The following is a 52175-nucleotide window of genomic DNA, read 5'->3' as shown; positions in this document are numbered from 1 at the left end:
ATGGTGTGGTTATAGAAAAAAGAATTAATTTTGTTAAGATGAATACGAAGAACAGTTTGCTCCTCCTTGATCCAGAATTTGATCCGCATACAAGTCGGATCGTAGCCATGTCGTTCTGTGAGCCAAGGAGTTGTCCCTCTCTATTGTCTTCCTAAGACCGCTTGGCCTCGACTTATGGTGTGGTTATAGAAAAAAGAATTAATTTTGTTAAGATGAATACGAAGAACAGTTTGCTCCTCCTTGATCCAGAATTTGATCCGCATACAGCACCAGCATGTAATTTGTTATTGAAAATTACGAAAGACAGTTTTTCTTATGCAATTATAAATCAAGAACATAAAGAACTTAAAGCCGTATTTGACGAGCAGGAGTGCAGCAACACCTTACAAACATTAAAACGTTTGCTTAAAAACGACCCTTACCTCAGTTATCCGTTTGCGACCGTAAAAATTGCCGTAAACACCGACAATTGTGTAACGGTACCCAACAAATTGTTCTCATCTGATGCCATAAACAGCTATACAAACTTCTTTTCCAGCCGCGAATCTGGCAAAGTACACACGAGGCCGAATTATCATTTTGATTTTACCGCGGTGTTTAATATTGACCAGGGTATAGAAAACGTACTCGATCAACATTTCGAATCTGCAAAAAAAGTGGATCACCAGGCGCCATTATTAAGCCTGGGGGCCCGGATAGAAAACGGCTTGTTATTTGACTTTACCGCTTTATCATTTAGCCTTTTACAGGTTAACGAAGGCAAACTGTATTTTAAAAACACCTTCGAAATAATTAATGCTGAAGAATTTAATTACTATTTATTACTCTTGCTGCAGCAACTGGAGCCCACGGTTAGGGAGATGCCCGTGTACCTGATGGGTATTGTGAACAGTGATGATGAGAAACACCTCATTCTTAAGAAATATTTTAAAAACATTCAGTTTACCCTACCTCAAAACGACAAACTGAATTATACCATACTGGAAGATATGCCACCTTATTATTATAGTAATTTATTAGCGATAGACTTATGCGTATAATTGGAGGAACGTTAAAAGGGATCAGGCTGAATGCACCTGAAAACTTACCGGTACGCCCCACTACAGATATGGCTAAGGAAGCGTTGTTTAACATTTTATACAATGCATACGATTTTGAGAATTGTTCGGTGCTTGACCTCTTTTGTGGCACAGGGAACATCAGCATTGAGTTTGCGTCACGAGGCGCGAGCGACATCACCGCAGTAGACAAACATTCGGGCTGTATCTATTGGGTAAAATCGGTGATTAAAAATTATGACATCAAAGGCATAGAACTTCATAAAGCCGATGTGTTTAAATTTCTGGAAACACATAAGAAATCGTACCAGATCATCTTTGCCGATCCACCATACGATTTACCTACCATCCCTTTAATTTCAGAGTTGGTGTTTAAAAACAATTTGCTGGCCGATAACGGTGTGCTCATTGTAGAACATCCAACAAATTTACGGTTAGAGGGTAAGCCGGGTTATACACAAACCCGTAAATACGGCAACTCGTCATTTACATTCTTTGAAAAACCAAGCCAGCAATAACATGAAAATCGCTTTATTCCCAGGTTCTTTTGACCCCATTACCATTGCTCACGTAGACATTGTTAAGCGTGCATTGCCGTTATTTGATAAGATTGTGGTAGGTATAGGTTTAAATAGTTCGAAACAGAGTTTTCTGCCTGCTGCTAAACGTGAAGAAATTGTACGTGCGGTTTTTGCCAGCACGCCAAAGATCGAAGTAAGGCTTTATGAAGGTTTGACAATTAGTTTTGCCAAAGAAATAAATGCGCAACATATTGTAAGGGGTATCAGATCGGTTGCCGATTTCGAGTATGAAAGAGCCATTGCTCAGATTAATCAAACGATGATGCCCGAAATGGAGTCTATCTTTATTTTAAGCAAGCCTGAATACTCGGCCATCAGCTCTACCATTGTACGTGATATTTTACGCAACAAGGGCGATATCAGTAAATTTTTACCGGAAGAAGCTTTAACCTTTTTATAAAAAGGAAAAAATAATTGGAGCATGCTTTATGAAACTACCAGCAACGGCTGGTAGTTACTGCTAATAACAGTATTAAAGCAGTTTTCCTGCTTTAAGCACATCGAGAATAAGTTGGTAGGTGTTACTTAACAATGGTCCCAGCGCATCTTTACCATACCAGCCCGCCTTGGTAATCCCCTCCTCTTGTTGAGGAATGAGTTTAGGTTGCCCTTTTACCGTCATGCTGTACCAATTGGTCTTTTTTAACACCACTTTACCACCCATTTCGTAGATGTGATAGGTTCTGCAAAGCTTCTCATCATTGGTTAAAATTTTCACGCCGCACTCCTCTTCCACTTCACGCAAAGCGGCTTCTTTCATTTTTTCACCACTTTCTACCTTACCTTTGGGTAGGTCCCACTTTTTATTTCTCAAAATAAACAAATAATTCCCTTTACCGCTTTTTACCAAACCGCCTGCAGCTTTAATCAACAGACATTGATCCTTTAACTTTTTAAAGGTCGCTTTTGGATCATCGCTGCGCAACAGATAGTGCTTGGCCGCCCCCTTGTCTAAATTCTTATAAAAAGTTATAAAATCAAAAGACTGTACATCAATCAATTGCAAATCCAAACCTTCGTCAGGCAAACTATCTGCAATAAACAGGGAACTATCATTAATATATATTCTGTAATTTCTGTATTTTTGAGCCATGTATATTAAACGTGAAATTGAATTAAAGGTCGCTGAATTTCTGTTACAAATTAAAGCAATAAAATTACAACCTGCGAATCCATTTACCTGGGCTTCCGGTTGGAAATCTCCAATATATTGCGATAACAGAATTACGCTCTCACATCCTTCAGTTAGAACATACATCAGACAGAAGCTTACGCAATTGATTCAGGAAGAATTTGGCTCCGTGGATTTAATTGCTGGCGTGGCAACTGCAGGGATACCGCAAGGTGTTCTGGTTGCTCAGGAGCTCGGTTTGCCTTTCGCTTATGTACGTGCAAAAGCAAAAGAACACGGCACTGGTAGTTTGATTGAAGGTGAAATTGTTGAAGGACAACGCGTAGTTGTGGTAGAAGATCTTATCTCTACGGGAAAAAGTAGCATTCAGGCTATCGAAGCCTTGCGAGGTGCAGGACTTTCGGTTGCAGGTTTAGTGTCTATTTTTACCTATGGTTTTGACCAGGCAGATGAGAATTTCAAACAAGCTAAATGTCGTTATTCCAGCTTGTCTAATTATAACACCCTTATTGAATATGCTGCAGAGCATAGCTTCATTGGTGAAAACGATGTGGAGCTATTGGCGAAATGGCGTAAAGACCCGGCTAACTGGGGAAAAGAACTTGAACACCTAACCTAACCATATGACTGTAATTGAAAGTATCACGGAGATTAACCTTCCTGTAGAAAAAGTATATACGTTTTTAGCCGATTTAAATAACCACCAGCAATTGATGCCCGAGAATATTTATAATTGGTCGTCAACAGAAGATACGGCAAGTTTCACCATCCAGAATATGGCAAAATTGGCCATCGCCATTACAAACCGTATTCCAAATGAGGAGCTGATTGCTGTTCCAACAGAAAAAGCACCCTTCGATTTAGAATTGAAATGGACAGTTGCCGATAACGGGCAAGGTGGTACTACTGCCAAACACATTATCTCTGCTGATTTAAATATGATGATGAAAATGCTTGCTGCCGGCCCACTACAAAAATTAGCCGATCATCAAACAGGCAAACTCAAAGAAGTTTTAGTATAATACAACATACAGCCGAATTGATAAACCTCATTGATTCGGCTTTTTTTATTAAGCAGCCTCCTGCTTAACACCTCATCCACCTGTTATATCCGACTGATTAGTAGCTTTTTCCAACTGCAATAATTACATGTTGAATGAGGTATTACAGACAGAATGTCTTACAGGTATACCGACAACTTTTCTGTTCTATCTTGTTGATGTGCCATGGCATTTCTTTTGTGCAATTTTACGCATGAACTTCAACAACTTTACAATAAAAGCCCAGGAAGCGGTCCAACAGGCTTCCGAAATAGCCCAAGGCAACCAGCAACAGGCTATTGAACCAGCACACCTGCTTAAAGGACTGCTGAATGTTGATGAAAATGTAGTATCATATGTGCTAAAAAAGCTCAATGTTAATATAAACTTGCTTAACCAGCAGCTTGACGAAAAAATTGCCAAGTATCCTAAGGTGAGTGGCAGTAATGTATATTTATCGCCGTCTACGAATACAGCTTTACAAAAAGCACAGACTTACCTGAAAGAATTTAAGGATGAGTTTGTATCTGTGGAACACTTGCTATTGGGGATTTTAGCGGCCAACGACGATACATCGAAGCTATTAAAAGACCAGGGTGTTAATGAAAAAGACTTAAAAAAGGCTGTAATATCCTTGCGTGGCGATAACCGGGTAACGGATCAAAACGCAGAAGCTACTTACAACGCCCTGAATAAATATGCACGGAATTTAAACGAATACGCTGAATCTGGTAAACTTGACCCGGTTATTGGCCGTGATGAAGAAATTAGGCGTGTGATCCAGATTCTTTCACGTAGGACAAAAAATAACCCGATTTTGATTGGTGAGCCCGGTGTTGGTAAGACTGCTATTGCCGAAGGTATTGCTTTCAGGATAATTAAAGGTGATGTGCCTGAAAACCTAAAATCAAAAACCGTTTATTCGCTCGATATGGGAGCCTTGATTGCAGGCGCCAAATATAAGGGTGAATTTGAAGAACGCTTAAAAGCTGTAGTTAAGGAGGTGACACAAAGTGATGGAGAAATCATTTTGTTCATTGATGAGATTCATACCTTAGTAGGTGCAGGTGGCGGTGAAGGTGCCATGGATGCGGCTAACATTTTGAAACCAGCTTTAGCCCGGGGTGAATTAAGAGCCATTGGTGCAACTACCCTGGATGAGTACCAAAAATACCTGGAGAAAGATAAGGCGCTGGAGCGCCGTTTCCAGAAAGTGATGGTTGATGAACCAGATACCCAGGATGCCATCTCTATTCTCAGGGGGTTAAAGGAACGTTACGAAACCCACCATAAGGTGCGGATTAAAGATGAAGCGATTATTGCTGCAGTAGAGATGTCGCAACGGTACATTTCCGATCGTTTTCTTCCTGATAAAGCGATCGACTTAATGGATGAAGCAGCTTCGAAACTGCGCATGGAAATGGACAGCGTACCGGAAAATGTTGATGAGCTGAACCGGAAGATCATGCAGCTGGAGATTGAGCGCGAGGCCATTAAACGGGAAAACGACGATAAAAAAGTGCAAAGTCTTGGCGAAGAGATTGCCAACCTTTCTGCGGAACGTGACGAACTGAAAGCCAAATGGCAAAGTGAGAAAGATGTTGTGGACGGCATTAATAATTACCTGGAGCAGATTGAAAATTACAAACAGGAAGCTGACCAGGCTGAACGTGCCGGCGACTACGGTAAGGTAGCAGAAATACGGTATGGCAAAATAAAAGAAGCACAAGACCATGTTGAAAAGTTAAAAGCAGAACTTGAAAGTCAGCAAATAGAAGGTCGTATGCTGAAAGAAGAGGTAACGGCCGATGATATTGCTGGGGTTGTGGCGCGCTGGACAGGTATTCCGGTGACTAAACTGATTTCTAGTGAACGTGAGAAACTGTTACACCTGGAGGATGAACTGCACAAACGTGTAGCTGGCCAGGAAGAAGCGATTGAAGCAATTTCTGATGCCATTCGCCGCTCGCGTGCAGGCTTGCATGATAAACGCAAGCCTATTGGGTCTTTTATATTCCTTGGAACAACAGGTGTTGGTAAAACCGAGTTGGCCAAAGCATTAGCCGAATTCTTGTTTAACGATGAAAATGCGCTAACCCGTATTGACATGAGTGAGTACCAGGAACGTCATGCGGTTTCGCGGTTAATTGGTGCGCCTCCGGGATATGTAGGCTATGATGAAGGTGGACAGCTGACAGAGGCAGTACGTCGTAAACCTTATTCCGTGATCCTATTGGATGAAATTGAAAAGGCCCACCCTGATGTATTTAACATCTTATTGCAGGTATTAGACGACGGTCGTTTAACAGACAATAAAGGTAGGGTGGTGAACTTTAAAAACACCATAATTATCATGACTTCGAATATTGGTTCGCACCTGATCATGGAAAATTTCAAGGATTTAACTGATCTAAACCGCGATGAGGTGATTGCAAGAACCAAAAGCGAGCTGTTCGAATTGTTGAAACAAACAATCAGACCAGAGTTTCTGAACCGTATTGATGAACTGATTATGTTCACTCCACTAGACCGCAAAGAAATCAGAGCCATTGTGGAACTGCAATTTAAACATGTGCAGGATACACTTAAAGAAATGGGCATTGATCTTGAAGCTTCTGAGGAGGCGCTGGACTGGCTTGGTGAGTTGGGATACGACCCGCAATTTGGTGCACGTCCACTAAAAAGGGTCATTCAGAAACGTATTCTTAATGAGCTTTCCAAAGATATTCTTGCCGGTAAGATTAATAAAGACAGCAAAATACGCCTGGATATGTTCGACAATAAATTTGTGTTTTTAAATCCGGAAGCGATTAAAGAAGTTTAATAACTGTTCTAATTATAATGCTATCAGGAAGCAGGCCCATGGGCCTGCTTTTTTTTTGTCATAACAGGCGATTTTCCGCAATTATGAGCGTATAAACCGAACCTTTTCGCGTAAAAATTGTTATCCATGTATACTTAATTTAAGTTATAACCTCTATTCAACTCTTATAATCTTTATACCCAGATGAAAATCGCCTATATATCTACCTATCCCCCTCGTGAATGTGGGATTGCTACCTTTAATTACAATCTTTTGCAAGCAATTGGCCACGACAAAAAATCCGTTTCGGATAAAAGTTTTGTAGTTGCCATGACGGATGCTGAAGAATTGAAGGAGTATAAATACCCAAAAGAGGTGGAATACATCATTCGCCAGGAGAATCAAAAGGATTATATCAGGGGCGCTGATTACATAAACACCAGTTTAGCGGACGCGGTGATTCTGGAACATGAATTCGGGATTTATGGTGGCAGCGATGGTGTATATGTGCTCCCGCTAATTGCACGCCTGCAAAAACCGTTGATCACCATTCTGCATACCATTTTAAAAGATCCGAGTTTTATGCAGTTAACCATCATAAGGGAAATTGCAAAATATTCGGCTAAGATAGTGGTGATGAGCCAACGTGCTGTAGGTTTTTTAACCAGCATCTACCAGATTCCACTCGATAAAATCCAGCTGATTGAACATGGCGTACCCAATCTAGAACCTAAAGATTACAACCCTGTTAAAATATCAAATGCTTTTAAAGGGAAAAAGGTACTCTTTACCTTTGGCCTGATTAGCCGTAATAAGGGCTTGGAAACAGTTATTTCGGCCTTACCTAAGATCGTAGAAAAGCACCCTGAGGTAATGTATGTGATTTTAGGGACCACACACCCCGGCGTTATACGGAGCTCGGGAGAGGAATATCGTGATAGTTTGAAAAAACTGGCAAGGAAACTCGGTGTGGAAAACCACATTACTTTTATAAATAAATTTGTGTCGGAACAGGAGTTATACGATTACCTAACGGCCTGTGATTTATACATTACCCCTTACCTGAACGAGGCTCAAATAACAAGCGGAACCCTTTCTTATGCTGTTGGTGCCGGAGCAGCTGTTATTTCTACACCTTACTGGCACGCCCAGGAATTACTTGCTGACAATCGTGGTAAACTTTTCGATTTTAAGGACCATAATGGCCTGGCAGATATTGTAAACGAGCTTTTCGACTACCCTGAAATGCTGGCTACACTTAAAAGAAATGCCTATGAATATGGTTTGCACCTGCGCTGGCCAGTAATAGGCGGCGTATTTATTGAGACCATTAAAGCCGCAATTTCAAAAGCCACCCAGTTACGTGATGAAAATAAACCTATCATTGACCCTGATTTAATGCCTGCTTTTAGTCTGGCGCATATTCAACGCTTAACTGATGATACCGGTATTGTGCAGCACGCAAAATATGGTATTCCTAACCTGAAAGAAGGCTACTGCCTTGATGATAACGCCAGGGCATTAATAGCGGTCATTTTGGCTTACCAGCAGAATAAGAGTAAAGTTGCACTGCAGCTGTTACCTGTGTATTTAAGTTATATTCAATACATGCAGTGCGATGACGGGAATTATAGAAACTTTTTAAGTTTTAAGCGTGAGTATCTGGATGAGGTTGGGTCGGAAGACTCTTTTGGCAGAACGATCTGGGCCCTTGGTTACCTGATAAAAAACGCCCCAAACAACTCCTACCGAGAGTTTGCTACGGAGTTGTTTATCAAGTCTATTCCGCAGTTTTCTAAACTGGAACACTTACGTGGCATAGGTAACACCATGATTGGTTTAAACTTTTATTTACAAGCCAACCCGGCTGATGATGGTGTAGCAAGGGAAATGAACCATTTGGCTACCCGTTTAAAAGAAGCCTACAAGGCAAATAAAGAGGACAAATGGCATTGGTTTGAAGACAAGCTGACGTACGATAATGGTATTTTGCCACTGGCACTGTTGTCGCATTACGAAACCTGTCATGACCAGGAATCTTTGAAAATAGGCATGGAGAGCATGAATTTCCTTAGTTCACGCACGCTTGACAAAGGTTACCTTAACCCGATAGGAAATGATGGCTGGTTATACAAGAATGAAGACATGGCAATATTTGACCAGCAGGCCATTGAAACCATGGCCATGGTGCTGATGTATTTTAAAGCTTACCAAATTACGCACGACCTCGACTACATTAGGGACATGTACCTTAGTTACCAATGGTTCCTTGGTGAAAACACCTTGCGGTTGCCATTGTACGACCATGAGACAAAAGGATGTGGCGATGGATTACAGGCAAATGGTGTAAACCGGAATCAAGGTGCCGAAAGTACCCTAGCGTATTGGATATCGCATCTGGTGGTATTAAAAGCACTGGAATACGAATATGAGTTTAACCATGAGCGCGAAAGTCTTGATATTCAGAAGATTTTCTAACCCACAGTTTAATATAATTTGCTAACGCTATCATCAGTATTTACCGGGAAATTTGCGGTAACTTACTGATGATAGCGCTGCATCACTGTGTATTTTTCCTTTTAACCATTAATATTCTATGAAAATAGCTGTCTTAGCACCGGTGGCCTGGCGTACGCCGCCCCGCCATTATGGGCCCTGGGAACAAATGGCGTCGAACCTATGTGAAGGATTAGTAAAAGCCGGGGTTGATGTAACTTTATTTGCAACCGGCGATTCGTTAACCGCTGGCAAACTTGATTACATTATTGAAAAAGGTTATGAAGAAGACCGAACGCAGGATGCAAAAGTACTGGAATGCCTTCATATTAGTTACCTGATGGAAAAGGCGGACTCTTTTGACCTTATCCACAACCATTTTGATTTTTTGCCACTCACCTACTCCCGTCTGATTAACACCCCAATGGTGACAACCATACATGGTTTTTCGTCTGGAAAAATAATAAGGGTTTATCAAAAATATAACGACACAAGTCAATACGTGTCCATCAGCAATGCAAACCGGCATCCAAGCCTTCGGTATGCGGCCACCATTTATAATGGACTGGATAACGCTAATTTTAGCTTTAAACAGGAAGCCGATGACTATCTGTTATTCTTTGGGCGCCTGCACCCCGACAAAGGCGTTGTTGAAGCGATTGAGATTGCTAAAAAAAGCAACAGGAAGTTAAAAATTGCTGGGATCATTCAAGATGAACATTATTATAAAACGGTTATTGAACCCCTGTTGAATGAACAGATTACATTTTTAGGAGCTGCAGAATCAGAATTAAGAAATGAACTGCTGGGTAATGCTTATGCATTACTGCACCCAATTAATTTTGCTGAGCCATTTGGATTAAGCGTAGCCGAAGCCATGTTATGTGGCACACCTGTAATTGCCTTTAACAAAGGTTCTATGCCTGAATTAATTAACCATGGGACCACTGGTTTTCTAGTACATACCCTAGAGGAGGCCGTTGATGCGGTGGCAAAGATTCCCACTATTAACAGGGAGATTTGCAGGGAGTGGGCAATGAGTAAGTTTACCACAGAAAAAATGGTAGACGGTTATTTAACCCTCTACCATCAAATATTAAACGGCTAATGTTTTTGTTTCACTAACCGACTGTTTCAGTTTCTCGAGCAAGTGCTCCAGGTTAACTGAAGCAAAAGAAGAACAATAATCAGACAATCCGTAAGGAATAATCAGTTCGCCATTATGGATTATGGACCCACAGGAGTATAAAACGTTGGGAACATACCCTTCGCGTTCATCGTTATTTGGGATCACCAGTGGTTCATGCAAACGGCCAATTTCTATAGACGGATCATGCAAATCCAGCAGGGAAGCACCCAAACAATACCTACGCATCGGACCCACGCCATGGGTAATAATTAACCAGCCAGCGTCAGTTTCAATTGGCGAACCACAGTTGCCTATTTGCACATATTCCCATGGAAATTCAGGCGCCTGTAATTTAATAGGGTCGTCCCAAACGGTTAATTTATCAGAATACATCAGGTAGTTATTCCAGCCATCGATGCGGGATATCATGGCATACTTGCCATTAATTTTACGTGGAAAAAGGGCAAGGTTTTTATTTTGGGAACCTTCGCCATGCAATGGGCTTACTTTAAAATCGTAGAAATCGCTGGTTTCGAGCAATTTTGGTAAAATCAATGAACCATCAAAAGCTGTATAGGTTGCGTAATATTTAATACTGCCATCATCTTTTACAAAACGTACAAACCGTGCATCTTCAATACCCTTACGTTCGAATTCTGAAATTGGAAAAATAACACGATCAGAGATGTCAGTATCCCTGGAGAAACTCATCTCCTGATAAGTGTCAGATAACCATAATACTTTCTCGTATTCTAGTTTTAGCGCTTCATCAGGTTGTATGGCCTTAGAATCCATGATGACCCTTCTCAATTCAGCATATTCGAACTTGTCAGGCAACCTGGCGTCAAGTTCCTCGAGAATAACTGAATTAATATTTGTTACATCAGCTTTTTTTAGAAAAAGATTCTTGTTGTACACCGCATTACGAATGATCTCTGCCTCATCTACATAATTACCTGCAGGGGTAATGATGATATTACCTTGGCGGTCCAATAAAGCTCTTCTGAATACAACAGAGGAGATATGCCCTTCGCCTACTGCTCTAAAGCTAATAATGACACGCTTTTCTCCTTCTACCAAATCAGCCTGGTTAGGATCTTCAACGATGGAGGGATTAAAAAATGCGGCTGATTCAATGGAATACTCATGGGTAAAATAGGAGCCCAATAATAATCTACGGTAGGCCGAAAGATCATCATAATCGATCGAAAGTTGCTCAATGATCGGTTTTACTTTCTTGCAATGTCGAGTTAATATTTTAGTAATATTACGATGCCTTTTTGAATATTCCTGAAGCAGCGGTGAGATTAAACCAAACACCTCTTGTTCAGATAATTTCATTACATTTTTAATTACTTGTTTCGCGCGTTCCTCGCCGTTAAAAAAATACCTGGCAATCACGCGTTTCGGATCAGGATAAACTTTAATGTCTTTTCGCTCTATTATTAGTCTCATGGCATTACAACGTTTAGAACAGTCATTATGATTTAGTAAAATATAAAAATATATTGAGATACATGTCATTCCAACTATAATAATAATCAACCATTTTATGGCTGACATTTTGAACAGTCAATAAACTGACAATATTACATAAAAAGTCAAATTGACTCATGACCTAAACTTCATACTCCTGGCTTATCGCAGGATATATTATGAATATAGCTTAAAAACAAAGATAAAAATAAGCATCTCTTTTAATATGGGTTATTTTAATTAAAAACCCTTTAATGACACTAATAACGTTTATTATTTTTGGCACGCTCATTGACTATATGACAACAAAAGTCAGTAATTAAACTGAAAAATATTTATAAACTAAAAAACATATTAAGATGAAAAAGTTAGTATTATCATTAGTTGCAGTTTTCGCATTTGCTTTTGCAACTCAAGCCCAAACAGAAAAAGGTAATGTATTAGTAGGTGGAAACGTAGGTTTCAATACCTCGAAAACTGATGGTGCTGATAAATCTGATGTAAATTTTAAAGTAGTACCTAGCGTAGGTTACTTTGTAGCTGACAACTTTGCAATTGGTACTGGCGTTGGTTATAATTATAACAAACAAGTAAGCAGAAACAATTTAAATCAGGCTTTCGAAGTTTCGCCATTTGGCCGCTACTATGTAGATTTAAACGATAATTTTAAATTTTTCGGCCAATTAGCCGTTCCAATGGCCTTTGGTAATAACAAATATGTGGATGCCAATGGTAACACTGGCGACAAATTAGCAACTACAACCAATATTGGCGTTAACCTTGCTCCTGGTTTTGCTTACTATCCATCTAAAAAAGTTGGTATCGAATTTTCAGTAGATGGTTTTGGTTACAACCATAATAAAGTTGAAAATGAATTAACCGGAAATAAAGTAAAATCTAATTCATTTGGATTTAATGCCAACACATTTGCACCAAAACTAGGTATAATGCTTCACTTCTAATCGCATAAAAAAGTAGTGATTTGGGAAATATAATAATGCAAAAAGCCCTGGCCAATACGGCCAGGGCTTTTTGCTTAATTGGGTATTATTATTGTTTTTTTTCCAGCTCTCTATCGATTTCGACAATATCTACCTGTTCAGGTTGTGTAAAATCGCCAATCAGGTATTTATTAAAGTGATCGGCCAAACGCCAGAATGCATATTCTGTGAGTGGACCAAAATGATGACGTTGACCGGGTAACATCACAAATTCAAATCTTTTACCTGCTTCCATTAAAGAGTTTGCCAATCTAATAGTGCCTGCAGGGTGTACATTGTTATCTATATCGCCTGTCATGATCATTAAATGGCCTTTTAGATTTTTAGCCAATGAAGGGTTTTTGTCAATATCATACTTAAAAGTAGTATCACCTTTAGCAGTGACCATTTCTTTTACACCATGATGTTTTTCGCTCCACCAACGGTTATAAATGCTGTTATCGTGGTTTCCAGCTTTTGAAACCGCAGCTTTGAAAAAATGTGGATAAACTAACATCGCTGCTGTAGACATGAAACCACCACCAGAATGGCCGGTGATTCCTACCCGGTTGATATCAATAAAATCATGACGTGCAGCCAATTGCTCAACAGCAGCTTTTTTATCAGCCAACCCATAATCCCTTAAGTTTCCATAACCAAAGGTATGGTACCATTTGGAACGGGCCGGGTGCCCGCCTCTGTTTCCTACAGAAACAACGATATAACCTAACTGTGCCAGGCGATCGGTGTTATCCATACTTTTGGTGAAAGCTTTATTTACCGCTTCCGTTTGAGGACCAGGGTAAACGTATTCAATGATAGGATACTTTTTATTCGGGTTAAAATCGAATGGTTTGTACATTACCCCATAGATATCGGTTACGCCATTATCTGCCTTTACTTTAAACGGTGTTGGAAATTGATAACCTGCTGCCATCAATAATGATAGGTCTGCAGTCTCTAAATCCATTAACTTGTTGCCATTGGCATCAAGAAGCACTGATTGAGGTACAGTATTCACCCTGGAAAAATTATTCACAACATATTTAGCCTCGTCGTTCATGTTAGCATCGTGGTCAAAATCGCCTGGGTTTAATAGCTTCATGCCTGAACCATCAAAGTTGATGCGGTATAAATGCATATAATAAGGGTCTTCATTTGCCTCACGCCCGTTTGCGGTAAAATATAACACGCGGTTTTTATGATCGATATTAACAATGTTTTCACAATGGAAAGATCCCTTAGTTATTTGATTTTTAAGTTTCCCTTGTCCGTCAAAAAGGTAAAAATGCGCCCACCCGTCTCTTTCTGACCAATGAATAATTTCTTTACCGTCGTTCACCAAACCAGGTCTGTTTACTTCTACGTAGGTATTAAAACGCTCTTCAATAAGCGGGGTAACTTTTTCGGTATTAATATCTACCTCACAGATATCAATTCTTTTTAAATCTCTGCTGGTACGTGAAATAAAAATCTTGTTATTATTACCCAACCATATAGATGGTCTGAACTCATTATCTCTGTCTTTATTTAATAAGGGTGCAGACCAAAAAGATACAGATTGGTCCTTAAACGCAGTGACGTCAAGTTTACGGTGAGTTTTCGTCTGAAAATTAAAAAGGAGAATCTCATCAATAGGCGCTTCTTTTTCACCCGGCATCTGATACTTATAGCTTTGCAAGGTTGGGCGTCCTTTAGCCGTGTGATCAATTACCCAGAGGTCTTTAACCTTACGGCTATCTCTTCTATTTAGCACAAAGTACTTCGAGTTTGGCGACCACAGGACAAATGCACGACGACGTTTCTTGTCATTTTTCTCCAATTCTTCGTTATTCTCTCCGTCACCGTCACTTCCATAAGCGTAAAATTTAACACCATCTTTAGTTAACTGGTGTTCTACAATGGTGCTGTCTTCTTCATTTTTTACTGCCTTTTTGTAGTTTTCCTTGTCCATCCAGAACAAGTTGTAGTTGCGGGAAAAAATAATTGCAGATGAATCAGGTGCAACAGAACCCCAGCTTGGTTTTGCTTTCGGTTTAGAATAATCAGGCACTTCTGTAAGTGTCGCACTGGCAATATCATAGTTAAAGAAGAAAACCTTTTTCTGTAGGGAATCAGCTGCTTTTTTGTCTTTACGGTCCTTTTTTACTTCATCTATAGTACTCTTCATTTCGAAAGAGATGCTCTTTTCATCCGGAGAGAATTTAAATTGCTCTATAGGCAAGTGTTGGGCATCAAAAGGATCACGAATAATGCGGGTAAGATCTGCAGCAAGTTTTGCCACATCAAAGATTGGCTTTTTGCTTCGGCTTGCCGGATCTACAATATACCATTGTTTTCCTGCGGGTGTTTCATACTCATACCAAAAACGATTGCTAAGCTTTAACCAATGGGGATCAACTGTAGTTGAATAAACCATCTTTTTAATTTTTGCAGGTGAAAATCTTGAAGCAAGCTGGTAGTTTGCTTTCGGCGATTCTACGTGATTTTCGGTTAATGGTGAGGTCTTGATTTGTGCCCGTACATCCAAACCGGATGCAGCGGCCAACAAAACCAGAAAGTAGAGTTTCTTCATGTGGAATTTTATTTCAAAAGGCTAAATTATTGAAATATAACTTCAGCACGCCAGTGACATTGTAATAAATAAGATATCTTTATAGTTTTGCACCGATCCTTCAGTAAACCATCGGATTAGCGTATCCTTAAATCTTAATTTTATTTGCTACTTATTAAAAACTACTCATATCAATGAAAAAAACGTTACTATCATTAACTGCTGCTACCCTTTTCTTTTCGCTTGGCTGCCAAACTAATTCTCAAACCAGTGACCTGTCCAACGTCATTGTAGAAACCACAGATGCTCCTGATTCGCTTTCCACAGACACTGCTAAAGCTATTGACATTTCCAACATCAAAGTTGCAGACGCTAAAACCATTTTAGCACGCCAACAGGTACCTGTTCTTTGCTACCACCAGATTCGAGATTGGAAACCTACAGATTCTAAAGCAGCAAAAGATTATATTATTCCTGTAGCTACCTTCAAGGCCCACATGAAATTACTTGCTGATAGCGGTTATCACACCATCCTGCCTGATCAGTATTATGATTACCTGAACAATGGAACACCACTACCAAGTAAACCGATTATGATAACTTTCGATGACACAGAAAAAAACCAACACGGCATTGCAGCTCCGGAGTTAAAGAAATATGGTTTTAAAGCCGCCTTTTTTATCATGACGGTGTCTATTGGCCGCCCAAATTATATGACTAAAGCACAGATCAAAGAACTGTCTGATGATGGTCACCTAATTGGCTCCCATACTTGGGATCACCATAATGTTAAAAAATACCAGGGTGCAGACTGGGAACTGCAAATCGAAAAACCAACAAAAACATTAGAGGAAATTACAGGCAAAAAAATCACGCACTTTGCCTATCCTTTCGGATTATGGAACCCTGAGGCTATTCCGGAATTAAAGAAAAGAGGTATGAAATCGGCTTATATTCTGGCTACTAAAAGAGATGAGAACGACCCTTTGTATACCATTCGACGAATTATAGCCAGTGGTTACTGGAGTGCTAATACACTAAATAACAGCATCAAAAATAGTTTTTAACACCACATCATTCCATAAAAATGCCCCAAAAAGCTAGACACTTTTTGGGGGCATTTTATATTGGCACCCCCCTTTTTTAGGGAAAGAAATAAGGTCTTAAGCGACTTCCAGAATAACGTATTTTTTCTGGTTAAAGGTTATATTATCTTTTGCCTGTTTACCTAATAACAATTGGCCAATGGGCGATAATGCAGATATTGCAAAATAGGTTTTGCCATCAAACGTCAGTTGACCAACACTGATACTAATGTAAAAGTTACCCTCTGTAGTGTATACAAGACTTCCGCTTTTCACTACTTCGGTGGCCGTATGGTCTTTAAGTGATTCTAAAACCTGTAAATTCTGCCTGGCATCCATCAACAACCTTTTGTTCCGCGAAATATCCTGCTGCATCATTTCACGTGTAGTTTCAAACTTATCTCCCGCACTGCTTTTAGTATCATCGTTACTTGCTTCACGGGCTTGCTCCAATGCGGTTTCTGCAGTGTTTATTCTTTGTTCTATAAATTGTTGACAAAGCTTATATAACTCGGCCTTAATATTCTCCATCTCCATTTCTTGTGACTTATTCTTCAACCCATTTCACTTTCTCTTCAATAGGCGTCCTATTCGCTTCCCGCGGTTTTTCGTTGTGGTTACCAACATAAAACAAACCATAACACTTTTCCTGATCGCTCAGCTCTAAAAAACCCTTTAAGTAAGGTAAAATTTCAGGCGAACTCCAATAGGCACCCACATGCAGCGCTTCAGCTGTTAATGCCATATTTTGTACTGCGCAGGCCACCGCAGCAATTTCCTCCCATTCTGGAACCTGATCAGGATGCAATTCTGCACAAATCACAATAACCGCACTGGCACTGTTTACTTTTTCCTTTATGCTATCATACTTCTTTTGAAGAAATTTCCCTTCAGGCGTCCTTTGCTTATAAATTTCGGCCAACGCCTCCCCCAGCCTATCCTTTCCAGCGTTTCTATACACCCTGAACCTCCAGGGTTCTGTTAATTTATGAGTAGGGGCATAATTAGCACTTTCTAGTATTTGTTTAATCAGCGTAACAGGAACTTCTTCTGTTGTATAACTGTTTGGAAAAATACTCCTGCGTCGTTTGATGATATTACTTAATATGCTGAATTCTTCTTCTGCCATTATGGATTAATTTTAGACACGATCGCAAAAGTAAGTTACATAACCGACTTAAGTAACCGCCAATTTAATATTGCTTTAAGAGTCTGTCTAACAAAGCTTTTGTTTTCCTCACCCCCTCCTCTTCAGACAATTTAGATCCCTCATATTCAATCCCTACTATTCCGTTCCATTTTGCTGCCTTGATAATATCAAACATCTTTTTGTAATCAATAGTCGTTTCATCGCCCTGTTCGTTGAAATCTAAAGACTTCGCGCTCACTCCTTTTGCATACGGCATGAGGTCTTTAACACCCTGGTAACGGTCATACTCCTGGTCTTTGCCAATTCTGAAATTACCAAAATCTGGCAAAGTTCCACAATAAGGGTTATTAACCTGTTTTATAACAGACGATAGCCATTGGCCATCGGAAGAATAGCCACCATGATTTTCTACAATAATGTTAATTTTTTGTTGCTTTCCATATTCGCTAAGCTTACCCAATCCGTCAACTGCAGCGGCTTTAACCTCCTCAGCCGTTCCTTTTCCGGCAGCATTTACACGGATAGTTTTACATCCCAGGTATTTTGCGGTGTCAACCCATTTGTGGTGATTTTTAACTGCAGTTAAGCGTGCTGCATCGTCGCTATCACCAAGGTTTCCTTCACCATCTACCATAATAAGGTGGTTTTGAATACCTTCATTTTTAGTCCGTGTAAGTAACTCTTTCATATAAGCAGGATCGCTTTCCTGTTTTTTAAAAAACACACTCACATATTCAACGATATCGATACCAAAGTCGTTTTTTGCTTTCAGCGGAAAATCCAAATTCGTCATTTTACCAGCAAACAAAGCTTTATGAAAGGACCACTCCGCAAGGGATATTTTGAAGAAGTCTTTTTTTGCCAAAGCAAATACATCAATCGGTAATAGCGTGGTTACACCTGCAGCGGCAGATAGCATACCGAGGTTTTTAATAAAGTTTCTACGGTTGGTTGATTTAATCATGGTATGGAATAATTTAGGTTTGTAGATTCTAAAATAGAAAATATTTTCATCATTATCCCAGTGATTTTTCAAGAGGGTAAGCTTAAGTTACTTACCTGTTTCCATATGAGGAGCATCGACCGGCTTTGATTCCGGAGACCCGTGTTGCCGGAGATATATCGTTAAGAATACAATGGCAAAAACTGATAAAAATTCACTCTGCCAATTTTGAAATGTCTCAAACCAAAACCTAGGCTCAACCAGATATGATTGTACGGTAACGGCAGGTTTATGAGATAGTATTTGTAATACATTATAATCTTTCCAGCTACCATACAGATGCAATCCCCAACTGGTGAAGAATAAAATTAAAAAAACAAGACCAAGTGAATTGCGATATATGCTTAAAATCCAACCGCCTTTTCGAACAGGCCATGGGGCATCAGGTGATGGAGTAGGGTCACGGTCTACATCTTCTTCCTCGTCCAAAGATTTAGACTCAGCAGAACCTAGCTGCCTTAACTTAATGGTGAGCAATACGTACAAACCCATCTGAAGAAATTCACTTTCAAAGTTCTCAAAGGTTGCAGATATAAAATGGCCACTCTGTAAATACGCTGACAATTCCAGCGCTTTGGCATTGTCGTCTTGCAGTTCCTGGTTGTGTTCTTTCCAGCCGGTTATGGTTTGGGCAATGAGGGTTATAAAAAAAAGAGACAAAAAAACTATTGATAAACTGTTACGATAGAAAAAACGGTGATTCTTTGGAGATTTTGTCATGTCAAGCCTTTTAAAAGCTAAACAACATCTCGCGACAAAAGGTTTGAAAACCAGCAGTTTGTTTAGAATAACATAAATTATCTAACATCGCCACAAACTTCATTACCCTTTATGGCCTTAAAGATAAATCCTTTACCAAGATTTCATGTGCTGGTTGTTTACTACCAAAACCCGCAAGGCCAGAGCCTTTTAATGAGGCCTCTACCCCAATAACTCATTGTAATGGAATACAGGAAACCAAAAGCGACCAGGATGAATTACAAATCAGCCATTATCACTGACAATTTGCATTACAAAATAGCTGACATATTAACACAAAAGGTCAATTTGACTGCACACACAAACAACGATTCATATAATTATTGCAAGGGATACTAAGAAAGCAACCATCAAACGAGACAAAATATAAACACTTGATTTAAAAAGACTTATTTTATTAAAACACCGTTTAAACACTAACAATACCTATATTTTTTGGCACATATATTGACTATATGACAATGAAAGTCAGTAATTAAAACTTATAATAACATAAACTTAAAACATATAAAAATGAAAAAGTTATTATTATCATTAGTTGCAGTTTTCGCATTTGCTTTTGCAACTCAAGCTCAAACAGAAAAAGGTAATGTTTTATTAGGTGGAAACGTAGGTTTCAAAACATGGAAAGCTACTGATGCTGCTAAACATGATGTAAACTTTACAATTGCTCCAAAAGCAGGTTACTTTGTAGGTGATAACGTTGCAATTGGTGCAGACCTAGGTTATAAGTCCGACAAAAGTGTTTCATTAAACTATTTAGATCAGTCTATTGAAGTTTCGCCATTCGGTCGTTATTATGTAGGTTTGAACGACAGATTTAAATTCTTCGGACAATTAGCTGTTCCAATGGCATTTGGTAAAGAAAAATTTGTGGACGACAACGGTAAAACTGGCCATAAATTAGGCACTTATACCGATATCAATGTTAACCTTGCTCCTGGTTTAGCTTACTATCCATCTAAAAAAATTGGTATTGAGTTATCAGTAGACGGTATTGGTTACAACCACTCTACTTGGAAAGACTCATCAGACGGATCTAAAGTAAAATCACAATCATTTGGAATTAACGCAAACACCCTTCAACCAAAATTAGGGGTAATGTTTCACTTCTAATAGCGTAAAACCCAGTGATTGGGAATTATCAATAATGCAAAAAGCCCTTCCAATGGAAGGGCTTTTTGCATTGCAATATTATTTACCTTTTTCAAGCTTGCTGTCGATTTCAAGAATATCAACCTGTTCTAGTTGTGTAAATCGCCAACCAAATTAAAATAAAGTTATCTTCAAATCGCATAGGTATGAGAGGACCAAAGTGGTGGCGCTTTCGCATCCATTAGCGTAAATTTCCTCATCACAGAAGGTTTGTTCGCCCTTCTGTGAACTTAAAAACAAAAACAGAAGGTAAAAGCGATTAACCCCTACCTTCTGTGTGTAAATTATCTCACGTCTCCTCGAACTTTATTAGCAGTTCCACGGCCTGGAAGATAAATCTGTAACCCAAATTCCAAAGTAAGACTATTCTGGTAGTGTGTACTACCAAAACCTGCAAGCCCATTGTATTTTAACAAGGCCTCTAACCCAATATTCGGTGTTACGAAATATGAAAAGCCAGGGCCTAGGGCGAAATCAATTCCATTTGTATCGCCACCGCCGTCACTTACATTCTGACCACCAAAGCCAATGGTAGCTTCGCCAAAGATTCTCCCATGCCTTAACACCTCCACATCAGATCCCCCATAATACCTTCCTAAAACCCCTACCCCATAGTTAGTAGTTGTGGTAGAATTTTTCGCAGTCAGTATTCCAAACTCTACGTATCCACCAAACGCAATGTTGTCTTGAACAAACCAGGCAGCTTTTGGCGACACCCTGGCGCTAAAAACATTAGGTTCATCCAGTCCTAAACTAAGGTTTGCAAAGTCAGCACCAATCAGAACATTCCCTCTTTGTATTTGTGCATCTGCAGAAAGACCTGCGCTTACCAATGCAGCTAACAATAAATAAGATAATTTTTTCATAATTCCATAATTTGAGTCCTCAATAAAAATGGTACAACAGTATATTTAACGAATTGTTCTTCAAACTGTTAGAACTTTACAAGGAGCAAAAAAGAGGAATCATTGTTATAGAAAGAAGGCCATAAGCCGGGCGAAAAAGCTAATTAATAGACAGGTAAATCAAGTTCCATTTCCTTAATATAATTAAGTATTCCGCCTTCCATATTATAGAGATTTGCCAAACCATATTTATCTTCCAGTAACCTGATGGCTTTTGCACTACGCACGCCAGATTTACACATGATTACCACGCGTTTTTTCTGGTCGATATTTGATGCATGCTCGGCTATCACACCCAGTGGAATCAATTGGCTACCTATATTTACCAATTCATACTCATGCGGCTCCCTTACGTCTATTAACTGCACCCCTATCCCTTGGTTTTGCCAGTTTACAAATTCTGCTGGTGTTACTTGTTTTACCTTACGTTCCATGGCTTTCACCCCACAGAATTGCTCATAGTCAATAAGCGTAGTTTGAGTAGGATTTAATCCATTTAATGGGTTTGCATCATTCTTTTTTATATTAAAAGTGCGAGATTCAAAAGTTAGGGCATCGAAAAGATATAATCGTCCATTAAGCGTTTCACCCACGCCGGTAATCACTTTGATCACTTCAAGTGCCTGGAGACTTCCTATAATTCCAGGCAGCACACCTAGAACTCCTGCTTCCGAACAATTTGGCACTGCCCCGGGATCTGGTGGCTGAGGAAATAAATCACGATAGTTTGGCCCTCTTTCCCCTTGGTCATTGAGCTGATTAAACACAGTAACCTGCCCCTCAAACTGGAAGATAGAGGCATACACGTTCACCTTACCCAAAAGGACACAAGTGTCGTTTACCAGGTAGCGCGTAGGGAAATTATCTGTACCATCGGCCAGTACATCATAGTCCTTGGCAATTTCCAAAGCATTCTGGGAAGTAAACTGGGTGTGATGCAGGGTAATTTCTATGAACGGATTTAAAGCTTCCAGGCGCTTCTTAGCCGCTTCAGTTTTTAACAAACCAATTTCGTCTACATTGAATAGCACTTGACGCTGCAGGTTGCTGTCTTCAACTACATCGCAATCTACTATTCCAATATGACCTACACCAGCTGCAGCCAGGTACAATAACACTGGACTCCCTAATCCCCCTGCACCCACAACAAGTACACTCGAATTTCTTAATTTCTCTTGCGCTACCATCCCAAAATCAGGAATGATGATGTGCCTGTTATAGCGTAATAGTTCTTCTTTTGAGAAATAATTAGTCTTTTTCATCGCGTTAATCTTTTAGGTTTCCACCAGCAATAGCTGGAACGATACTTACTGTTGAATCTACATTGACAATAGTATCAAGCTGACGTAGATTTCTGATGTCATCTTCGTCTACAAAAATGTTGATAAACTGTCGTATACTACCACTGGAATCAAGTAAATGATTCTGAACTTCCGGATAATCAAGCACTAAGTTATCTACAACTTCAGAGACAACTGTCCCTGACACTAAAACTTTGGAAGAATTTTTAGTAAATCTTCTTAACGGGGTTGGTATTAATACAATAGGCATAAGATCAAATTAAAAATAATTAATGATTTTGATTAATAGGTTGTTCTTGGAATATCCTGGAATCATCCAGCCGCCAACTCCTTGTTTCAGTTTGTCCCTCAGGGTTTACCGAAATAATCAGGTAAGAAAAATCTGGCAAAGCAACACGTGTATCCACACTTGATGGGATCGCAGGCTGGTTTGGATGCGAATGATACACACCTAACAACTGTAATTTATGTTGCTCAGCATAAGCCTCTGCAGCGAGGTAATCTTTGACATTGATTTTGAAATGGTATCTTTTATTCAGTATAGTCGTGTTTTCTACTGGCCATGCAGCATGTACTACTGTGTCTCCACCGGTAGACTGCCCGAAGAAAAAGCCACAACTTTCTTCCGGAAAAGCCTTGATGACGCTATCTTTAATATCTGCCCATGGACGGGGATCAATAAGTAACTGTTTTGACATATATACTAAAAAGTTGAGGCTACACAATAGGAAACATTTAAATTATTCAAACTATCCATTAACAAAGGAACAGTGGAACCATAATCTGCCATGGTGGCTCCCTGACTAAACAAATATTCTGGTTGAAGACCCCATTTTAAGATATTCAGGGTGTCTTCCCGATCTACGTGAAGCAATGACGCACGAACAAGTTTTTTAAGTTCTATCAGCAAGCACTCCTTGGTCTGCAGCTCACCCTCCACTTTTTGCAATTCGTAAAGTGCCTGTTCAAGTACTTCAGGCTCAGTCGACGAAATACGTGAAATTATAATATCTCCTGCTTTGTTATAGGATAAAGACTTGTTCTCATAGACGTTAATCAGTAAATTAAGCTCCTCAGGATTTGCCCAATTCAACTGTCCTCTAAAGAATTTTTCCGAATAACCAATGGGGTTACCTTTAAATATAACAGGAATATCTCTTTCAGATTGCTTGATATAAAACAAGGCAACCTCCAGGCTTTCAACCGGCCATTCCAGGTTTCTTACAATCAGGAAATTACATTTATTCTTTTCAGAATGAATCAATGAATTAAGCAACAAATCTGCTGCTTCCACTACGTTCTGGGCAGTAACATATTTCCCTGGGCTATGGATAGATGAAAAGTTAGCATTCCATAAATTTCTTAGTTCCATATCCATCAGGCTGTTCTCCAGAATATGAGTGAACCTTACCATAGAATATATCACGCTGCTTTGTTTAGCATAAGTATCAAAGATAAATTCGCAAATCTTCTTTGTTGCAGAATATACTTCATTGGTGTAATACCGGCTGGATTTACCGGTTGAAGAAAATACACATTGTTTAACTGAAGGAGTCTTTTCGCAGGTTTTAACAACATTCAAAGTACCCAGCACATTGGTACTTACAGTTTCAACAATATTGTGTTCGGCATATCCAGGGTTACGCTGCGCCGCGGTGTGAAAAACATAGGCAGGTTGATAGGCCTGAAAAGCTGCTTCCAATGTACTAAGATCACGTATGTCGGCCTCGATATAGACAATTTTATTCCTGTTAATGCTAGTAATTCCGGTATAATGGCGCTTATCCACAATTACTACCTGGCGGACGCCTAATTCCAGCAATTTATTAACTAAACAACTTCCCACGCAGCCTAAACCTCCGGTCACCATACATGTTTGATCTTTTAACAAATACTCAAGTTCTACGCGTGGTAAACTTAGCTTCCGGCGAGTGGTAGGTGTGAAAGGATTTTCTTCTAATCTACCTTCATTATTATATATATTTATTAGCTGTCTGGTTAAGCGTTGCAACTGTAAATACGCGCTTGGATTATTAATTTCGGGCGAATACTCCCATATTTTATTATAAATTGAATTTATCATAACTTGAATTTGAATGTTTCTGCAATTCAGTAATTGATTTATTATGAATGTAAATTACCTATATAAAAGCATCTCTCAAAGAGAAAATAGACACAACTTATTGCACAAATTTTTCTCATAATTGTAGAACAAAATAGCAGACAACTCTTGCGATAAACTGGGATTTTGGTTAATTTTTAGTCATTTAGGAAGCCCATTATTCTACCCCTTATAAATAATACCTACCTTTGCATCTTATTTTTTAAGCATTTATGATATCAGTATCTAATTTATCTCTACGTTACGGCAAACGAACCTTATTTGAAGATGTTAACCTGAAATTCACCCATGGCAATTGCTACGGTGTTATTGGAGCAAACGGAGCAGGTAAATCAACCTTTTTAAAAATCCTTTCAGGTGAAGTGAACCAGACTTCAGGTCAGGTATCCTTTACTCCGGGTGAACGAATGGCGGTTTTAAGACAGGATCACCATGAATTTGATGAATATACTGTCATCGAAACTGTTATGATGGGCCATAAAGAGCTGTTTGACATCATGAAAGAAAAGGACGCCATTTATGCGAAAGAGGACTTTACCGATAAAGACGGTGAACGCGCAGGTGAACTGGAAAATAGATTCGCTGAAATGGATGGATGGAACATGGAAAGTAATGCTGCAACCATGCTTAGCAACCTTGGAATTAAAGAAGATCAACATTATAAAAAATTAAAAGAACTGGACGGTAAACAAAAGGTTCGAGTGTTATTGGCTCAAGCTTTATTTGGTAACCCAGACATTCTTTTACTGGATGAGCCAACCAACGATTTAGATATTGAGACCATCGCCTGGTTAGAGAACTTCCTTGCCGATTATCAGAATATTGTTTTGGTGGTATCGCATGATAGGCACTTTTTAGATGCTGTATGTACACATATTGTCGACATAGACTTCAGCAAAATCAATATTTACTCTGGTAACTATACTTTCTGGTATGAGTCAAGTCAGCTTGCTTTGAAACAACGCAGTGATCAAAACAAGAAATTAGAAGAAAAGGTTAAGGAACTGCAGGAATTTATTCAGCGATTCAGCGCCAACGCTTCCAAATCAAAACAGGCAACATCCCGTAAAAAAGCACTTGATAAAATCGATCTGACGGAGATCAAACCTTCAAGTCGTAAATACCCGGCTATCTTGTTTAATAACTTGGGCCGTGAAGCTGGCGACCAGATTTTGCAGGTGGAAAACCTCAGTAAAACGGCGCATGGCGAAGTGCTTTTCAAGAACGTTAACTTTATGGTGAATAAAGGTGATAAAATTGCCATTATTTCGCAAAACAGTTTAGCGACCACTGCTTTTTACCAGATATTAACTGGCCGCGATAAGGACTATACTGGTGATTTTAAATTTGGGGTAACCATAAACGTGGCAGATATTCCTAATGATAACTCAGATTATTTCAACGGCAAGGACATGAACCTGGTTGATTGGTTAAGAGAATATTCAGATACCGATAAAGATGAGCAGTTTGTAAGGAGTTTTCTAGGCAGAATGCTTTTCTCTGGAGAAGAGGTATTAAAAAACACCAAAGTATTGTCTGGTGGTGAGAAAATGCGCTGTATGTTCTCTCAGATGATGTTAAAACATGCCAACCTGCTTATGTTTGATGAGCCGACGAATCACCTCGACCTTGAATCTATTACCGCTTTAAATAATGGGTTAAAGGACTTTAAAGGCACAGCATTATTTACCTCACGAGATCATGCGCTAACTGAATCAGTAGCAACTCGTGTAATTGAGTTAACCCCAAAAGGCAGTATTGACCGCATGATGAGTTATGATGATTATATCAATAGCGAAGAAATAGCAGCTTTACGCGCAGAAATGTACAAGTAAACGGGGCTACCTATATTCTAAGAGGCTGCATCATTGAAAAATGGTCAGCCTCTTTTTAGTTAAAAGAATTTCGAAATTGATTCTACATGAATACGAGTTGAAATTGCATTAAAACTACGTTTAAAGATAAATGCAAATACTATGTAAATCGCAAGGGTGGTGATGGATTAAAAGAAAAAGGGGTTGTGCCATTTTATCATGACACAACCCCTTTAAGAAATTTTAAATATGAATTAGTGAGCCTCGTGACCGTCAGCACCATGTGCATGGCCATGGTTTAATTCTTCTTCAGTAGCTTCACGCACAGAAAGAATTTTACCAGCAAAAATCAGGTTTTTACCAGCCATCGGGTGATTTAAATCAACTGAAACAGTCTCATCATTTATAGCAGTAACTCCTGCTCTGAAGTGATTACCTTGGTTATCCTGTAATGGGATTACATCACCAACACCCGGCAGGTCAACTTCTTTAAACATATCTTTAGGCAAGTCTGCATATGCTCCCGGATCAATATCTCCGTAACCATCAGCAGCAGTCAGCTCAAAGCTGTATTCATCACCAACATTTAAACCAAGCAAATGCTCTTCAAATTTTGGTAACATCATACCTGCACCATATAAAAAAACTAAAGCGTTTTGCTCATCAGCTTTTTCTACAAAAACTTGTTGTCCTTCTGCGTTTGTCGTATGCAATTCATACGTTAAGGAAACCACTGTATTAGGTTTAATACTCATTAGAATCTTGTTTAATTTATTAATTTTATTGCTTCCTCAACTGATCTCACGGGCAGCTGACATACTTTATTCCGGCAAATATAGATTTTTGTTTCAATGCTTTGCTTATCTTTTAACAAAGGAAGTGAAGAATTTGTTCCTGCTATTGTAATTTTGTTCGGAATGTAGACTTCATTTAACGCTTCAACAGCCGCTTGATGTTCTACTCCGCTAATCGCAATTTCGTTAAGGCCATATACTTCATTCAACAATTGGATGGCCCAGTTAGAGTAAGCAGAACCATAAGTTTTAAGCTGTGGCTTAACAGCAGCAAGCATAGCACTTGCTTTTGCCAAGTAACTATCTTCATCAAACAATAAGCCTAACGTCTGTAAGTTTTGCGCCATTACAGAGTTAGAGGCAGGAATTACATTATCCATGATTTCGTGCTTACGGGCAATTAAAGTTTCATTACCGGATGGGGTATAAAAAAACATCGGCGTGTTTGGATCATTGAAATTACTTAACACATATTCCGTTAAATTTTTAGCTTCACTAAGCCACTTTTCATCAAAATCTACAGCATATAAAGCCAGTAATGCTTCGATAAAAAAGGCGTAGTCATCGAGGAAACCGGAGATACTTGCTTTCCCTGATTTATAATTCCGGTACAAGCCCGCATCAGGGGTTCGCATTGCCGAAAGGATAAAGTCTGCTGCCCTTTTTGCCATTGCCATGTATGTGGCATCTTTAAATATGACGGTGCTTTCGGCCAGTGCCTTAATGGCCATGGCGTTCCATGCCGTGAGACATTTATCGTCCAATCCAGGTCTTACCCTTAAACTGCGATATTGCAATAACTTTTCTTTGGCTAACTTAACTTTCATCTGTAAATCTTCCAGCGGAATACCTTTGGCAGCAGCAAATTCTTCGTCAGTAACACGCCTTAACAGGATATTAGTATGTTCTTCTTCCCAATTACCTTCTTCCGTCACATTATAATATTCGGCAAGCAGTAGATGATCGCCTTCGGTAGTTACTTCAAATTCATCGCCCGACCACACATAAAACTTCCCTTCCACCCCTTCACTATCTGCATCAAGTGCAGCATAAAACAGACCTTCCGGCGAAGTCATTTCGCGCTGTAACCAGGCAATGCACTCTTCTGCCACCTCTTTAAATAAAGGCAAACGTGTAGCGGCATAGGCCTCTGTATACAAACTGATCAGCTGGCCATTATCATACAACATCTTTTCAAAGTGTGGTACGTGCCACCTATCGTCAACAGAATAGCGGGCAAAACCACCCCCTATTTGATCGTATATTCCACCTAAAGCCATTTTTTCTAAGGTAAACAAGGTAGCCATGCTTGCCGACTGGTCTTCAGCCAGGTGGCCATAACGTAATAAAAACAACCAGTTATTAGGCAATGGGAATTTAGGTGCGCGGTTATATCCCCCTTCACTCATGTCAAAACTGCGTTTCCAGGGCGCTACAATTTCTTTTAAATCTTCGGCAGTGTAATCGGCAGTTTTAACATTCGGAATAATTTTCTCTGCATTAATAACACCTTCTGTTAAACGATCAGCATATTGTAATGCTTTTTCGGGTTCCTGGGCCCACAAAGCCGCTACGTGGGTTAACACGTTAATCCAATCGTTTTTCTGAAAATAAGTACCCCCATAAACCGGCCGCTGATCTGGCAAACAGATACAGTTTAAAGGCCACCCTCCACTGCCAGTCATCAATTGTACAGCAAGCATATACACCTGGTCAATATCCGGGCGTTCTTCCCGATCTACTTTTATACATACAAAATGTTGATTCATCACCTCGGCCACCTCATGGTTTTCGAAACTTTCGCGTTCCATCACATGGCACCAATGACAAGCGCTATAACCGATGCTTACCAAAATGAGTTTGTTTTCATCTTTTGCTATCTGTAAAGCGGTCTCCCCCCATTCATACCAATGGACAGGGTTATAGGCATGTTGCAATAAATAGGGCGAGGAGGATTTAATTAGTTCATTAGGTTCCAAATTCATACAATAAAGGTAAAAAGATAAGTCGTACTTTTACCCTCAAACATTGCACCATGAAACCGTGTAGCGCATTACCTGGCCTAAATGGAAATGAAAAAACAATAAACTCATGAAAATCACACATACCGAAATTTACCGCTTCAGTATCCCAATGGAACCTTTTGTAATTGCGACTGGCACTATGCATTTCGCTCAAAATGTTTTCATCAGGGTACATACAGATCGTGACATTTACGGCGTGGGCGAATGCTCGGCCTTCCCAATGATTGTAGGCGAAACCCAAGAAACCTGTATCGCTATGGCCAAAGATTTTGCTAAAATCTGGATTGGCAAAGATCCACTGGATATTCCGGAGCGCATGAACGACCTATTGGGTTATGCTGATCATAATAGCACCATTAAAAGTGCTTTTGACATGGCCTTATTTGATATAGCTGCAAAAAACGCGGGTTTGCCATTATATAAATTTTTAGATGGAAATAAAAGAACCATAGAAACCGATATGACCATTGGTATCGGGACACCAGAGGTGATGGCCAGTGCTGCTGTTAGTTACCAGCAAAAAGGTTGTACCATACTAAAGCTTAAATTAGGAAAGGGTATTCATGAGGATATTAAAAGAGTTGCTGCAGTTAGAGATGCCGTTGGGCCTGATATGTCCATCCGCCTGGATGCAAACCAAGGGTGGACTTTCGATGAGGCTTTATTAGCCCTGGGCGATCTGGAGAAATACAACATTGAGTTTTGTGAACAACCCATGCGCACCTGGTTTGACGACCAGCTCCCAGAACTTAACCTGAATTCACCTATTAAAATTATGGCTGATGAAAGCGTTTACAACCACCATGATGCGCGTAAGCTGATTAACAGCAAATCGTGCGAATATTTGAATATCAAATTTGCAAAATCAGGGGGTATTCTTGAAGCGCAGAAGATACATGAAGAAGCACTAAAAACAGGTGTTAAATGTATGATTGGAAGTATGCTAGAAAGCCGTATAGCACTGAGTGCTAACCTTCATTTTGCCTTGGCAAGCCCACATGTGGTGTTTTTTGACCTTGACACCTGCCTGTTGGGACACCTCATAGACCCGGTAAAGGGTGGTTTAACCTATAGTGGCTTCAAGCTGGATATACCTGAAACGATTGGAATTGGTGCAGACGCTGATCCTGAGTTTTTAAAAACCTGTGAGAAATGGACGGTTTAACACCGATTTTATTTTATTTTTAAGGCTTCAAACATGGTGCTGTCGCCATTAAAGGCATTAAAATCTACTGTATGGTTAATGCCGTTGATACGCGCCTGGTCTGAGTGCTGCCAGAATACCCATTTCTCAGAATTTACTTTAAGCTGTGGCTCATAGTAGTGGGCAATCCATAATTTATAATCGTCGAAATGGCCGTCCAGGTAATCGTTATAAAAGGATAACCCTGAATAGATAATTGGTTTTACGCCAGTTTTTCGTTCTACATGCAACAAAAATATTGAAAGTTCTTTACGCATCACTGCTGGTGATACACCATTTAACTCTTCAACGTCAATAACTGGCGGTAAATCGCCTTTTTCAAACTGTACCGTTTGCAAAAAGAACCGGGCCTGCCACAAGCCAGATTTTTTTGGCCTGAAGAAATGGTAGGCACTACAAACAATACCTGTTTTAGCTGCCTCACGCCAGTTTCTTTGAAAATAAGGATCAACAAGTGCCACCCCCTCCGTCGCTTTAATGATGGCAAAATGTACCCTCACGCTATCTTCGTGCATGGCTTTTACCTGCTGCCAGTCGATTTTTCCCTGATAAGAGGATACATCGATTCCATGTATGCTATGTTTCCTGGGGATTTTAATATTAAAACTTTGGTAGGTGCGGTAGTTTGGGTCTTCGCCCCAATCTTTAACCCAGCTTATGGTCGATGTAAATAACTTCAACACATAAGCATAGTATAAAGGCGATAACAGGACCAGCAGGAAAATCGCTATGATAAACTTCCAGTGCATGGCCATGCCTTTTGACTTCTTTTTAGAAGGCCTCCTCTTCACAGGTTTACGTACAACCGGCTTTTTTGCCGTAGCGGCCTGTGTTCGCGCTAATGCTTTATCGAGTGAAGTAAGTGGTTTTTTCTTGGGAAGAGGAGGCACAGCTTATTTACTTAATTCAGCATAATATTTATGAAACAAAGGAAGTGTCTCGATACCCTTATAGTAATTGAAGACGTCAAATTTCTCATTTGGCGAGTGCAATGCATCGCTGTCTAATCCAAAACCAAACAATACAGATTTAATACCCAATACTTCTTCGAACAATGCCACGATAGGAATGCTACCACCACCACGTGTAGGAATAGGCTTTTTACCGAAAGAATCAATAATAGCCTGCTCTGCTGCACGGTAAGCGACGCTGTCTGTTGGTGTAACCACCGGCTCGCCACCATGATGTGCCGTTACCTTTACTTTTACATACTCTGGGGCAATGCTTTCGAAATGTTTTGCAAAAATTTCCGAAATTTCATGTGAATTTTGATGTGGCACTAAGCGCATGGATATTTTCGCATTAGCTTTTGACGGCAGTACTGTTTTTGCACCTTCGCCAATATAGCCTCCCCATATCCCGTTTACTTCTAAAGTTGGGCGTGTTCCTGTACGTTCCAGCGTAGAATAACCTTTTTCCCCCCATACAGCTTTAATATCAAGGTCTTTTTTATATTCTTCCAGATCAAAAGGTGCCTCATTCAAAGCTTTTCTCTCTTCATTAGTTAATTCAAGTACTTTATCATAGAAAGCCGGAATGGTAATGTGGTTGTTTTCATCATGCAAGGAAGCAATCATTTTACATAATATAGTAATAGGATTGGCTACTGCACCACCGTAAACACCAGAGTGAAGATCACGATTTGGGCCTACTACTTCCACTTCCATGTACGCTAAACCACGTAAACCTGTTTCTATTGAAGGGTTCTCCATGCTGATCATCGAAGTATCAGAGATTAACACCACATCGGCCTTTAACCGTTCTGCATTTTCTTTTACAAAAATACCAAGGTTTGCAGAACCTACCTCTTCTTCACCTTCAATCATAAACTTCATATTGCAAGCCATGGTGTTGGTTTTCATCATCAGTTCAAATGCTTTTACATGCATATAGAACTGTCCTTTATCATCGCAAGCTCCACGGGCATATATTTTTCCGTTACGAATAGTTGGTTCAAATGGTGGCGTTTTCCATAACTCCAGCGGATCGGCAGGCTGTACATCGTAATGGCCATACACCAATACCGTTGGCAGGCTAGGATCGATGATTTTTTCACCGTAAACAATTGGGTAACCAGCTGTTTCACAAATTTCAACCTGATCGGCGCCGGCTTCTTTAAGCTTTTCAGCAACAAATGCTGCAGTTTTCAACACATCACCTTTATACTTAGGATCGGCACTTACTGATGGGAAACGCAATAACTCAAACAACTCCTCTAAAAAGCGTTCTTTGTTTTCTTCAACATATTTTTTGATCTCTTGCATGACAAAGTTTTTGACAAATATAGAGTTTTTGAAACTTTTCATATTAACTACTTATTTGTATATTTGGACCTGATTAGATCAGCGGCATGACGTTCATCCACAAAAGAACAGTCAGCCACACAAACCTATATTTATACAGCGTGGTCTTTTATTACTTCGCATTTAAAATATTTAGCTCATTTTGGATTATTTAGCAGGATTAAACCCACAGCAACGTGCGGCAGTAGAAAATACCGACGGGCCGGCCATGATTGTGGCTGGAGCCGGATCTGGTAAAACCAGGGTAATTACCTACCGCGTTGCGCATTTAATTGAGAAAGGTGTAGATCCTTTTAATATTTTAGTACTCACATTTACGAACAAGGCTTCAAAGGATATGCGTGAGCGTATCATGAAGGTGGTTGGTAATGAAGCTAAAAATATATGGATGGGTACCTTCCACTCTGTATTCGCCAAAATTTTAAGGGTAGAAGCAGAAAAGATTGGTTATCCATCAAATTTCACCATTTACGATACTGATGATAGCAAAAGCTTAGTACGCGCCATACTCCGTGAAATGCAGCTTGATGATAAGTTGTATAATGCAAACTTTGTGTTTAACCGCATATCTTCGGCTAAGAACAACTTGATTTCTCACAGCGAATACCTGAACAATGCAGAGATACAAGCAGAGGATATTAGCAATAAACGCCCCCTTATAGGCGTTATCTATGAAACGTATACCAAACGGTGTTTCAAAGCCGGAGCAATGGACTTTGACGATTTGCTTTTTAAAACCAATGTTTTATTAAAAAACCATCCGGACGTTTTAAACAAATATCAGCAGAAATTTAAATACCTGATGGTAGATGAGTACCAGGATACAAACTTTTCGCAATACACTATTGTAAAAAAACTTGCTGCAGCTTACCAAAATCTTTGTGTAGTGGGCGATGATGCACAAAGTATCTATGGTTTCAGGGGTGCTAATATTCAAAACATCCTGAACTTTGAAAAGGATTATCCGGACCTTAAAGTATATAAACTGGAACAAAACTACCGTTCTACACAAAACATTGTAGAAGTAGCCAATAGCATTATTGCAAACAATAAAAACCAGCTAGAGAAGAACGTATTCTCTGCTAATGAAACTGGCGACCGTATTAAAGTACAGCGCGCCTTTACCGATAATGAAGAAGGAAAACTGGTAGCAGAAGCCATTGTGCTGGAACGCAGTTCGAAAGGTTTAGATCATAAAGACTTTGCCATTTTGTACCGCACCAATGCACAATCGAGGGCAATGGAGGAAGCTTTACGTAAACTTAATGTACCTTACAAGATCTATGGCGGATTGTCTTTCTATCAACGCAAGGAAATTAAGGATTTAATAGCCTATTTCCGCCTCACTTTCAACCCTAGTGATGAAGAAGCTATTAAAAGGGTAATTAATTATCCTAAAAGAGGATTGGGAGACACTACGGTTGATAAGATAATTGTAGCAGCCGATAAACATAATATTACCATGTTTGAGGTCATTTGTAATCCTCAACAGTATATTGAAGGTAGAATTGCAAACCAGCTGAATGATTTTGCCATGATGATAAAGAGTTTTGCGGCCGAGTCTAAAAAACTGGATGCCTACGAAACCGCTTTATTTATTGCACAACATTCGGGTATTTTAAAAGAGTTGCATACTGACGACAGCATTGAAGGAAGAAGTCGTTATGAAAATATTCAGGAACTCCTAAATGGTATTAAGGAATTCTCGGAACGAGAAGATATCGAAGACCGCAGCCTCGCTGTATTTATGCAGGATATTGCCTTATTAACCAACGACGACAGGCAGGACGATAAGGATAAAGACACGGTTTCTCTGATGACTATCCACTCTGCAAAGGGTTTAGAGTTTAAAAACGTGTTTGTAGTAGGTTTGGAAGAAAACCTGTTTCCTTCGCAAATGTCATTGAACTCACGTTCGGACCTGGAAGAAGAACGCCGCTTATTTTATGTAGCGATTACCAGGGCTGAGAAAAAGCTTACCCTCACCTACGCTACTTCGCGTTACCGCTGGGGCACCTTAACCAGTTGTGAACCTAGTCGCTTTATTAATGAAATAAGCCCGAAATACCTGGAGCTGGAAGTGGCAAAACCAGCGAAAAGTACTTTAGGGGAAGATAGTTTTGACAATGAACGCCGCAGCTGGTCGCAGCAACGCGAATCATTCAGCAAGCCTAAACCAACGGCAACGAGTGCAATGCCTAAAACAACCTCTATATTGCCAAAAGCACATGTACCTACTCCGGATTTTGCACCCGATGCGGCAAGTGCCTTTCAAATGGGTATGGAGGTAGAACATGAGAAATTTGGGTTTGGAAAAATCATTAACCTGGAAGGTAATTTACCTGACGTTAAAGCAACCGTTTTCTTCCAGGGTTTAGGAAATAAACAATTATTACTAAAATTTGCTAAATTGCGAATTGTTAGATAAATTATACCTTATTATAACACATACACAGGCAGTTGATTCCGATCAACCACGATAAGCCTATAGAAAATTAAAAATGAATTTTGATTATAATACCACTCGCAACGAATTGATTTTAGCCGAGTATGGTCGCAATGTGCAAAACATGGTGAAATACATCTGCGAGCTACCTGATCTTCAGGAACGGAATAGATATGCACAGGCCGTTATAGACCTGATGGGTTTTTTAAATCCACACCTGCGTGATGTGGCTGATTTCAAGCATAAATTATGGGATCACTTGCACATCATCTCTGGCTATAAAATTGATGTTGATAGCCCATATCCAAAGCCTACGCCTGAACAGGCTGCAGTTAAACCTAAACATATTGGCTATCCACAGCAAAAAATAAGGTTTAAACATTACGGTAAAACAGTGGAAACGCTGATTGAAAGAGCCAAAAACACGGAAGAGCCAGAACGTAAAGCAGCGATGGTACAAGGAATCGCCAATTTCATGAAAATGGCTTATGTAACATGGAACAAAGACAATGTGGCCGATGAAACCATTTTAAAGAACCTTTCTGAACTTTCAGGTGGCGAGTTGCAGCTTGAAGAAAACATTAACCTTAATAAAGTTGAATTTAAACCGATGGTAAACCGGTCTACAAATAACAACAACCGTGGCAGAAGTAACAACAATAATAATGGTAAAGGCCGTGTAAATAACAATAATAACCGTCCTCAGCGTAGTAACAACGGAAAACCAAGACACTAATTACCAGCTAAAGAGAAAAAAGAAACATGAATGCATTTGAAATAATAGGTGGTAAAAAATTAAAAGGAGAAATTCATCCTCAAGGTGCGAAAAACGAAGCATTACAAATCCTTGCAGCCGTATTACTAACAGAAGAAAAAATAACCATCAGCAATATACCTGATATTAAAGACGTCAATAAACTTATTGAGTTACTAGGCGATCTTGGTGTAGCTGTAGAACGCCTATCAAAAGACACCTATACTTTTGAAGCTAAAAATATTAACCTCGATTACTTCCTGTCTGATACTTTTAAAGCCAAAGGTGGTGGCTTAAGAGGCTCCATTATGATTGTAGGCCCTCTTTTAGGTCGTTTTGGAAAAGCAGCCATTCCTAAACCGGGTGGTGATAAAATTGGAAGACGAAGATTGGATACCCACTTCCTTGGATTCGAGAAACTGGGCGCAAAATTTATTTACGACAGTAAAAAGGAATTTTTTAACGTTGATGCTACCAATCTAAAAGGTGCCTATGTATTATTGGACGAAGCTTCGGTAACCGGCACAGCGAATATTGTAATGACTGCGGTGTTGGCTAAAGGATCAACCACTATCTATAATGCAGCTTGCGAACCTTATTTACAGCAGTTATGCAAAATGCTTAACCGCATGGGTGCAAAAATTTCGGGAATAGGTTCCAACCTGTTAACGATTGAAGGCGTAACCAGACTTGGCGGTACAGAACACCGTATGTTGCCGGATATGATTGAGATAGGTTCGTTCATTGGTCTTGCGGCCATGACTGAATCAGAAATCACCATCAAAAACGTTTGTTATCAGGAATTGGGTATTATCCCGGAGGTATTTAAAAAACTGGGTATCAAGTTTGAATTAAGGGGTGATGATATCTATATTCCTTCTCAAAAACATTATGTCATTGAATCTTTTATCGATGGCTCTATGTTAACAGTGGCCGATGCGCCATGGCCAGGTTTTACACCTGATTTATTGAGTATTATCCTTGTTGTAGCTACCCAAGCAAAAGGAAATGTATTAATACATCAGAAAATGTTTGAAAGCAGGTTGTTTTTTGTTGATAAGTTAATCGAAATGGGTGCACAGATTATTCTTTGCGATCCACACCGTGCAACGGTGAATGGTATCGATAAGGCCTACAAATTACGTGGTATCAGCATGACTTCTCCAGATATTCGTGCAGGTGTTTCGTTATTAATCGCTGCTTTATCTGCAGAAGGCACTTCTACTATCTATAATATTGAACAGATTGAACGCGGTTACCAGGATATCGACATCCGATTACGCGCATTAGGTGCACAAATCAGACGGGTTGAAGGTACAGGGCCTGGTCATTAAAACTAAACTAAACTATAAGACATAAAAAAAGCCCTTAAAAAGGCTTTTTTTATGTCTTATTAGTTTGGCACAGTAATTAGGCAGAAATTGCATTAATGATATCGTACTGAGTGATAATATCAATCTTGCCTTCTTCAACCTCAACCAATACCGCACTGTTTTCTTTGTTAATCAGGGATGAAATCCTATCGATGGAAGTATTCATATCTACAAACGGAAAAGTAGCCGTCATAATTTCCTGTACAGGTGCCGATTTCAAGGAAGGATTCTCCATTAAAGCCCTTAAAATATCGCTTTCCGCTAATTTACCAACCACCATACCTTGTTGTGTTACCGGTATCTGAGAGATATTTAAGGTATTCATATTGTTGATAGCTTCAAGAATTGTCTTTTGGCAATCGATGGTAATTATCTCCTGCTGCTCCTTTTTAGCGAGAATACTGCTTGCAGTTAATTTCTCATCCTCCAAAAAGCCGCGCTCACGTAACCAGTCCTCATTGAACATTTTACCCATATAACGACTTCCATGATCATGGAAAATTGCAACCACTACATCTTCTGGTTTCAATTTATCCTTTAACTGTAATAGACCTGCTATCACAGAACCTGAAGAGTTACCCGCAAAAATACCTTCCTTACGGGCGATATCCCTGGTCATCAAGGCTGCATCTTTATCTGTTACTTTTTCAAAAAGATCAATAACATCAAAATTAACGTTCTGTGGTAAAAAGTCTTCTCCAATACCTTCAGTGATATATGGATAGATTTCATCTTTGTCTAGAATTCCGGTTTCTTTATATTTCTTAAATACAGACCCGTAAGTATCTATACCCCAAACCTGTATGTTAGGATTTTTCTCTTTTAAAAATTTACCAATACCAGATGCTGTACCACCGGTACCAACGCCTACTACCAGATGTGTAATTTTCCCTTCTGTTTGCTCCCAAATTTCGGGACCTGTTTGTTCGTAATGCGCCTGAGTATTGGATAAATTATCATATTGATTCGGTTTCCAGGAGTTAGGTGTTTCCTTTTCTAACCGGGAAGACACAGAATAGTAAGAACGTGGATCTTCAGGTTCAACGTTAGTTGGACATACCACTACTTCGGCACCAAAAGCACGTAAAGCATCTACTTTTTCTTTCGATTGTTTATCAGTGGTGGTAAAGATACACTTGTAACCTTTAATAATGGCAGCCATAGCAAGCCCCATACCCGTGTTGCCGGATGTTCCTTCAATGATGGTTCCACCAGGTTTTAGTTTACCACTTTTCTCCGCATCTTCAATCATTTTAATCGCCATGCGATCTTTGATGGAGTTTCCAGGGTTAGTAGACTCTATCTTAGCAAGTACCGTTGCCGGAATCTCTTTAGTAACGCTATTCAATTTAACCAACGGGGTGTTACCGATAGTTTCTAAAATATTATTATACCACATGTTACAAAAATACGAATTGCCCCTTAGAATTCTATTTACAAAAAGAAATTTAGAATTTAATTCGTGTTAAATGACATTGCGCAAATAAAATTTTAATCTACTTAACCAATAGAGTTATTAACAGGCATATTTAGAAGTATGTCAGAATATTTAATGAACCTTATACCGTTTACCGGGAAGCGAAATAAGCAAACCTTGCATTTCCAGGTTCAATAAATGGATAGCGAGTTTGCCTTGAGGGATGGCAGACTTAGAGGCCAGTTCGTCTATGAGTAAGGGTGCAGACTTTAACAAGTCCATTACCCTTGCTTCTTCTGGCGACAAACCAAAAAGTAATTGCTGTTGAGCCGGCTCCTTTGGTTCTTTAACGTCATCCCAGCCAAGGTAATAGAGTAAGTCCTTTGGCGCATTGATCAGTGCTGCCCGATTGGTTTTAATCATAAAGTTACACCCCTGCGAATAAGGATCGTTTACCCTGCCGGGAAATGCGTACACATCGCGGTTGTAGGAATTTGCGAGTTCTGCCGTAATCAAGGCACCCCCTTTGATTGTAGCTTCCACCACAAGTGTAGCATCGGAAAGGCCTGCGATAATGCGATTTCGTTTAGGAAAATTCTCTCGGTCGGGCATGGTATTGGTAGGAAACTCGCTGAGCAAACCTCCCCTTTCCAGCATATCCTGGGCTATTTGTTTATGGTGATAAGGATAAATGCGGTCCAGCCCATGGCCAAGCACGCCTACCGTTGGAATGTTATTTCGAAGGCTTTCCCGATGGGCGGCGATGTCAATGCCGTAGGCAAGACCACTCACCACCAGCACGCCGTATGTTTTTAAAGTTTCTGCAAGTTCCATACACAGCTGCTTACCGTAAGCCGTAGCCATACGGGTACCCACCACACTTAGCATTCGACGCTGATTGAGGTCGGCAGCACCTTTATAATAGAGTAAAACCGGTGCATCACTGCATTCTTTGAGGCGTTGCGGATAGTCGCCGGCCGTATAAAACAACACTTTAATATCGTGCTTTTCTACGTAGCGTTGTTCTGCTTCTGCCTGGATTAATACGTGCTTGCTGGCAATTTGATTTGCAATAGCTATACCTACCCCCTGAGCCATCAGCAGATCGGAGACAGCAGCTTCAAAAACAGCTTCGGCAGATCCAAAAAATGCTAACAGGTGTTTAGCAGTAGCCTGGCCTACACCAGGTATTAACGTTAGTGCGATTTGATGTGCAATACTCATCAGCTAACGTAATATTATATCCTATATATATCACTACAAAACCGATAAAAAAAAAGAAAATTATTGAGGGATGTACACCACGTATTTAGTATCAAAGAAGTCCTCTTCAAAGTAATCTTTCAGCGGATAAAGTTCTGCTTTCAGCCTGGATTCTTCAATTTCTTCGGCCAGCTCGCCACCTTTTAAATAAAGGATGCCATTAGGAATGGCGTTATTTGAAGTCTTATTGAACTTGCCCTTCACCCATGGATAAAAGTCGATTAAACGTGTAACAGCTCGGGAAACTACAAAATCATATTTACCTGTAACCTGCTCCGCACGCAGATGACTGGCTTTAACATTCGTCAGGCCGAGTGCAGCAGCTACTTCAGTAACCACTTTAATCTTTTTACCGATAGAATCTACCAGGTGGAACTGCGTATCAGGAAATAAAATAGCCAGGGGAATACCGGGAAAGCCGCCTCCTGTGCCTACGTCAAGTACTTTTTCGCCTTTTTTGAAACTGATAAATTTAGCAATACCAAGCGAATGCAGGATATGACGTTCGTATAACTCGTCAATATCTTTTCTGGAAATCACATTAATCTGTGCATTCCAGAAACTGTAAAGGCTATAAAGCTGATCAAATTGGTTGATCTGCTTCTCAGAGAGGTCCTTAAAGTATTTTTGTATGATTGTCGATTTTATTTCCACTGCACTTTTTTAACAAATATAGATAGAATGCCGTTAAACACGAGAAAAATGAATAATAGTATGTCCAGCAAGGGAAACCACCAGGCCAATCCGGCATAATTTAGACGTTTTAACAATTTTGGGTACACTAAACACCTTACCAAGACACTAAAGATAAAAATAGCAAATGCCGGAATCCATAGCGCTTTGAAAAAGCAGGCAGTAATTAAGGCCATATAGAACAGAAACTGAACAATAATCTGTGTGGAAAGAATAAACTTATGTTTGCCCTTATAGAGTTTTCCAGCACCAAAGTGACGCTTTTTCTGTTTAAGGTAATCGCCAAAATGCTCCTTTGGCTCACTCCACATGTGGGTATCTGGATGTATACGTATAGTGGTATTGTGCCGATTGGCATGGGCATTCACAAATAAATCATCGTCACCAGAAGCGATATGCATGTGTGCAGCGAAACCTTTATTTTTGAAAAATAATGATTTCTTATACGCCATGTTTCGTCCAACGCCCATATAAGGCATGTCTTTTAAAGCAAAAGACAGGTAGTTTACAGCTGTAAAAAAGGTTTCAAAACGGATCAATGCATTTAATAAACCACGCTTTTTTACATAAGGAGAATAGCCTAACACAATTTCCTGTGTATCGATTGCTGGTGGTTGCATACCCAGCAACCACTTATCTGAGCTTGGAAAACAGTCGGCATCGGTAAAAACCAACCATTCATTTGCTGCAGCTTTGATACCCATGGTTACGGCAAACTTCTTTCCGGCAATAAACTTAGATCCTTCGCCTACTGTAACTACTTTCAAGTGGGTATATTTATCGGTAAACAATTTTAAAACATCCTTGGTAGCATCCCAGGAGCGGTCGTTCACCACAATTACCTCAAATTCAGGATAATCCTGTTCCAGGATCTCAGGGAGGTATTGCTCCAGGTTTCTGGCTTCATTGCGGGCACATATAATAACACTTAAAGGTTCGGTGGCATCCGCTGGTATATCTTCCACCTTTACCATGCCTAATTTCAGGTGGACAAACAGGGAAAAACTAAGTTGTACAAGTAAACAGAAAACTAATATGCCCAGCAGGCAGATCTCAATAAGCGTCAATTCCACAGTATATTTATAAAAGGTGCCAAATTTCTGATTTTAAATCTGTAATGTTAGCGATGTTGATAAAATAATTAACCCATTAATCTGCTGTTTTTTCCTATTTTTGGCAGATTTTAGTGAAGAGCATTCAGAAATATGAAATTTACCCTAGAGGCGAAAGATACACATTCCAAAGCAAGAGCTGGCACCATTACCACCGCACACGGTGAGATCCAAACACCAATATTTATGCCTGTAGGGACTGCAGGAACGGTTAAAGCGGTTCACCAGCGCGAGTTAAAAGACGATATTGACGCCAAAATTATATTAGGTAATACCTACCATTTATACTTAAGACCAGGACTTGATATCATTGAAAGAGCAGGTGGTTTACACAAGTTTATTGGCTGGGACAGGCCCATTTTAACCGATAGTGGTGGCTACCAAGTGTATTCCTTAAGTAAAGTTCGCAAAATTAAAGAGGAGGGCGTTACCTTTCGTTCACATATCGATGGCTCTAAACATTTGTTTACGCCGGAGTATGCCATGGACATTCAGCGCACCATAGGAGCCGATATTATCATGGCTTTTGATGAATGCACGCCTTACCCCTGCGACTACAAATATGCAGCGAATTCTATCAACATGACACACCGCTGGTTAAAGCGTTGCTGCACCCGTTTCGATACTACAACACCTAAATATGGTTTCGACCAGACCCTTTTCCCTATTGTTCAAGGCTCTGTATATAAAGATTTAAGAAAGAAATCGGCAGAATTTATCGCCTCCATGGACCGCGAAGGTAATGCTATTGGTGGTTTATCTGTTGGGGAACCCGCAGAAGAGATGTACGCCATGACTGAGGTTGTTTGTGATATATTACCATACGAAAAACCGCGTTATTTAATGGGTGTAGGCACTCCTATTAATGTTTTAGAGAATATTGCGCTTGGTATAGACATGTTCGACTGTGTAATGCCTACACGTAATGCCCGAAACGGCATGCTGTTCACTAAAAACGGCATTATTAATATCGGTAATAAAAAGTGGGCAGATGATTTTTCTCCTTTAGAAGCTGACAGTGATCTTTTTGCCGACCAGGTTTATTCGAAAGCTTATTTAAGGCACTTAATGCACTCGAAGGAGATTTTAGGTGCGCAAATTGCAACCCTGCATAACCTGCATTTCTACTTATGGCTGGTTAAAACAGCACGTGAGAAAATTATTGCAGGTGAGTTTTATGCATGGAAGAATAAAATGGTGACTATATTAGGTAATAAATTATAAATGAAGTTTCTCCGAAGCAGGTTCAAGATCATTGACTGGTACATCATGAGTAAGTATCTGGGTACGTTTATCTATACCCTGACGATCTTTGTGGTGATCATTGTGATCTTCGATTTATCGGAAAAATTAGACGATTTCCTAGGGAATAACCTCACCATATGGCAGGTATTCACCCTGTATTATGCGGGTTCCATTCCCTTTTACGTCAACATGCTCTCCCCTTTGATCAACTTCATTGCAGTAATCTTTTTTACTGCAAAAATGGCCGATCAAACAGAGATTGTACCTATTTTAAGTGGTGGGGTAAGCTTTAACCGCTTCCTCCGCCCATACTTCTTTTCTGCCTTTATCATATTCGCCGCTAACCTTGTCAGCAACCTATATATCCTTCCTTATACCAATCAAATTAAGAACAATTTTGAGAACGTATACATGAAAAAAATGGACTCTGCCAGCAAGCAGAACATCCATATGAAGCTTGATGACAACACCTATATCTATATAGAAAGCTTTGATAACCGTACAAAATCAGGTTTCCGTTTTATGCTGGATAATTTTAAAGGTGATGTATTGACCAAGAAACTAGTGGCTGATGAGATCAAATGGGATTCACTTAAACGCTCGTGGAAGCTTACCAACTACACCATCAGGCATATTGACGGCCTTAAAGAAACCTTTATCAGTGGCGGAACTACCCAGAAGGACACCATTCTTGACATGCGTCCAGATGATTTCTCGGTATATGACAATATTTTTGAAAACCTGAGTAACAAGGACTTATCTGAAAAGATTAAGAAAGAATCAATCAGGGGTTCAGGCATTATGAACGACCTGCTATTTGAGCAATATAAGCGTTATCTGCAGCCTTTATCGGCTTTTGTGCTAACGTTAATCGGTGTTGCCCTGTCTTCCAGGAAGGTACGCGGAGGTGTAGGCATCTCGCTCGGCATCGGTATATTCCTGAGTTTTGCATACATTGTTGTAGACCGTTTTGCCAAAATGTTTTCCATCAAAGGAGGTATTCCACCCCTATTAGCGGTATTGTTACCAACCATCTTTTTCGGCTTGCTTGGCCTTTATTTACTTCGAAAAGCACCTAAATAATCATGTCCCAATCTGTTGTTAAATCATCCAACAAGAACCTCTACATCCTGCACGCTACTGTTTTTATCTGGGGTTTTACGGGCATCCTTGGCGCCCTTATCTCTATTGATGCCGTTCAGATGGTGTGGTACCGCGTGTTAATCGCTACAGCGTCCTTATTCCTATATTTTATCTTCACTAAGACCAGCTTAAAAATCACCAAAAAACAGTTCCTGCAGTACTTTTTTACGGGCAGTATTGTAGCCTTACACTGGGTACTTTTCTTCCATGCCATCAAGGTTTCCACCGTTTCAGTCACCCTGGTATGCCTATCTTCTTTTACGCTTTTTACGGCAATTCTGGAACCGCTGATTAAGAAGCAGGCCGTGGAAAAGGCCGATGTTTTCATAGGTATGGTGATCATTCTGGGCATTTATCTGATCTTTAAATTTGAAAGCCAATACACCCTGGGCATTATTTTTGGCCTCTCTGCAGCCCTTGCATCCAGCTTGTTTTCCATCATAAATTCTACGTTAATTCAAAAAAGTGAGGCCAAAATCATAGGCTTTTATGAGATGGCCGGTGCCTTTTTCTGGGTAACTTTGTACCGTCTTTTCGACCAATCACTGGTCACAGAAACCTTTAACCTAAGCCTCACCGACTGGTTCTACCTTTTTATTCTTGGCACCGTTTGTACAGCTTTGGCATACGTTGCGGGGGTATCGGTGATGCGTACTTTGTCTGCTTTCCGCGTAGCCTTAATCACCAATCTGGAGCCTGTTTACGGCATCATTCTAGCCTTCCTTTTCTTCGGAAAACAGGAAGCCATGACCTTTGGATTCTACATAGGAGCGGTCCTGATTTTAGGCTCCGTGTTCCTTTATCCGGTTTACAAAAAGCACAAATTAAAGCAGATTTAACCCAAGTTAACACCCAAAGATTCGCTTCTGAGGAATAAAAAAACCTTATTATATTGACTCTTGGTATACCGCCAATATGCCAGATAACTTATTATTGAATAAAGGGAGAGTAACCTTTGCCAGCTGCATCTACACAACTGAATACTTGGCTTTGCCTGTGCGTCATTCCAAATTAAAACCACAGCATCAACAAAAATTACCCACCACCCAGTATTGCAAAATCCCATATAAAACCTGTTTATTCTACACCTTTTCACTCCAAATATGGTGAGACTTAAAACCAGTATTTTATATTAACTAACGCTAGTTTACCCAATTAGCTAGAGAAAAAACCACCCATTATACAACTTAAATTAACAAGTAATCGCCTGATTGGAGTAGCGAACTGCTCCATATTTTCCAAGTAAAATTCAGCAAAAAAGAACGGTCCACACGTTGGAAAACTTAAAAAATCATTTGTCAAGAATCATAAAATCTACCAGAAGCTACAATTAAGCGTCTATTTTTCTCCTTAAATAAAGCTCCTAGATCACGAGACTACCGCCTTAAAAACCCAATAAAACATGTAAACAATTTGCCTATATTACACCAAAATTATTCACCTGTATTATACATCATTAGTGTAATAATCAACTATTTTAAACACAATAAATCAACAAGACATAAATAGATAAAAAACCAACAAAACAACAACATAAAACGCATTTATTATTTACAACTACTAATGTGAAGTATAATATTAAAATATATTGTATCAACAAGTTATAAACATTACATAAAATTCTACGAAAGGTAGATTATTCAAATTCAACTTCAAAAAACTAAAATATTTAGTATATCGATTTTATGACGCATAAATCACTTTACAAGACTTTACTTATCACCACATTAACTCTCAGTATTTCAACATTTATTTCACATCACACATTTGCTCAAGTTTTTGGCGGAGAACAAAACCCCCTTAGTGTAGATTGGCGTCAAATCAATCACCGCGGATTTCAAATTATTTACCCTACAGAACTTGAAAAAGACGCACAAAGAATGGCCAACACCATTGGCAACATTTACCCTTTCGATGCAGCAAATTTTGGTCTGAAGAAAACCTCCCTCCCTATCCTCTTCCAAAACCGCGGTGTGGTAGCAAATGGCTTCGTTGCCCTTGCCCCAAAACGGTCGGAATTCAACACTACCCCGCCGCAGTATTTCGACAGTCAAGACTGGCTCAACAACCTCGCTGTTCATGAACTTCGGCATGCGGCACAGTTCGACAAACTCACCAACAAACTCTCCTTCCCCATGATCCAGGAAATCTATTTCGCCTGGATGGGTGCCAGCATACCCCTCTGGTTTTTTGAAGGTGATGCAGTAACCATCGAAACTGCACTCACCAAAAGTGGCCGTGGCCGCCAGCCTTCCTGGATCATGCCTTACCGCACCCTGCTACTCGAAGGAAAAAATCCTTCTTACAGCAAAGCCAACTTCGGCTCCGACAAAGACATCGCACCTGGTTATTATCAACTCGGTTACTTGATGACCGCCAATCTCAGGAAGAATTTTGGTGCAGCTGTTTTGGACAGCCTCCTTACTGACATCCGCAAGCGACCACTCCGGTTCTATCCATTTTCTTCGAGCCTGAAAAAATTCACCGGCAACACTTCCAAAGAGTGGTTCGAAAAAACACAGGAAGAGATAAAAAACCAATGGGAAAACCAGGACCGTCAGAGACACTCGGCCGCCTACCCCAGCCTCAATAAAAAAGCAACTTACGCCACAGACTATTTTTTGCCAAAGCGTTTGCCAGACGGCAGCATCCTGGCGCTGAAACAAAGCAAGGCCGAGACCGCACATTTCGTGATCATCGACAGCAATAAAAAAGAAAAAAGATTATTTGGAATCGGCTACCAGGAACAAGCATGGTTCAGTTACGCCAACGGCATACTGGTATGGGATGAGGTTCGTTATGACCCGCGTTTCAGGCAGCGCAGTTACAGCGTCATTTGTGTGTACGACTTTCGCACCGGCAAGAGCCACAAGCTTCTGCCGCGGACCCGCCTCTTCTCCCCTGCCCTATCCACCGACGGAACAAAAGTGATTGCTGTACAAATTGACCTTAGCAACAAAGCCGAGTTGGTGGAGATCGAACTCAACAGTGGCAACATCATTCACACTTATCCCAATCCGCAAACCCTGATGCTGCAAAGTCCGTCCTTCCATCCCGATGGAAATCGAATCACCTACATCGGTTTGAGCGAAAAAGGCAAGTCGATCTGGACAGCGGAGAAAAACCAGTCAGCTATACAGGTTTTGGCCGAAACGAGACAGCAAATCAATAGACCACAATTTACACACCAAGGAGTCGCTTTTAACGCCCATTACAGCGGACTTGACAATATTTACTACTTAGACCTCACCTCAGGTGAGATAAGCGCTCTAAGCGAAGCAAAATACGGTGCTTTCAACGCGTCTTTTAGCCAAAATTCAACAGAAATGCTTTTTAACAACTTCGGTCTTCAGGGATACGCAATTGCAGCCACTGTGTTCAACCCCCAAAAGATCGAAAGCAGCAACTTTGTTTTTTTCGCGGAAGCCGCCGTTGCTCAGGAAAACAATACGGATATTTTTGCTGATATCCCCGACAGCACTTTTATTTCCAGGCCTTATAAAAAACTGGGTCACCTCATAAACTTTCACAGCCTGTCGCCGGTCATCGAAAATGAGTACGTCGGAGGACTCCAGTTAAAATCGAACAACCTGCTGAGCACGGCCAGCATTTACACTGGAGCCAATTACCACAGTGACCTGGGGCGCTTCGAATACCAGGCCGGCATCAGCCTTAAAAGTTTTTACCCCATCATTAACCTCAGTTATGAGAACCGGCCGGTCAGAACTTTTTACACCAGCAATAAAATCCGGAGACAGGGCGATTGGCGCGAAAATCAGGTTAGGCTAAATGCACAGGTTCCACTTAACCTGCAATCGCGCGACGACTACTATAATTTTTCGTTCGGCGTGGGCACCAGTTTAACCACACGGTACATGCCCGAGAACCTGCCGGCGAATTTCACTCAATCCTTGAATTTTCCCATGGAATACCGCTTCACCATTTCTCATGGAAAAAGGCAGGCGGCAAGAGATGTTGCGCCAAGGTGGTCACAAATTTTCAGGCTCAAATATTTCAACCAACCCTTTGATCAGAAATTAATCGGCGAGCTTTTTTCCATAGAGAATTTCTTTTATACACCAGGTGTGGCTAAAAATCATTCCTTCCTGGTCAACTTCAATTACCAGCATGTAACAGGTGTGCATCGTTTCGCTACAGCCATCAACCGGGTTTACGGCTATAACAACATTTTAGCAAAATCTCCTTTAAAAAACACGTTGTTGTTTAATTATCGATTTCCCATTGCTTTCCCCGATGCAGAGCTTGGGCCGCTGGCTTATTTCAAAGACCTGCGTGCTACTTTATTCTGCCATTACGAAAACTTTGGGATAGAAAGCAATGTTTATGAACCGAAGACTTACGGTTTCGAACTGCGCAGTAACATGAACCTGCTGCGTTATGACGTTAATGTCGACTTTGGAGGAAGAATGGTCTTTGTGAATAAAGTATACCGCCAAAACCCTATCTTAGAACTCATTTTTAACTATAGCTTTTAAATTATGCGAAGCAAAACAATTTTCATCATCATACTAACTGCCCTCTTCACCATTTTTTTAATGATGAACACTGATGCGGTTGAGTTCAACTTTATCTTTGCAAAAGCAGACATCTCTAAATTAGTCGTAGTTGGTGTTTTTACCCTTCTGGGATTTATTTTAGGCTATTGGGTAGCCAAACCTAAAACAGTTATCAGCAGTTACGACGATCATCAAAGCGCGCTACCTGCCGACAATAAAAATACTTTAAGTGACGAAGACCGTGATTATATCAGTTAAGCTTTAGAAAGCCACCGGATGTAACGCATAGGTAAAGGTAATGGTAGCCGAACGTCCCAGGATGTTCGATACCGAGCAATATTTTTCAAAAGTTAAGGCTAAAGCCCTTTCTACCTTTTTTTCGTTCAGGTCACCATAGAGGTCAAAGTGAATCTTAATGGAATCAAAAATTGGAGGCATCTCCACAGTTTTCCGCGTGGCCTGGATGTTAATCCTGATGTCGGCCAGTGGTTCTTTTTGTTTATTGAGCACATTGACCATGTCAATGCCACTGCACCCTCCTAAACCCACCAGTAACATTTCCATAGGACGGAAGCCCCGGCCTGTACCGCCAATCTCTGGTTTTGCATCCAGCTCTACTGACTGACCAGCCATGTTAGTAGCTTCAAAATTGAATTTATCGTTTTTACGAATCAAGTTGATTTCCATACTTCAGTTAAACGTTATAAAATACGTGATTGTCCTTTTCTAGTTCTGGTAAACGCGTTTCTTTTTCAAAAAGCGCGTACACTGCGGAACCACTGCCACTCATTAGGGCAAAAGTTGCCCCGGCAAGATACAGGGAATTTTTCAGTGCAGAAACTTCTGGAAAGGCCTTGCTAATGGAATCTTCAAAATCGTTATACACGGAAGTCCGCCATGAGGCTACAGGCAATTTAATTAAATCTTCCAGAGCCACTTCAGGCATGGACGGTTTCACACAGGCATAAGCCTCTGCGGTAGAAATAAACACCGGAGGTTTAACCAACACTTTGTAATAAGCAGACAAATCAAGGTCTACAGGCGCCAGCTCATCGCCTATCCCCTTAGCAAGTGCCGCCTTATTTTCAACAAAGAAAGCACAATCTGCACCAAGACTGCTGGCATAAACCTGCAACTGCGCCACCGTTAAACCCAATTGGAACTTATCATTTAACAATTTCAGTGTAAATGCAGCATCTGCGGAGCCACCACCCAAACCAGCCCCTATAGGAATATTTTTCAGCAGACATATTTGTTGGGGTGGCAAATCAAAATCCTCCGCCAACATGTAGTAGGCCTTTAAACAGAGGTTATCCTTTTCCGCACCCGGCAACGTTAGGCCCTTAATCACACAATGTGTGGTCGCGGCATCAATTATTTCAACCACATCATATAATTTAACGGGGTAAAAAACCGTTTCGATGTTGTGGTACCCATCTTCCCGTTTTTCCGTAATATTTAAACCGATGTTAATTTTGGCATTTGCAAATGCAAGCATGTATTTATTTTAGCTATGTAGCACAAACTTATATATTTTATTTTTATTCAGATTCCTTATTACAATATCACGTTTGTGATATTTTTTATTTGATTAATGGTTATCAACCATTTTTAATAATAGTTTTGTGGTAAGATGGGCTGATCGCCTATTTGTACAGTTAAAACAACAAATCTTCCACAGGAGGTGAAAACAATAGCATGAAACAATATTTAGATTTAATACAACTGGTACTGAATCAGGGCGCTGAGAAGCACGACCGCACTGGCACAGGTACTGTAAGTATTTTTGGCCACCAGATGCGCTTTAACCTTCAGGAAGGTTTCCCATTGGTAACCACAAAAAAGCTTCACTTAAAATCTATCATTCACGAGCTGATCTGGTTTTTAAGCGGTGACACCAATATCAAGTACTTAAAAGACAATAACGTCAAGATATGGGATGAGTGGGCTGATGAAAATGGCGACCTTGGGCCGGTATATGGCTCACAATGGCGATCATGGCCTACACCTAACGGCGGCCACATTGATCAGATTGCAAAAATCATTGACACCATCAAAAGCAATCCTGACTCCCGTCGCATTATTGTATCTGCATGGAACGTTGCCGAGATTGATAACATGGCCCTACCTCCATGCCACGCTTTTTTCCAGTTTTATGTAGCCGATGGCAAACTAAGTTGCCAGCTCTACCAGCGCAGTGCTGATATATTTCTGGGTGTACCTTTTAACATTGCCTCTTATGCCCTGCTTACGATGATGGTGGCACAAGTATGTAATTTACAGTCCGGCGATTTTATACACACCCTTGGCGATGCACATCTATACAACAACCACATAGACCAGGCAAAACTGCAATTAAGCAGAACGCCAAAGCAATTACCGATAATGAAGATAAATCCTCATGTAAAAGATATTTTCAATTTCACTATTGACGATTTCACCTTAGAAAATTATGATCCACACCCACATATAAAAGGAGCTGTAGCCGTATGATCCTGTCCATAGTAGTCGCCATTAGTGAAAACAACGCTATTGGTAAAGACAACAAGTTATTGTGGCACCTACCAGCCGATCTCAAGCACTTCAAAGAAACTACCTCGGGCCATACCATTATTATGGGCCGTAAAACCTACGAATCCATTGGCAGGCCACTTCCCAACCGCAGGAATATTGTAATTACGCGCAATAGTGAGCTGGCCCTGGAGGGTGTAGAAGTTTATAACGGCATGGAGCAGGCTTTAACACAATGCAGAAACGAAGCTGAAGTGTTTATCATTGGAGGCGCAGAGATTTATAAGCATGCCCTAAAACACGCCAGCAAGATCTACCTGACACGGGTTCATGAAACCTACGAAGCAGATACATTTTTCCCCGAACTTGAGCCTGAATCATGGACTGAAACTCAGGTAGAACACTATCAGCCAGAGGCTAAAAACCCGGTTGCATACACTTTTTCAATACTTCAACGCAATTAGTGTATCAACTCTGATAAAAACTTTAATAAGCCGGCCTATTAATTAAAAAATTAATTAGATTTGCCGACTTGTTAAAAAAATATATAGCATATAGACAAATAATTACGAACAAAAATGCAAGGTAAAGGTTTTATTAAATTTCTGGCAATACTATTAGGTATCGTCTGTGCGTACTCTCTATCGTTTAACCTGGTTACATCAAACGTAGAAAAAAACGCTAAAGCGTATGCCAAAGGAGACCCGCTAAAAGACAAACAAAACATGTGAAGATGGAGAAACATTTTATTAAGCAAAACCTTGAAGAGGTTCATTTTACTTTTGTGAAATCAAGACCAACTAGGTAATATTCCATTAGATTTTCTTATGACT

At 40.1% G+C, this 52175-nt stretch carries 45 protein-coding genes; 23 read left to right on the top strand and 22 right to left on the bottom strand.

Going from position 1 to position 52175, the window contains the following annotated elements:
• The first annotated feature begins 212 nt into the window (after positions 1 to 212).
• The 3 genes from ACR2F3_RS00860 to coaD are packed head-to-tail and all read left to right on the top strand — an operon-like array spanning position 213 to position 2039.
• On the top strand, positions 213 to 1040 hold the full coding sequence (locus ACR2F3_RS00860; RefSeq protein ID WP_432708093.1) for a DUF3822 family protein: 828 nt from the start codon (positions 213 to 215) through the stop codon (positions 1038 to 1040).
• Positions 1031 to 1576, top strand: a complete 546-nt coding sequence (locus tag ACR2F3_RS00855) for an RsmD family RNA methyltransferase (protein ID WP_432708092.1) — start codon at positions 1031 to 1033, stop codon at positions 1574 to 1576. The genes ACR2F3_RS00860 and ACR2F3_RS00855 overlap by 10 nt, the downstream gene beginning before the upstream one ends.
• Position 1577: 1 nt before the next feature.
• Complete coding sequence (gene coaD, locus ACR2F3_RS00850; protein ID WP_432708091.1) at positions 1578 to 2039, top strand: pantetheine-phosphate adenylyltransferase; 462 nt, start codon at positions 1578 to 1580, stop codon at positions 2037 to 2039.
• Between the two features lie 72 nt (positions 2040 to 2111).
• Here coaD and ACR2F3_RS00845 read toward each other — a convergent pair whose 3' ends face one another.
• Complete coding sequence (locus ACR2F3_RS00845) at positions 2112 to 2732, bottom strand: NUDIX hydrolase (RefSeq protein WP_432708090.1); 621 nt, start codon at positions 2730 to 2732, stop codon at positions 2112 to 2114.
• Here ACR2F3_RS00845 and pyrE point away from each other — a divergent pair.
• From pyrE to ACR2F3_RS00820, 5 genes are all read left to right on the top strand, one after another.
• The gene (pyrE, locus tag ACR2F3_RS00840) at positions 2731 to 3390 is read left to right on the top strand and encodes an orotate phosphoribosyltransferase (RefSeq protein ID WP_432708089.1); all 660 of its coding nucleotides are present in this window, start codon (positions 2731 to 2733) and stop codon (positions 3388 to 3390) included. The two genes, ACR2F3_RS00845 and pyrE, sit on opposite strands and share 2 nt — an antisense overlap.
• Before the next feature lie 4 nt (positions 3391 to 3394).
• Positions 3395 to 3793, top strand: a complete 399-nt coding sequence (locus tag ACR2F3_RS00835) for an SRPBCC family protein (protein WP_432708088.1) — start codon at positions 3395 to 3397, stop codon at positions 3791 to 3793.
• Between the two features lie 232 nt (positions 3794 to 4025).
• A complete protein-coding gene (gene clpB / locus ACR2F3_RS00830) occupies positions 4026 to 6635 on the top strand; it encodes an ATP-dependent chaperone ClpB (RefSeq protein ID WP_432708094.1) in 2610 nt (869 codons plus the stop codon).
• Between the two features lie 183 nt (positions 6636 to 6818).
• Entirely contained in the window at positions 6819 to 9092 is a 2274-nt protein-coding gene (locus ACR2F3_RS00825; RefSeq protein ID WP_432708087.1) for a glycosyltransferase family 4 protein, read from the top strand.
• A gap of 118 nt (positions 9093 to 9210) precedes the next feature.
• Positions 9211 to 10218 (top strand): glycosyltransferase family 4 protein, encoded by a 1008-nt coding sequence (locus tag ACR2F3_RS00820; RefSeq protein WP_432708086.1) that lies wholly within the window; start codon positions 9211 to 9213, stop codon positions 10216 to 10218.
• Here the strand turns inward: ACR2F3_RS00820 and ACR2F3_RS00815 are convergent.
• Positions 10207 to 11694, bottom strand: coding sequence for a glycoside hydrolase family 130 protein (locus ACR2F3_RS00815; protein WP_432708085.1), 1488 nt, complete (start codon positions 11692 to 11694; stop codon positions 10207 to 10209). The genes ACR2F3_RS00820 and ACR2F3_RS00815 overlap by 12 nt on opposite strands.
• A 380-nt stretch (positions 11695 to 12074) precedes the next feature.
• Here ACR2F3_RS00815 and ACR2F3_RS00810 point away from each other — a divergent pair, with 380 nt between their 5' ends.
• Positions 12075 to 12677 carry an outer membrane beta-barrel protein gene (locus ACR2F3_RS00810; protein ID WP_432708084.1) on the top strand — a complete coding sequence of 201 codons (603 nt, stop codon included), beginning with the start codon at positions 12075 to 12077 and terminating at the stop codon, positions 12675 to 12677.
• 88 nt (positions 12678 to 12765) lie between these two features.
• Here the strand turns inward: ACR2F3_RS00810 and ACR2F3_RS00805 are convergent, their stop codons facing one another.
• Complete coding sequence (locus ACR2F3_RS00805) at positions 12766 to 15270, bottom strand: DPP IV N-terminal domain-containing protein (RefSeq protein ID WP_432708083.1); 2505 nt, start codon at positions 15268 to 15270, stop codon at positions 12766 to 12768.
• A 173-nt stretch (positions 15271 to 15443) separates the two neighbouring features.
• Between ACR2F3_RS00805 and ACR2F3_RS00800 the strand changes: the two genes are divergently transcribed.
• Positions 15444 to 16316 (top strand): polysaccharide deacetylase family protein, encoded by an 873-nt coding sequence (locus tag ACR2F3_RS00800; protein ID WP_432708082.1) that lies wholly within the window; start codon positions 15444 to 15446, stop codon positions 16314 to 16316.
• Between the two features lie 96 nt (positions 16317 to 16412).
• Here ACR2F3_RS00800 and ACR2F3_RS00795 read toward each other — a convergent pair whose 3' ends face one another.
• The 4 genes from ACR2F3_RS00795 to ACR2F3_RS00780 form a co-directional block, all read right to left on the bottom strand.
• Positions 16413 to 16865, bottom strand: coding sequence for a 3-oxoacyl-ACP synthase (locus ACR2F3_RS00795; RefSeq protein ID WP_432708081.1), 453 nt, complete (start codon positions 16863 to 16865; stop codon positions 16413 to 16415).
• A 16-nt stretch (positions 16866 to 16881) separates the two neighbouring features.
• Positions 16882 to 17463 carry a nitroreductase family protein gene (locus ACR2F3_RS00790; RefSeq protein ID WP_432708080.1) on the bottom strand — a complete coding sequence of 194 codons (582 nt, stop codon included), beginning with the start codon at positions 17461 to 17463 and terminating at the stop codon, positions 16882 to 16884.
• Between the two features lie 64 nt (positions 17464 to 17527).
• Positions 17528 to 18520, bottom strand: a complete 993-nt coding sequence (locus tag ACR2F3_RS00785) for a TIM barrel protein (RefSeq protein WP_432708079.1) — start codon at positions 18518 to 18520, stop codon at positions 17528 to 17530.
• A 15-nt stretch (positions 18521 to 18535) separates the two neighbouring features.
• Positions 18536 to 19207, bottom strand: a complete 672-nt coding sequence (locus ACR2F3_RS00780; protein WP_432708078.1) for a DUF6766 family protein — start codon at positions 19205 to 19207, stop codon at positions 18536 to 18538.
• 552 nt (positions 19208 to 19759) lie between these two features.
• Between ACR2F3_RS00780 and ACR2F3_RS00775 the strand changes: the two genes are divergently transcribed.
• Complete coding sequence (locus ACR2F3_RS00775) at positions 19760 to 20362, top strand: outer membrane beta-barrel protein (protein WP_432708077.1); 603 nt, start codon at positions 19760 to 19762, stop codon at positions 20360 to 20362.
• Positions 20363 to 20685: 323 nt separating this feature from the next.
• Here the strand turns inward: ACR2F3_RS00775 and ACR2F3_RS00770 are convergent, their stop codons facing one another.
• The 5 genes from ACR2F3_RS00770 to ACR2F3_RS00750 all read right to left on the bottom strand — a co-directional run bounded on the left by ACR2F3_RS00770 (position 20686) and on the right by ACR2F3_RS00750 (position 24690).
• Positions 20686 to 21267 carry a hypothetical protein gene (locus ACR2F3_RS00770; protein WP_432708076.1) on the bottom strand — a complete coding sequence of 194 codons (582 nt, stop codon included), beginning with the start codon at positions 21265 to 21267 and terminating at the stop codon, positions 20686 to 20688.
• A 143-nt stretch (positions 21268 to 21410) separates the two neighbouring features.
• Positions 21411 to 22568: a molybdopterin-synthase adenylyltransferase MoeB gene (gene moeB, locus ACR2F3_RS00765; RefSeq protein WP_432708075.1), complete on the bottom strand. Its 1158-nt coding sequence runs from the start codon at positions 22566 to 22568 to the stop codon at positions 21411 to 21413.
• A 4-nt stretch (positions 22569 to 22572) separates the two neighbouring features.
• Entirely contained in the window at positions 22573 to 22857 is a 285-nt protein-coding gene (locus ACR2F3_RS00760; RefSeq protein ID WP_432708074.1) for a MoaD/ThiS family protein, read from the bottom strand.
• 19 nt (positions 22858 to 22876) lie between these two features.
• Positions 22877 to 23305, bottom strand: a complete 429-nt coding sequence (locus ACR2F3_RS00755; protein WP_432708073.1) for a Mov34/MPN/PAD-1 family protein — start codon at positions 23303 to 23305, stop codon at positions 22877 to 22879.
• Positions 23306 to 23310: 5 nt separating this feature from the next.
• Positions 23311 to 24690 carry a polysaccharide biosynthesis protein gene (locus ACR2F3_RS00750; protein WP_432708072.1) on the bottom strand — a complete coding sequence of 460 codons (1380 nt, stop codon included), beginning with the start codon at positions 24688 to 24690 and terminating at the stop codon, positions 23311 to 23313.
• 251 nt (positions 24691 to 24941) lie between these two features.
• Between ACR2F3_RS00750 and ACR2F3_RS00745 the strand changes: the two genes are divergently transcribed.
• A complete protein-coding gene (locus ACR2F3_RS00745) occupies positions 24942 to 26564 on the top strand; it encodes an ABC-F family ATP-binding cassette domain-containing protein (protein ID WP_432708071.1) in 1623 nt (540 codons plus the stop codon).
• Between the two features lie 233 nt (positions 26565 to 26797).
• On the opposite strand, the gene ACR2F3_RS00740 is transcribed toward ACR2F3_RS00745, so the two are convergent.
• Together ACR2F3_RS00740 and ACR2F3_RS00735 are read right to left on the bottom strand one after the other, a co-directional pair.
• Positions 26798 to 27298, bottom strand: a complete 501-nt coding sequence (locus ACR2F3_RS00740) for an FKBP-type peptidyl-prolyl cis-trans isomerase (protein ID WP_432708070.1) — start codon at positions 27296 to 27298, stop codon at positions 26798 to 26800.
• Between the two features lie 11 nt (positions 27299 to 27309).
• Positions 27310 to 29322, bottom strand: a complete 2013-nt coding sequence (locus ACR2F3_RS00735; protein ID WP_432708069.1) for a thioredoxin domain-containing protein — start codon at positions 29320 to 29322, stop codon at positions 27310 to 27312.
• Between the two features lie 106 nt (positions 29323 to 29428).
• Between ACR2F3_RS00735 and ACR2F3_RS00730 the strand changes: the two genes are divergently transcribed.
• Positions 29429 to 30526, top strand: a complete 1098-nt coding sequence (locus ACR2F3_RS00730) for a mandelate racemase/muconate lactonizing enzyme family protein (RefSeq protein ID WP_432708068.1) — start codon at positions 29429 to 29431, stop codon at positions 30524 to 30526.
• A gap of 8 nt (positions 30527 to 30534) precedes the next feature.
• On the opposite strand, the gene ACR2F3_RS00725 is transcribed toward ACR2F3_RS00730, so the two are convergent.
• A complete protein-coding gene (locus ACR2F3_RS00725) occupies positions 30535 to 31455 on the bottom strand; it encodes a glycoside hydrolase family 25 protein (protein WP_432708067.1) in 921 nt (306 codons plus the stop codon).
• 3 nt (positions 31456 to 31458) lie between these two features.
• Positions 31459 to 32829: a dipeptidase gene (locus ACR2F3_RS00720; protein ID WP_432708066.1), complete on the bottom strand. Its 1371-nt coding sequence runs from the start codon at positions 32827 to 32829 to the stop codon at positions 31459 to 31461.
• A gap of 181 nt (positions 32830 to 33010) precedes the next feature.
• Here ACR2F3_RS00720 and ACR2F3_RS00715 point away from each other — a divergent pair, with 181 nt between their 5' ends.
• From ACR2F3_RS00715 to murA, 3 genes are all read left to right on the top strand, one after another.
• Entirely contained in the window at positions 33011 to 35296 is a 2286-nt protein-coding gene (locus tag ACR2F3_RS00715; protein WP_432708065.1) for an ATP-dependent helicase, read from the top strand.
• A 73-nt stretch (positions 35297 to 35369) separates the two neighbouring features.
• Positions 35370 to 36050 (top strand): DUF4290 domain-containing protein, encoded by a 681-nt coding sequence (locus tag ACR2F3_RS00710; RefSeq protein WP_432708064.1) that lies wholly within the window; start codon positions 35370 to 35372, stop codon positions 36048 to 36050.
• 26 nt (positions 36051 to 36076) lie between these two features.
• Positions 36077 to 37402: a UDP-N-acetylglucosamine 1-carboxyvinyltransferase gene (gene murA / locus ACR2F3_RS00705; RefSeq protein WP_432708063.1), complete on the top strand. Its 1326-nt coding sequence runs from the start codon at positions 36077 to 36079 to the stop codon at positions 37400 to 37402.
• Positions 37403 to 37478: 76 nt separating this feature from the next.
• Here murA and ACR2F3_RS00700 read toward each other — a convergent pair whose 3' ends face one another.
• The 4 genes from ACR2F3_RS00700 to ACR2F3_RS00685 form a co-directional block, all read right to left on the bottom strand.
• Entirely contained in the window at positions 37479 to 38840 is a 1362-nt protein-coding gene (locus ACR2F3_RS00700; RefSeq protein WP_432708062.1) for a pyridoxal-phosphate dependent enzyme, read from the bottom strand.
• A 150-nt stretch (positions 38841 to 38990) separates the two neighbouring features.
• Positions 38991 to 40082 (bottom strand): DNA-processing protein DprA, encoded by a 1092-nt coding sequence (gene dprA / locus ACR2F3_RS00695; protein ID WP_432708061.1) that lies wholly within the window; start codon positions 40080 to 40082, stop codon positions 38991 to 38993.
• 60 nt (positions 40083 to 40142) lie between these two features.
• Entirely contained in the window at positions 40143 to 40775 is a 633-nt protein-coding gene (rsmG, locus tag ACR2F3_RS00690) for a 16S rRNA (guanine(527)-N(7))-methyltransferase RsmG (protein WP_432708060.1), read from the bottom strand.
• Positions 40766 to 41887 carry a glycosyltransferase gene (locus ACR2F3_RS00685; protein ID WP_432708059.1) on the bottom strand — a complete coding sequence of 374 codons (1122 nt, stop codon included), beginning with the start codon at positions 41885 to 41887 and terminating at the stop codon, positions 40766 to 40768. Before ACR2F3_RS00685 ends, rsmG begins: the two co-directional genes overlap by 10 nt.
• Positions 41888 to 42019: 132 nt before the next feature.
• On the opposite strand from ACR2F3_RS00685, the gene tgt reads away from it, so the two are divergent.
• The 5 genes from tgt to ACR2F3_RS00660 all read left to right on the top strand — a co-directional run bounded on the left by tgt (position 42020) and on the right by ACR2F3_RS00660 (position 49089).
• On the top strand, positions 42020 to 43150 hold the full coding sequence (tgt, locus tag ACR2F3_RS00680) for a tRNA guanosine(34) transglycosylase Tgt (RefSeq protein WP_432708058.1): 1131 nt from the start codon (positions 42020 to 42022) through the stop codon (positions 43148 to 43150).
• Entirely contained in the window at positions 43151 to 44254 is a 1104-nt protein-coding gene (locus ACR2F3_RS00675; RefSeq protein WP_432708057.1) for an LptF/LptG family permease, read from the top strand.
• 2 nt (positions 44255 to 44256) lie between these two features.
• On the top strand, positions 44257 to 45153 hold the full coding sequence (locus tag ACR2F3_RS00670) for a DMT family transporter (protein WP_432708056.1): 897 nt from the start codon (positions 44257 to 44259) through the stop codon (positions 45151 to 45153).
• A gap of 846 nt (positions 45154 to 45999) precedes the next feature.
• Positions 46000 to 48810: a TolB family protein gene (locus ACR2F3_RS00665; protein ID WP_432708055.1), complete on the top strand. Its 2811-nt coding sequence runs from the start codon at positions 46000 to 46002 to the stop codon at positions 48808 to 48810.
• 3 nt (positions 48811 to 48813) lie between these two features.
• Entirely contained in the window at positions 48814 to 49089 is a 276-nt protein-coding gene (locus ACR2F3_RS00660; protein ID WP_432708054.1) for a hypothetical protein, read from the top strand.
• A gap of 3 nt (positions 49090 to 49092) precedes the next feature.
• On the opposite strand, the gene ACR2F3_RS00655 is transcribed toward ACR2F3_RS00660, so the two are convergent.
• Both ACR2F3_RS00655 and ispE read right to left on the bottom strand, forming a co-directional pair.
• Positions 49093 to 49518, bottom strand: coding sequence for an OsmC family protein (locus tag ACR2F3_RS00655; protein ID WP_432708053.1), 426 nt, complete (start codon positions 49516 to 49518; stop codon positions 49093 to 49095).
• A gap of 7 nt (positions 49519 to 49525) precedes the next feature.
• Complete coding sequence (gene ispE / locus ACR2F3_RS00650; RefSeq protein ID WP_432708052.1) at positions 49526 to 50329, bottom strand: 4-(cytidine 5'-diphospho)-2-C-methyl-D-erythritol kinase; 804 nt, start codon at positions 50327 to 50329, stop codon at positions 49526 to 49528.
• Between the two features lie 200 nt (positions 50330 to 50529).
• Here ispE and ACR2F3_RS00645 point away from each other — a divergent pair, with 200 nt between their 5' ends.
• Positions 50530 to 51324 (top strand): thymidylate synthase, encoded by a 795-nt coding sequence (locus tag ACR2F3_RS00645; RefSeq protein WP_432708051.1) that lies wholly within the window; start codon positions 50530 to 50532, stop codon positions 51322 to 51324.
• Positions 51321 to 51806 (top strand): dihydrofolate reductase, encoded by a 486-nt coding sequence (locus ACR2F3_RS00640; RefSeq protein ID WP_432708050.1) that lies wholly within the window; start codon positions 51321 to 51323, stop codon positions 51804 to 51806. Before ACR2F3_RS00645 ends, ACR2F3_RS00640 begins: the two co-directional genes overlap by 4 nt.
• The last annotated feature ends 369 nt before the right edge of the window (positions 51807 to 52175 follow it).

Origin of the sequence: Pedobacter sp. (assembly GCF_045627485.1) — a bacterium.
Taxonomy (GTDB): domain Bacteria; phylum Bacteroidota; class Bacteroidia; order Sphingobacteriales; family Sphingobacteriaceae; genus Pedobacter.
This window is presented reverse-complemented; position numbering and strand designations above follow the sequence as displayed.

Excerpts from the sequence above, each read along its gene's own strand:
- ACR2F3_RS00835 (WP_432708088.1), top strand. The coding sequence starts at position 3,395 with ATGACTGTAATTGAAAGTATCACGGAGATTAACCTTCCTGTAGAAAAA.
- ACR2F3_RS00825 (WP_432708087.1), top strand. The coding sequence starts at position 6,819 with ATGAAAATCGCCTATATATCTACCTATCCCCCTCGTGAATGTGGGATT.
- ACR2F3_RS00745 (WP_432708071.1), top strand. The coding sequence starts at position 24,942 with ATGATATCAGTATCTAATTTATCTCTACGTTACGGCAAACGAACCTTA.
- ACR2F3_RS00730 (WP_432708068.1), top strand. The coding sequence starts at position 29,429 with ATGAAAATCACACATACCGAAATTTACCGCTTCAGTATCCCAATGGAA.
- ACR2F3_RS00780 (WP_432708078.1), bottom strand. The coding sequence starts at position 19,207 with ATGACAAAATCTCCAAAGAATCACCGTTTTTTCTATCGTAACAGTTTA.
- dprA (WP_432708061.1), bottom strand. The coding sequence starts at position 40,082 with ATGAGTATTGCACATCAAATCGCACTAACGTTAATACCTGGTGTAGGC.
- ACR2F3_RS00700 (WP_432708062.1), bottom strand. The coding sequence starts at position 38,840 with ATGTGGTATAATAATATTTTAGAAACTATCGGTAACACCCCGTTGGTT.
- ACR2F3_RS00805 (WP_432708083.1), bottom strand. The coding sequence starts at position 15,270 with ATGAAGAAACTCTACTTTCTGGTTTTGTTGGCCGCTGCATCCGGTTTG.
- clpB (WP_432708094.1), top strand. The coding sequence starts at position 4,026 with ATGAACTTCAACAACTTTACAATAAAAGCCCAGGAAGCGGTCCAACAG.
- ACR2F3_RS00820 (WP_432708086.1), top strand. The coding sequence starts at position 9,211 with ATGAAAATAGCTGTCTTAGCACCGGTGGCCTGGCGTACGCCGCCCCGC.
- ACR2F3_RS00640 (WP_432708050.1), top strand. The coding sequence starts at position 51,321 with ATGATCCTGTCCATAGTAGTCGCCATTAGTGAAAACAACGCTATTGGT.
- ACR2F3_RS00735 (WP_432708069.1), bottom strand. The coding sequence starts at position 29,322 with ATGAATTTGGAACCTAATGAACTAATTAAATCCTCCTCGCCCTATTTA.
- pyrE (WP_432708089.1), top strand. The coding sequence starts at position 2,731 with ATGTATATTAAACGTGAAATTGAATTAAAGGTCGCTGAATTTCTGTTA.
- ACR2F3_RS00675 (WP_432708057.1), top strand. The coding sequence starts at position 43,151 with ATGAAGTTTCTCCGAAGCAGGTTCAAGATCATTGACTGGTACATCATG.
- ACR2F3_RS00720 (WP_432708066.1), bottom strand. The coding sequence starts at position 32,829 with ATGCAAGAGATCAAAAAATATGTTGAAGAAAACAAAGAACGCTTTTTA.
- ACR2F3_RS00790 (WP_432708080.1), bottom strand. The coding sequence starts at position 17,463 with ATGGCAGAAGAAGAATTCAGCATATTAAGTAATATCATCAAACGACGC.
- ACR2F3_RS00770 (WP_432708076.1), bottom strand. The coding sequence starts at position 21,267 with ATGAAAAAATTATCTTATTTATTGTTAGCTGCATTGGTAAGCGCAGGT.
- ACR2F3_RS00760 (WP_432708074.1), bottom strand. The coding sequence starts at position 22,857 with ATGCCTATTGTATTAATACCAACCCCGTTAAGAAGATTTACTAAAAAT.
- ACR2F3_RS00860 (WP_432708093.1), top strand. The coding sequence starts at position 213 with ATGAATACGAAGAACAGTTTGCTCCTCCTTGATCCAGAATTTGATCCG.
- ACR2F3_RS00775 (WP_432708077.1), top strand. The coding sequence starts at position 19,760 with ATGAAAAAGTTATTATTATCATTAGTTGCAGTTTTCGCATTTGCTTTT.
- tgt (WP_432708058.1), top strand. The coding sequence starts at position 42,020 with ATGAAATTTACCCTAGAGGCGAAAGATACACATTCCAAAGCAAGAGCT.
- ACR2F3_RS00800 (WP_432708082.1), top strand. The coding sequence starts at position 15,444 with ATGAAAAAAACGTTACTATCATTAACTGCTGCTACCCTTTTCTTTTCG.
- murA (WP_432708063.1), top strand. The coding sequence starts at position 36,077 with ATGAATGCATTTGAAATAATAGGTGGTAAAAAATTAAAAGGAGAAATT.
- ACR2F3_RS00845 (WP_432708090.1), bottom strand. The coding sequence starts at position 2,732 with ATGGCTCAAAAATACAGAAATTACAGAATATATATTAATGATAGTTCC.
- ispE (WP_432708052.1), bottom strand. The coding sequence starts at position 50,329 with ATGCTTGCATTTGCAAATGCCAAAATTAACATCGGTTTAAATATTACG.
- ACR2F3_RS00665 (WP_432708055.1), top strand. The coding sequence starts at position 46,000 with ATGACGCATAAATCACTTTACAAGACTTTACTTATCACCACATTAACT.
- ACR2F3_RS00655 (WP_432708053.1), bottom strand. The coding sequence starts at position 49,518 with ATGGAAATCAACTTGATTCGTAAAAACGATAAATTCAATTTTGAAGCT.
- ACR2F3_RS00815 (WP_432708085.1), bottom strand. The coding sequence starts at position 11,694 with ATGAGACTAATAATAGAGCGAAAAGACATTAAAGTTTATCCTGATCCG.
- ACR2F3_RS00750 (WP_432708072.1), bottom strand. The coding sequence starts at position 24,690 with ATGATAAATTCAATTTATAATAAAATATGGGAGTATTCGCCCGAAATT.
- ACR2F3_RS00855 (WP_432708092.1), top strand. The coding sequence starts at position 1,031 with ATGCGTATAATTGGAGGAACGTTAAAAGGGATCAGGCTGAATGCACCT.
- ACR2F3_RS00810 (WP_432708084.1), top strand. The coding sequence starts at position 12,075 with ATGAAAAAGTTAGTATTATCATTAGTTGCAGTTTTCGCATTTGCTTTT.
- ACR2F3_RS00710 (WP_432708064.1), top strand. The coding sequence starts at position 35,370 with ATGAATTTTGATTATAATACCACTCGCAACGAATTGATTTTAGCCGAG.
- ACR2F3_RS00795 (WP_432708081.1), bottom strand. The coding sequence starts at position 16,865 with ATGGAGAATATTAAGGCCGAGTTATATAAGCTTTGTCAACAATTTATA.
- moeB (WP_432708075.1), bottom strand. The coding sequence starts at position 22,568 with ATGAAAAAGACTAATTATTTCTCAAAAGAAGAACTATTACGCTATAAC.
- ACR2F3_RS00755 (WP_432708073.1), bottom strand. The coding sequence starts at position 23,305 with ATGTCAAAACAGTTACTTATTGATCCCCGTCCATGGGCAGATATTAAA.
- ACR2F3_RS00645 (WP_432708051.1), top strand. The coding sequence starts at position 50,530 with ATGAAACAATATTTAGATTTAATACAACTGGTACTGAATCAGGGCGCT.
- coaD (WP_432708091.1), top strand. The coding sequence starts at position 1,578 with ATGAAAATCGCTTTATTCCCAGGTTCTTTTGACCCCATTACCATTGCT.
- ACR2F3_RS00740 (WP_432708070.1), bottom strand. The coding sequence starts at position 27,298 with ATGAGTATTAAACCTAATACAGTGGTTTCCTTAACGTATGAATTGCAT.
- ACR2F3_RS00670 (WP_432708056.1), top strand. The coding sequence starts at position 44,257 with ATGTCCCAATCTGTTGTTAAATCATCCAACAAGAACCTCTACATCCTG.
- ACR2F3_RS00660 (WP_432708054.1), top strand. The coding sequence starts at position 48,814 with ATGCGAAGCAAAACAATTTTCATCATCATACTAACTGCCCTCTTCACC.